Consider the following 53,148-nt stretch of genomic DNA (forward strand, 5'->3'; position numbering starts at 1 on the left):
AAAGGGTGACCCGCTCGGCACCGGCTTCCCGCAGACGGAGCAGCGTTATCTCCAGCAGGGTGAATTCGCCGAACCTCATCAGCGCCTTAGGGGTCTCGGCTGTCAGTGGCCCTAACCGGGTGCCTTTCCCACCAGCGATGACGATTGCGTGCATGGATGGTCCTCCGATCCAGCCATTCACATTCGGGGAAGTGGATTGACTTGGGAAGAATCTGACGTGGTGACACGGTCACGGCTAACTCCAGGTGCCCGCCCGACAGAGCTGGCTGCATTGCCATACCGGACCCATGGGGGCCCGAGAGGTTCGAGCAGTTCGTACAGCCGCTGAGCGAGCGACAGCGGCGTACGGTCCTCCAGGTAGGGGCCGACGACCGCGATGCCGATAGGCAGGCCGCGGCTGTCGCGGCACACAGGGACGACCGTGGTCGGGAGGCCGGCCAGGCCCGTCAGATTGGCCCACACCATCTGATCCCAGTACGGGCGCGGAGCACCGTCGACCGTCAGGGTTCGCTCGGCGAACGGGCGGGTGTCGTGGGGGCCGACCAGGGAGGGGACGACGGGTAGGAGCAGAGCGTCGAAGTGCGTGAAAAACGACTGCCACCGCGCCCGCAACCTCTCGCGCCGGGCGTGCGCCTGCATCCAGTCCCGGTAACTCTGTGCGACATACTGCGCGCCGAGGCCGTCACCCGGCACGCGCTCAGCGGAGTTGATGGCGGCGATGTCCGCGGCACTGTAGTCCTGCAGCGCCACGGAGGCGAGCAACCTGCGGCCCACCTGGTCACTCTCGTCCAGCCGGATGCCGGACGGCCGGGTCTGCTCTACGGGCACCCCGTCGGCTTCCAGTACCCCGGCCACGTCTTCCAGGGCGGCACGGATCTCGGCGTCGACCGGGCAGTACGGATCGTCCGGCCAGATCGCCGCCCGCCGTACGGTCCTGGCGGGCGGCAGCTCCACCCGCCAGGCCGGTCTGTCCGCCTGGCTCGGGCCGACCAGAAGGTCGAGGAGCACGGAAAGGTCTCCGGGCGTGGACGCCAGCGGACCCGCCACCGCGAGATCCGGTTCGATCGGCTGGTAAGGGGGATGGTGACCGCGGATCGGAACGATGCCGTAGCTCGGCCGGTGCCCGTAGACCCCGCAGGCGGCGGCCGGGATCCTGATCGATCCCGCGATGTCGGAACCCAGGTCGGCGGCACAGAACCGGGCGGCGACCGCTCCGGCGGAGCCGCCCGACGAGCCGCCGGTGGTGTACCGCGGATCCCAAGGGTTGGCAGCCGCCCCGAACAGGGGGTTTGCGGATTGAAGGTCACCGCAGTTCTCCGCCAGGTTGGTCTTGGCGAACACGATGCCGCCAGCCGCTCTGAGCGCGGCCACGGCGTCGGCGTCACGGCCGGGGATGTTGGCGGCGAGAGCGCGGGACCCCGCGGTGGTGCGCAGACCCTGCGTGGAGAAGCTGTCCTTCACTGTCAGCGGAACGCCGTGCAGCGGACCGAGCGACTCACCGCGCAGTACGGCGTCGTCGGCCTCGCGCGCCCACCGCCGGGCCCGCTCGTCGATCGTGACGACCAGGCATAACTCCTTGTTGCAGCGGTCGATACGGGTGAGGGCCTCCGCGAGAATCTCCGTCGCGGAGATCCGGCGGGTGGCCACGGCGTCGGCGATCTCCCGGACCGACCAATCGGAACCGGTCATAGAGGTCGCTCTCCGTTCAGAGGTGCTCACGCACGACCGCGGCCAGCGCCTCCGGTGTCGCGTCCTCGAACACGGCGAGCAGGAGTGCCGAACACAGGCGGGCGCTGGCCTCTTCCGTACCGTCGCTGAAGCGCTCGCCCAGGCGCGTGATCAACTCCACGGCGCGCACCGAGTCGCCCCCGGCAAGGAAGAAGTCCCGGTGGAGGTCGAGCGGATCGCCGGACAGGACGCGCCCCATCTCCTGTGCGATCACCGTTGGTACGTCGTCCACCGTTCGCGGCTGCATCACGCGTCCTCTTCTCTCGAATCTTGCTGGCGTTGCAAGCTTCTGTCGGGCGCGTAGCGGCAGGCCAGTCCCCATTGGGTGTCCCAAAGGCCCTGCCGGATCAGGTATGCCGGAGTATGGAGATTCTGCCGGTGCCGGTCGGTCGTTACATTGCTTGCCCATGGGCGAAGACAAGATGAACGGAGTCGGCGAGACCGCACGGTGGACGGCTGCTGCCAGAGCCCGTGAGAGTGCACGCCCCGACAGGCTGTTCGACGATCCCTACGCCTCGTTGCTCGCCGGCCCGGAGGGCGCCGAACTCCTTCGGCATTTCCACACCTCACGAGCCTCCGACGAGGGCAATCCCTTCCTGCCGATCCGCACGCGCTGGTTCGACGACACCATCGGGGAAGGCCTGGCCGCTGGGCTGGTACAGGTGGTTGGGCTCGGCGCGGGTCTCGACACCCGCGCCTACCGCCTCGCGTGGCCGGCCGGGACCACCGTGTACGAGGTGGACCAGCCGACTGTCCTCTCCTACAAGCGAGCCGTCCTCGACAGGGCTGACGCCGTACCGCGGTGCGACCTGCGGACGGTTCCGGTGGACCTCGGCGACGACTGGGACGCGGCACTGGCGGCGGCGGGCCACGACCCCCAGGTGCCGACGCTGTGGTTCACCGAGGGGGTGCTGTTCTACCTGCCGAAAAAACTGGCTGACGACGTGGTACGCCGCGCCGCGAAGCTTTCCGCGCCCGGCAGCCGCCTGTCGGTCGACCTGATCGGGACCGGTATCTACCGCTTCCCGTACATGAAATCCTTCCTGCGCAAGCTCGAAGACGCGAACAGTCCTTGGCGGTTCGGCACGGACGACCCGGGGGGCTTCCTGGCGGACAACGGCTGGACCGTGGACGTCGTGACCGAACCCGGCCGGCCGGGCGCCGAGTACGGCCGCTGGTCCTCCGCCGCCAACCCGGCCAACCTGCCGGATCTGCCCCGTAGTTACCTGGTCGCGGCACACGTGTGAACGGCGTGAAGGCGCTACGGAACGATCATCGACGCCACACCGAGTTGATCCAGTATCGGGTCGTATTCCATGACCAGCACGGGCCCGGAATACCCGCCGTCGCCTCGCAGACTCCGGTCGAGCGTCTCCCACACTCCGGTGCAAACACGGCCGGCTTCCGCCCGGTGGATACGGGATGAGAAGGAAGCGGCCTCGCCTCCCGGTATGCGCTCGCCGATGACGATGAGGGGGTCGCCGTCCAGTTCTGCTGTCCCGATCCGCAGCATCTCTCTCACCAGCGGACCGAGTTCAGCCTGCCCGCCAACCTTTCGCAAAGCAACGCTCGGCTTTTCTACACCAGTGGCGCAGACATCTCGCGACAGGAGGATCGCCGCGGCAGCATCAACTTCGGGTTTGCCGGAGACGTGGTCGCCGACCAGAGGTACGGCGCGCTGCTCGATCGCGACGACGGCCGCCCTTTCGCACTCTTCCTCGTGCAGGTGACAGTGCGCGAGTTTCAGCGCGGTGAAAGGGGCCAGCTTTCCCTGATCCGTGACGGCGTAAACCAACTTCGCCGACGGAAATTCCTCGGACAGGAACGAGCTCGCACCTTTCGGGACGAAGAACTCGGTGTTCGCGTAGGCGAGGACGATCACATCGATGTGTTCGGATCCCGCACCACACCCTTCGAGGGCTGTGGCCGCCATCTCACCATAGGAGCGCGATGTCATAGCGGAGAGAGCGACAGGTCTATCGAGACCGTGCACGTCAGCCAGGTCGTTGAGGTATTCGTCTTTGCGCGATTGAGGAACCGTCTCAGCCGGAGCCACCGCGTCCTCGCGCGGCTCGCCGGCGAACAACGTGCTAAACGTTTCGATGACGGATATCTGAGTGGCCATCACACCTCAAGAGACGAAAGGAGTTGCGCGGTGACGGACCGCGATCCGGACCGTCACTTCATTGGTTCCAGCTATCAGATATCCCCGGTCGACCGCTCCGGGATGAGGCCGGAGTCGATCGCCTGCACTGCAGCCGCAGTCCTGTTGGGTACACCCATTTTAAGAAGTATCGCGGTGACCAGCCGCTTCGCCCCATGCGTGGAAATGCCGAGACCTCGGGCGATCTGTTTGTTGCTCAGCCCTTTCACGAGCAGCGCCAGCGTCTGTTTCTCCCGGGCGGTGAGTTCCACATGAGCGCGGCTCCGGCGGGTCACCACCGGATACGCCTCGTTCAACAGCCTGTAGGCCAATTCGGACGGCAGGGGGACTTCCCCGTTCACCAGTCGGCTGAGCGTGTCGTTGAGACGTTCCGCCGAGATGTACTCGAGAGCGAGGAACCCGTCCACGGGGAGGGAGCTGAAGGACTCGATCTCTCGGGTGTGCAGATCGCTGCCGGTGACGAGAATCTTGGTGCGATGGGCGGTGGGGTCCCAGATCCCCTCGAGGTCGGACCACAGATCGAAGGAGACGACCAGGACATCTATCTCGTCGTCCGCGATGAGGCCGGGCAGTGAGCGAAGATCCACACGGAGCACGGAGCGGACATCCGCGATCTGCTGCAGGACAGCCTCGAGACCATGGGCGATGACGTCGCTTCCGATGTGGAGCGCAACACTGAGGGAGGCATTTCCGTTGATGGGGGACGATGTCGCCGTTTCCGGCACAGGTTTCTCCGCTCTCGATTGTTCACGGATAGCTGAAGAAATTCCCGGAATCTTTTTCGAAAGTTTCGGTACGAGCCGTCACTCGGAAGATTTCATCGGGAACCACACGATCAGGTACACCGAGGGCTGCGACCGGAAGTCGGCAGATGTAGGTACGTCATCACGTGATACGTCAATCGGGATCGGCGATGGTCTGCCGCGATGCGCCACGATCAGGCATTATCCACGTCCATCCGCAAGTTCCCCCGCTCACACTCATGATCCCGAATGTAACAAAGGAGAGCGTGCACGTCCATCCCAGCGAGAACTGCTGGCAAGTGCGCCGCCACTTCACCGTCCATGTTGGATTCGGCAATCCCGGCAAGCGGCCGCCGGCACTGACTACCACGCAGGTGCAGGCGATCCGCGGCCTACCTCTAGACGCAGCCGGTCTGCGGCGGCATTGTCGCACGACGCGTACTCCGATGGGCATGACCTTCCCATTTATCAGCGACTATGGGATAGCGCTCCCACCGTCCTCTCACTAGCCACCTGGCGCAAACTTCCTGGAAGGAAGCATGGGCACAGTGAGTTGGAGGATCCGATAACCAAAAAATGGGCTGGACTCGCGCGGCGGATCCGGCGTAGCATCCTGCCCCAGGGAGATCGTCAAGCGATCGCCGCTGGTGGATGTAGACAGCGGAACGGGGGATTGATCATCTGTGCGCTGCCAGCGCAGCGCCACTTTTTGGTGCTGCCATAGCGCCGCGCACCCTGGTCTTGCATTGGTTCCCGAGGAACGCCGCATAACGAGCCGGCAAGGCTGGCGTCGATTTTCACGAGCCTATTGACTCGATGCCGGTCGGCGCGCGCCGACCTCGGACCGAATCGCGGGCCGCAGTGATCCGGCTTACCTCTTCGCCACAACCCCGGCAAGGCCACGGTTTGCGGATCGGATAAGTGAAGCAGAGCGGTCAGGGGCGGCCATGGATCAGGCCGTGGCGGTGCAGCGCCTGGGCGATGGCTGTCCAGCCGCGATGTCGCGGAATGCCGACGGCGAATTTACGCGGGCGGCCATGGTGCGTGATCGATGTACAGGTCGATCTTTCGACAGCGCGAAACACGGGTCGAGCGTCAAGGTGGAGACGATGCGAAATCATGGAGGACATTCAATGGGTCGACCGACATCAGAATTCACGCATTCCGAGTACACCAGGCTGGTCGACGAGGAGAAGTATCCTGACACCCCTCTGGTGCCGCTCGACGAACCGTTCGTCAATTCTTCGGGAAGGATCTTGAACGTCCTTCTCAAGAGGTTCACCTCGGCGGCCTGGATCGAGAGCAATGCCGGTTCCCTACGGGCCAACCATTACCACAAGACCGACTGGCATTATTCGTTCGTCACCTCCGGCACCGTGGTTTACGGGTGGCGACCGTCCGGCAGCACCGCACTCCCGGAGGTGTCCGAGTTCCACGCCGGGCAGTTGTTCTTCACGCCGCCGATGGTGGAACATGTCATGTATTTCCCGGTACCGACCACCTTCATGACTTTCGCGCGCAACCTGCGGGACCACGTGTCCCACGAGAGTGATGTGGTGCGGGTCGAGCCGCTCTTCTCGGTGGTGTGGTCCGAAACAGCGGGTGCGTTCACCTACGAGGTCAACGGTTCCGGCCGGCGGTCCTCGCCCGCCGGGGGCCCACTTTCATGAGTGCGGTCGTTCATCGCCGGGTCTGCGCCCTGTGCGGAAGCGACACCGCCGACAACATCGTCATGTCCCTGCCGCCGACACCCTGTGCCAACGAATTCCTCGTGCGGCCCGCCCGGCAGGACATCTTCCCACTCGACCTGCAGCTCTGTGCCGCCGCGGACTGCGGGCACCTGCAACTCGGGGCCGTCGTCGACCCGACGCGCCTGTTCGACGACTACGTCTACGTCTCCGGAACCTCACCTGTCTTCGTCGCCCACTTCGCCGAATACGCCCGCCAGGCGGCAGAGATCGCGAGATTGGGCCCGGACTCGCTAGTGGTCGACATCGGCTCCAACGACGGCACGCTTCTGGCCCAATTTCTCGAGAATGGCTCGACCCGGGTTCATGGCGTGGAACCGGCCGGCAGGATCGCCGCCGCCGCGGTCGCTCGCGGCATCCCCACGACCAACGACTACTTCGACCGGCGGGTTGCTCAGGCGTTGCGCGCCGAGCTCGGTCCGGCTCAACTCGTGACGGCGAACAACGTCTTTGCCCATATCGAGGATCTGGAACACACGGCTCTGAGCGTCGGTGACCTGCTCGCACCGGACGGCGTCTTCATTTTTGAGGTGTCCTACCTTCTCGACGTCGTCGAGCAGGGATTGTTCGACACCATCTACCACGAACACCTCTCCTACCATGCTGTTCGTCCGCTCATCGGATTCTTCGCCCGCTTGGGCATGACCCTGTTCGATGTACAGCGGGTCCGCGCTCACGGCGGATCGATCCGGGTGTACGTGTCGGCCGAGCCACGACCCGTGAGTGCCCGGATAGCGGAACTGGTGGAGCGGGAGATCTCGGCAGGACTTTTTGTCCCCGAGACCTACTCGGCCCTCCGGAAACACATCGCCGCGCGCGCTTCCGAGCTCCGTACACACCTGGCCGCCCTGCGTAGCGAAGGCGCTCGCTTTTGCGGGTACGGGGCTCCAGCGAAACTCACCACGATGATGTACGCCCTCGGCCTGGACCGTGACGACGTCGAGTTCGTCGTCGACGACAGTCCCCTCAAGCGCGGGTTGTACACCCCCGGCACCCATATTCCCGTCGTCGGTTCCGACCACCTGATGGCGGTGTCCGGCAAGGGATTCTGGTGCCTCGTGTTCGCGTGGAACTTCTACGACTCGATTGTGGCCCGCCACGGCGACTGGGTGGGCAATTGGATCAACCCCCAGGTCCGTGCACTCACCGGCTGACGAGCACAGGAGCGGCAACTGATGGCATACCTACTTGAGGACGACATCCGGGAACTTGTTTCGGCGCTGGGTGACAACGTGCACCTGTTCGCCGGACGTCGGGTCCTGATCACCGGGGCGAACGGTTTCCTGGGCCGCTACCTCGTCGCGTTCTTCCGTCACGTGAACACCACGACCCTCGCGGAACCCTGCCGGGTGACAGCTATGGACAACTGCCTGACCTCCGGCAAGAGGCCGGACGGGTTGCAGGGTGACCCACACATCACCTTCGTCGAGCGCGATGTGTCCGAACCCTTCGAGTTGTCCGCCAGCGTTGACTACATCGTCCACGCAGCCGGCATCGCGAGTCCCCACTACTACCGCAAGTTCCCGCTGGAGACCATGGACGTCTCCAGCCGAGGGCTCCGTACGATGCTGGAACTGGCGCAGGTTCACGGGGCGAAACTGCTGTTCATGTCGTCCTCGGAAATCTACGGCGACCCGGACGCGCAGCACGTCCCGACCAGCGAGGACTACAACGGCAACGTCTCCTGCCTCGGCCCGCGGAGCTGCTACGACGAGTCCAAGCGTTTCGGGGAAACGCTGCTGCGAGTCTTCCACGAGAACTACGGCGTGGAGGCCGTCATCGTGCGGCCGTTCAACATCTACGGACCGGGATTGCAGCGCACCGACTATCGGGTCATGCCGAACATCGCGGAATGCCTGGTGTCCGGTCGGGTGGTCAACATCTACGGCGACGGCCGCCAGACACGCACCTTCTGTTACGTCACCGACGCCATCAGAGGCGTGCTTCTGGCGCTGCTACACGGGCGCTCGGGTGAGGCGTACAACATCGGCTCGGCAACGCCGGAAATTTCCATGGTCGATCTGGTCGCCGCGGTGCGCGAGCAGATCCCGATGTCCGGGCTACGGCACCAGCTCGTCGACTACCCCGACACATACCCGGCCAGCGAGCCCATGCGGCGCTGCCCCGATCTGACCAAGGCCTACCAGCATCTGGGATATGAGCCGAACGTCGAATTCACCGACGGACTGCGCAGATTCTTCGGCTGGGCGCAGGACACCTACCTGTGAACCCCGCCAAGCAGCTCCGGATCGGCTTGATCGGCACCGGACGGTGGGGTTCGCGTTACCTCGCCACCATCGGCCGGCTGTGGACGGAATCGGAGGTGACGGTCTCTGACACGGCGGGCCGCGGCGGACCGGGGCCACCCGGCCCGGTGCGGTGGCCGACTCCGGCTGCACTGGTGGCATCGGCTCGCGTGCACGGCATCATCGTGGCCTCGCCGGCATCGACCCATGAGCCCATCGTGACCGGAATCCTGAACCGGGGACTCCCGGTCCTGGTGGAGAAGCCGTTGACGTCCGATCTGCCCGGCACGGTACGTCTGCGCTCCCAAGCCCGGCGCAACGGCACACCCACGCTCGTCGGCCATCAGCACCTGCGTGCACCGGCGTATCAGGAGCTCCGCCGACTCATCCGCGGCCGTGCCATCCAAGAGATCCGTTGTGTTGCCGGCGGGAACGGCCCGATCCGGGCCGACTGCAACGCGCTGTGGGACTACGGCCCCCACGACCTCGCCATGGTGCTCGATCTCGTGCGTACCGTCCCGATGACGGTCCAGCACGCACAGTGCCGGGTTCACGGACCAGGCAGTGAGGAATGGACCGCCGACCTTCGTGCGGGCGCCACCTCGGTGCGCCTCGAGCTCGCCAACACGGTGGAGGAGAAGACACATCGGCTGTCGGTCACCACCGCCGACGGAGATTCTCTCGTGTACGACGACTTCGCCGGCCATCGGCTACGAGTCAACGGCGTACCGGTCGAGGTGTCCGGCGAGCTGCCGCTCGACCGGCAGGTCCGGGAGTTCGTCGACCTGCTCCGGGGCGCTCCGGGCGACAGGGACCCGGACGACCTTGATCTCGCCGTGGCGATTGCCGAGGTACTGCGGGACATCAGCGACGCAGCGGTATCGAGTCCGCGGTCGGCGACGGTGACGCCGACCGTGCCGTCATACGAATCAAGAGGAAAGAGCCATGGCAGCAGGTACACACCCGTCCGCCGCGGATGACGCGTGGAACCTTCGTGCCGCCGCGGCGTCCGTGGTGGAGCGTCCGGCTCATCGCCCCGTTCGGGTGGCGGGTCTGGCCGGATACGTCGATCCGCTGGGTGTGAGACCGGGGGAGGTCTTGCGTATCCATCTGAACGCACCGGCGGCATACGAGATCGCCGTGGGCAAGCTCGGCCACAGGGCACTGGTACGGCCGGAGCCGGACGACGACGGCGACCGCACGGACGTGCGGTGGCTGGCATCGCTCGCCTCGGCGGGCGCCGCCCGGCACGACGTCCATCCAGGTTCGTACGCGTGGATGGACGATCCCGGCATCGACCGGCCCGCCACCATCTCCGCGTGGGTACGGCTCGGAGGTCTGCCAGCCACAACGGAGACATCCAGCTGGGCCGCGATCATCGGCCAGATGAACTATCCCGGACGGTGCAGCTGGGCCTTGGGGGTCGATGCCGACGGCAGGCCTCGCTGTTATGCGGGTGACGGGGCTCTTCATGACCGCGTCTTCTGGTGTTTCGCCGAGGTGAGTTTACGGCGACGGCTGGAGCAGTGGGTCCACCTCACCGCGACGATCGACGACGACCGGGTCCGCCTGTGGGTGGACGGTACTGTCGCTGGTGAAGGCCGCGCGGCCCGGCCGGGAGGAGCCACCGGTCAGCCGCTGCGTATCGGCGCCGCGGGCGAGAGCGGCGTAGCGGATCACTTCCTCGATGGTGACGTGAGCGATGTGGCGCTGTTCTCCCGGCCGCTGAACGCTGACGAGGTCTTGGCGCTGACGAAGAATCGCGCGGCGGCTCCCCTCGTCGAAGTGGGGCGGGAGTCGTTGGTCGCCCATTGGCCGCTCCGCGAAAGGAGGGGCACGCGAATCCACGACGTCGGCGGGAACGGTTTCACCGGCGTCCTGGTCAACGCGCCCGTCCTCAATCTTCCCGGTCCGCCTTCCTCCCCGGCCGCGGGCCGGCCCGGTTACGACCCTGACGCCGATCCCCGGCGTGGCGGCTGTATCCGGTTCTCCTCCGACGACCTGGTCGACTGCGAGTGGCCCGCGGCAGCCGAACTCGTCGTCCCGGAGAATGCTGACAGCGGTACCTACTACGTCCGGGTGACCTTGGCCGGCGCCGACGATCCGGTAGAGCTGCCGTTCGTCGTGGTGCGGCCGGCGCCGCGTCGCCCCCGGTCGGTGGCCCTGCTCTTCGCGACGTTCACGTGGACCGCCTACGCCCGCCGAGCCACCGACGGCGTACACGTCCCTGGGCTCATGTCCTCGGCGTACACCCGGAACGTAGGCGGACGATTGTTCTTCAACCTTGGCATGCGAATGCCGCTTCCGCGCGTCCAGCCGTTCCGGCACCGGACGCATCTGCGCGACGCGACGCTGCACCAGCACCTGGTGCGGCCGGAGCGTCAGACCGAGGCCTGGCTCGCCGAGCAAGGGTACGCCTATGAATGCATCACCGATGCCGAGCTCGACGCCGAGCCGGCCCTGCTCGACCGGTTCGCGGCTCTGATGATCGTCGGCCACAACGAATACTGGACCGACCGCATGCGCGACGGTGTCGAGACCTACCTGCGCGGCGGCGGAAAGGTACTCGGTCTCAGCGGCAACACGGCCTTCTGGCGGGTCAGTTACGACCCGCAGACGAAGGTTCTCGAGACCCGCAAGACCTCGCTGGACGATGTCTGGCTGCCACCCGAGCGGTGGGCAGAACGCTGGCACACCGACGGCAACCCCGGCGGCCAATGGTCACACCTGGGCCGGCCGCCGAGCGAACTGCTCGGGCTGGAGACGCTGGGGTGGATCGACAGCGGCGACGAGACGGCCTACGCGCCCTTCACCATCCATATGCCCGCCCACTTCCTCATGCGGGAACCGGAGAAGGTTCCGCTGCAGGATGATGCGTTCATCGGCACCCGGTCGCACGACGGGCCGGCGGTCAGCGGTTACGAAATGGACGGACTGCCACAGGCACTGGGCAAACCGGCCCTCGATCCCGAAGGGCTCACCATTCTCGGGCACGCCGACCATGGCCCACGCTTCGTTGCCCACTGGGGCGTGAAGGCCGGGTACGGAGCCGACCTGATCCTGTGGGAACGCCCGGCCGGCGGAATCGTCTTCAATGCCGGAGCCACCAACTATCCCGGAGCGCTCGGCGCCGATCCCGGTATCCAGGCATTGACCCGCAACGTCCTGCATTACATGGGGGTCGCGCATCGCGGCCCCCGTCAGCCGTCCGAAGAACGTCAACTTCAGGAGGATGCGTGTCCGCAGTAGAGCACGAACGCGGGATGTCGGTCGTCGTCCCGGTCAAGGGCCGGGTACCGCAGATGCGTGCGCAGCTGGCCTCGCTGCGCGCGGCCATGGATCGCAGTCCCGAGCCCGCGGAGGTGCTCGTCGTCGACGACTCCGATCCGGCCGATGCTGCGAGTCACCAGCTCAACTGCGAGGAGTTCGGCGCGAGGTACGTGACCGGTCCTCGCCACGTCGGCGCCAAACGCAACCTGGGCGTCGCGCAGGCCCGATACGATCTCATTCTGTTCACCGATTCCGACTGCAGGGTTCCCCCGGAGATCTTCGAACGCCACATCAAGACGCTGCGCGACGCGGGCCCCTCCGTAGGTGGTGTGGCGGGTCCGACCTTCGTGGAGCACAGTGACGCGCCGACGTACCGGTTCATGCGCTGGTCCAAGCTGCTCAACGACGACCTGGAACGTCCTCGGCGGCGGGCGACGGTGACCTGGGCGACGACGACCAACCTGGCGGTGCGCCGAAAGGTCTTCGAAGAGGTGGGTGGCTTTCCGTCGGAGAGCCTCACGATTGTCGGCGGCGAGGACGTCGACCTCGGCATCAAGATGTTCGATGCCGGGTACACCACCGTGTGCGACCCGGAGACGGTCGTCATACACGACCACGCCAGCACGGACTCCCTGACCACGGCGTGCCGACGACTCTTCACCTACGGGCGCTCCGAACAATGGCTGTGCACGATCCACCCGGGCCACAGGCGCCCTGTGGTGAACGCCTTCACTCTGGCGACAGCGGCCGCAGCGGTCGGCATGGTGCTCGTTCCGCGCTTCGGCGGTCGCGGCCTACTCGCGGTGCCGATGGCCTTGGGTCTCGTGGCCGGCGCGCGTGCGCAGCGGCTGCGCGGGAGCAACCGATCGGCTCGAGCCGCCGCCGAGACGTTCGCGTGCGCTTCAGTGGATCTGATGTTCGACCTCGGTGGCTTCGTCGCCGCGTTCGAACTCCGCCGGCCCGGCATGTTGTTCACCGGTCTGCGGCCGGCCGACGCCGACTGAGGTCTTGACGAGTTCTGGCACCTGCCGCCGCAACTCGTCCCGCTCAGCGGCGGATCGAGGCCAGCGCCAGACCGGCCAGGCTGCAGCAGGCGGTCAACCAGGCGAGTGCCAGCAGCGAGGACATCACCGTTCCGGTGAATCCGGCGGGCGTCGTGCTAAAGAACGTGAAGACGGCGCCGATGAAGACGAGAGCGGCGACAGCCGCGGTCCGCAGGTACGAACGGTGGGTCAAGGCGGGCTCCGGGTGGTCACCGACGGGGAGCCGCAACCCTCTCGTACCGCTCTGCCGGACGGCAACGGCCGCGGTGGCCGATCTCCTGACCGTCTGGCGGGGCAGAGATACCGGGCCGGCGCACCGCCGGCCCGGCTTGTCCTCACTTCGCGAGCGACTCGGGTGAACTCGTCCTCACTTCGCGAGCGACTTGGGAGAAGTCGTGTCGCCCTCGATGGTGGTGGGCTGCTCCGAGGGGGTCAATGCGGGAGCGCGGCCGGTGGCGATCTCGATGCGGCGCGGCTTGGCGGCCTCGGCCACCGGGATGGTCACGGTGAGCACGCCGTCCTGCCAGGTCGCGTCGATGTGGGCCAGGTCGAGGCCGTCGCCGAGGGTGAGGCGCCGCTCGAACGTGCCGGTGACCCGCTCGCGGCGCAGCCACTGCACGTCGGCGTCGGTGCGCGCGGAGCGCTCGGCCCGGATGGTGAGGACGCGGCCGTCCACGTCGACGTTGACCGAGCCCGGGTCGATGCCGGCCAGGTCACAGTGCAGGACGAAGTGGTCACCGGACCGGTACAGGTCCATCGGCATCGCCACGGCGGCGGGGCCGCCGGCGACTGCGGGGACGCCCAGCATCCGGTCGGCCAGGCGGTCGAACTCGCGGAAAGGATCGAAAGTCAGCACCACGATCAGCCTCCTCAATGCGGCCGCCGGACCGTCCGGCGGCACGTGGCGCTCGGCTGACAACTCTCGCCGAGGTCGGTGGCCATTTCTCTCTGACCAGGTCCGACAAGACATTTTTTAGCACTGCCCGACCCGGAGTGCCAACCGTTTCGCCAAGATTTTTTCTGACCGGCCAGGGTCATGCCGCGACCGTGCGGAACCCCGTGTTCCCGGTCGACGAGTCGGGCGTGTTGGACGAGCGGGCGGCGTTGCGGTAGCGGTTGCAGTACGAGTCGTGGCACAGGTACGAGCCACCGCGGATGACCTTGGCCGAGCCGGTCGCGGGCCCGCGCGGATCGTCCACCGGCGACTGTGCGTAGTAGACCGGCGAGAACCAGTCGGCGCACCACTCCCACACGTTGCCGACCGGCTGCCACAGGCCGTACGCGTTGGGCTCGAAGGACCGCACCGGAGCCGTGGTCACCCAGCCGTCGTCGGCGGTGTTGCGCAGCGGGAACTCGCCCTGCCAGATGTTGAGCGCGTGGCCCTCGGCCGGCAACTCGTCACCCCATGGAAACCGCTTCGAGGGCAGTCCACCCCGCGCGGCGGCCTCCCACTGCGCCTCCGACGGCAGCCGGCGGCCCGCCCAGGCGCAGTAAGACTCGGCATCCTGCCAGCTCACGTGCACGACAGGGTGGTCGTCGGCGGCGGTGCCGGACGGTCCGCCGGGGTGCGCCCAGTCGGCGCCCTCGACACCGAGCCACCACGGCGTGCCGTGCATCCGGCCGGCCACCCGGTCCGGGTCGGTGACGGCCAGGTGGAACACCGCCGACCAGCCGAACCGCTCGGCGTCGGTACGGAAGCCGGTGGCGTCCACGAACGCGCGGAAGTCGGCGACCGTCACCGAGGTGGCGTCGATGGTGAACGGCGGGATCCGCACCTCGTGCACCGGCTGTTCGCCGTCACCCCGTACGCCGTCGTCATGCGCATCCCCCATCGCGAAGGTCTGGCCGGGCACCGGAACCTGTTCGATCGCATGCCCTCCCATGCCGGGAACCGGCGTGGGCGCCGCGGCGGAGGGCCGGCCTGAGGACGGAGTGCAACAGCTCATGATCGATAGGATAGGTAGGATTCGTTGCCGAGGCCGCTCAGGGTGGGACCGGTCGTGGAAGTCGACCGGAGCGGGCTCAGTCCACTGCGGTGACAGGGATCGTGGCCGCCTCCCGCACCACCGTCATGTCAGTGTCACGCCTTTCCTCGGCTCTCGTCCGGGACTCAGCTTCGAGATCGATCTCGGAGCTCGTATCGGCGGCTTGTCCCGTATCGGTATCAGGCTTCGTACACACCCACGAGACAGAACGTTCTCCCCCAGCCACCGTGGTGACGACCACGACGGTTCCGCGGCCGAGCAATTCGCCGGCGATCCCGGAGGTGTGGCGCGACAGCCCGTCGGCGACCCAGCGCCTCTATTTCCCCTAAATCGCTAGGAAAACTTCCGGCGCTGAGCGGAGGCGTCTCCGCCCGCGGGTCGGTAAGTTGATCTCATGAGCATTGGTTTCGGGGTATTCGTGCCGCAGGGATGGCGGATGGACCTGGTCGAGATCGCCGACCCGGTCGAGCAGTACGAGGCGATGACGGCCGTGGCGAAGCGCGCCGACGCCGGTCCCTGGGACAGCATCTGGGTCTACGACCACTTCCACACCGTTCCCGAGCCGACCATCAACACGACCTTCGAGGCCTGGACGGTGTCGTCCACGCTGGCCCGCGACACCAGCCGGGTCAACATCGGCCAGATGGTCGGATGCAACGGCTACCGGCATCCGGCGCTGTACGCCAAGATCGCCTCGACCGTCGACGTGGCGAGCCACGGCCGCCTCTACGCCGGCCTCGGCGCCGGGTGGTACGAGCACGAGTGGAAGGCCTACGGCTACGAGTGGGCCGAGGTTCCGCAGCGGATGGCGGCCTTCCGCGAAGCGGTCGAGATCGTGCACAAGATGTGGACCGAGGAGCGGCCGGTCTTCGCCGGCAAGCACTACCGGATCGACGAACCGATCAACGAGCCGAAGGGCGTCCGCAAGCCACACCCGTCGTTCTGGCTCGGCGGCGGAGGAGAGAAGGTGACCCTCAAGCTGGTCGCCAAGTACGCCGACGGCGCCAACTTCGGCGGCGGCGACCCGGAGATCATCCGGCAGAAGGCGGCAGTGCTGCGGGCGCACTGCGACACTCTCGGACGCGACTACGATCGCATCAAGAAGTCGACCACGCTCCATCTCGACCTGACCGAGTCGACCGGACAGACCATCGCCAAGGTGGAGCAGGCCGTTGAGGCCGGCGCCGACTACGTGATCGTCTACATCCCGCGGGTCGCCTACGACCACGAGCCGCTGCTGCGCTTCGCCGAGGAGATCATCCCGCAGTTCACCTGAGCCCCGCACCAGCCCGGGCCGGCCTCACTTCCCCGCCCGGGCATCTCCCGGACCCGGCGGGCCGGGCGTCTCCCGGACCCGCTGGGCCGAACCCTCCTGGACACCCACCGGGCCGGGCGTCTCCCGGACCCGCTGGGCCGAACCCTCCTGGACACCCACCGGGCCGGGCGTCTCCCGGACCCGCTGGGCCGAACCCTCCTGGACACCCACCGGGCCGGGCGTCTCCCGGACCCCTCTGCTCCCGGCTCGAGCCTTCCCCCGGGCCGACACGGGCAGCACTCGGGCCGGCGCTCCTGCTTGCCGGGCAGGCCTCACCAGTCCGGAAACTCTTCGCGGGGGCCTCGATTTTTATGGATATGTACGTTTCGCGACGCGAAACAGAAGTGGGAGCGATTTCAGCCCGACCAGGCATTTGTCGCGCGAGCCGCCCATGGCAGAATTCTCGGTGCCGGAGCCCGAAAGTTGCAGCCGAGAAGGGCCGGCGGTAAGGAGCACTTCCGTGGCAAGTGGCAGGGGTCGAGTGACCATCGCGGCGATCGCAGAAGCCGCGGGGGTGTCGGTTCCCACTGTCTCCCGTGTGCTCAATGGCCGTTCCGACGTCTCTCCGAACACACGCGAGCTGATCGAGCGACTGCTGCGCGAGCACGACTACCGCCCCCGCAACTCTCGGCATACCGGGCGCGCCAGGCTGGTCGACCTGGTCTTCAACGACCTGGACAGTCCGTGGGCCCTCGAGCTGATCCGCGGCGTCGAGGACGTCGCCCACGCGGCCGGGGTCGGCACCGTCGTGTCGCAGGTGCACCGCCGCACCACGGCCACCCGGCAGTGGCTGCAGAATCTACGGGCCCGAGCCTCGGACGGCGTGATCTTCGTGACCTCGGACGTCGCCGAGCCCGTCCACAACGAGCTGCACCGCCTCAAGGTCCCCGTGGTCATCATCGACCCGGCCGGCGGCGCCGCCTCCGACGTCCCGACGATCGGCGCGACCAACTGGTCCGGCGGCCGCACCGCCACCGACCATCTGCTCTCACTGGGACACCGCCGGATCGGCTTCGTCGGCGGCCCCACCGACCTGCTGTGCAGCCGCGCCCGCCTGGACGGTTACCGCGCGGCACTCGAGGCGGCCGGCCTGCGGGTCGACAACGCCCTGGTCCAGGTCGGCGACTTCCGCCACGAGTCCGGTTTCATCGCCGGATGCCGCCTGCTGGAACTGCCCGACCCGCCCACAGCCGTCTTCGCCTCCAGCGACCTGATGGCACTCGGCGTCTGCGAGGCCGCCCGCCGTCGCGGCCTGCGCGTGCCCGAACAGCTGAGCGTCGTCGGCTTCGACGACCTGCCCGAGTCCCGCTGGGCGTCACCACCGTTGACCACCGTCCGCCAGCCGCTGGCGGAGATGGGCGCATTGGCCGCCCGCACCGTCCTGCGCCTGTCCCGAGGCGAGACCATCGAGACCCCCCGCGTGGAGCTGGTGACCAAGCTGATGGTGCGCGAGAGCACCGCGACCCGCTAGAGGCCCTCGCCGAGGTCACCGCGCCGCAGAACCACGCTGCCGGCAGCCGTTGTACGCAGGTCACCACACAACCAGAGGCAGCGACGTGCGTGGTGACCTGCGGCGCTTAGACGAGCGTCATCACGCAGGCGGTGGCGACAAAGTCAGGGTGACGGCCAAACCGGCGTGTGAGGACAGGCGCCGCATGCGCCCGGCCCCACACGCCGGAAGGACGCCCTACTTGCTGAAGCCGGCGGTAAGGCCACTGACCAGCTGGCGCCGGCCGATCGCGTACAGCAGGACGATCGGAACCGTGGTGAGAGTGACCGATGCGGCGACCGCCGGTACGTTCACGCCGAACTCGGACTGGAAGGACGCCAGCGCCAGAGGGATGGTCGCCTGGTCGGGGCTCTGGGTGAGAATCAGCGGGAGCAGGTAACCGTTCCAGATGCCGACCGCGTTGTAGATGATGACGGTGACGAGTGCGGGCCGGGTGAGCGGGAACGCGAGCCGCCACATGGTGCCCCACTCGGTGGCGCCGTCCATCCGCATCGACTCGAAGAGTTCCTTCGGGACGTCGCGGATGAAGTTGCCCAGTACCAGCACCGACAGCGGGATGGCGAACGCGATCGACGGCAGGATGATGGCCTGGAGCGTGTCGTACAGCTCCATCTTGATGATGATCAGGTAGACCGGGATGATCACGGCCTGGAGCGGGATCGCCAGCCCGAGCAGGAAGATCCCGTTGATCGTCTTCAGGAACCGGTTACCGGCCCCCCGTACGATCGCATACGCCGCCATGAACGAGATCAGCGTGGCCGGGATGATCGCCCCGACGGTGACGATCACGCTGTTCATGAAGTAGCGGATGAAGTCGTTCTCGACCACCAGCTGGTAGTTCTCGAACGTCAAGTCGCTCGGCGGCAGCAGCGGGTTGGTGATGAAGTAGTTGGCCGATGTCTTGAAGCTGGTGATGACGAGCCAGTAGAGCGGCACCATCACGATGACCAGCCAGACCCAGCCTAGGCTGCCGCCGATCCAGTTGCGGTCGGTGAACCGCCGGCCGACGGGACGGCTCGGGGCCGTCTTCGCCGGGGCGCGGTGTGTCCCGGTCCCGGTGGACGGGGTGGGTGTCATGGTCGCCACCTCAGGCTCCTTCCAGCTGGCTCTGGTCGGCGCGGCCGCCGATCCGCCGCAGCAACAACGAGAGGCCGAGTCCTACGAGAACCAGGATGACGGCGATCGCGCTGGCCGGGCCCATGAGGCTGGCTTGGAAGCCGAGCTGGTACATCTGCACCGCGAGGGCCCGGGTGGAGTCGCCGGGGCCACCGGCGGTGAGCACCCAGATCAGGTCGAAGAAGGTCAGCGAGCCGACGACCATCAGCGTCGACGACGTGATGATCGTGTACTTGAGCTGGGGCAGCGTGATGCTGAAGAACTGCCGCATCCGGCCGGCGCCGTCGATCTGCGCCGCCTCGTACATGGAGGCGGGGATCTGCCGTACCGCGCCCTGGTAGATGAGGGAGTGGAACGGGATGAACTGCCAGGAGACCACGAAGATCAGCGTCGCGATGGCGAGGCTGGCCTCGCCGAGCCAGTTCTGGTTCAGTGCCTCGACGCCGAGACCGGCGCCGAGGCCGAAGTTCGGGTCCAGCAGCGACTTGTACGTGATCGCGATGGCCGCGGAGCTGAGCAGCAGCGGGATGAAGTAGAGCACCGCGAGGAAGCCGCGGTAGCGGCTCTGCCGGGCCATGAAGGTGCCGATGAGGATCGACAGCGGCGTCTGTACCAGCCAGGACAGGGCCATGATCAGGAACGTGACCCACAGCGCGTTCGGCAGGTTGGGGTTGGTCAGTGCCGCCGTCCAGCTGTCCAGTCCGGTCAGCTTGATCTCCGGCGAGATGCCGTTCCAGGTGGCGAAGCTCAGCGCGACGACGCCGAACAGCGGGATGATCCCGAAGAAGACGAACATCACGAAAGCGGGCAGGGCCATCCACACGAGGACGGAGCCGCTCCGCCCGCCGCTGGATCGGGTGGGCTCCTGACCGCGAACGACAGGCGGAGCGAGCGACGTCATTTGCCGATGACCCCGTTCATGTTGTCGACCCACTGCTGCGGGCTGACCTGCAGCTGGAACAGCTTGGCGATGTTGTCCAGCAGGACCTCGGCCGCGGTCGGGCTCAGGGCCTGGTCCCATGACTGCGCGAAGGTCTTGGCGTTCGCCGAGATCGAGGACATGTCCTTCAGGAACTGCGCCTCGTCACCGGTGAACAGGCTCTCGCTGTTCGTGAGGACCGGCACGCCACCGGACTTGACCCAGCCGGCCTTCTCCTCGTCGTCGACGAGTGTGGTGGAGAAGAACTTCTTGGCGGTCTCCTTGTCGGCGTCGGTCGCCTTGGAGGAGATCGACAGGTACTGGCCGGGGTTGCCGACGGTGTTGCTCGGGTCGCCCTTGCCGCCGTCGATCGGCGGGAAGTTCATCCAGCCCAGGCCGCCGTCCTTGACGAAGCTGCCGCCGTTGGCCTTCTGAATGCCGTACGACCAGGAACCGTGCACCATCATGGCGGCCTTGCCGGTGTAGAGCAGGGCCTGGTCGGCGTTGGTGTCGGCCGCGGTGGAGGCGAAGCCCTTCTGGAAGGCGTTCGCCTTCACCAGGTCCTGGACCTTGGTCAGCATGTCCAGCACCGCCGGGTCGGACCAGGCGCCCGCCTTGCCGGCGAAGACGTTGTCGAACACCTCCGAGCCCGCGTTGCGGTCGAGCATGAACTCGAGCCACATCATGTTCGTCCACCGGGACTGGCCGGCGAGCGAGAACGGCGCGATGCCCTTGGCGTTGAACTTGGGGATCAGGTCGAGGATGTCGCCGTAGCTCTGCGGCGCGCTGACGCCGACCTGCTCGAAGATCTTCTTGTTGTAGTACAGGACGATCGGCTGGACCGTCTCGACCGGCATGGCGTAGATCTTGCCGTTGACCGTGGCCGCACCGAACGAGCCGGGCAGGATCTTGCCCTTGAGCGCGGCGTCCTTGGCGAAGAAGTCGGTGAGGTCCTCGACCTGGCCGGCCTCGACGTAGCTTTTGAGACCGCCGCCGCCCCAGCCCCAGATCAGGGTGGGCGCCTGGTTCGCGCCGAGCGCCGTCTTGATCTTCGGCTTGTACGCGTCGTTCTGGAAGAACGTCGGCGTGATCTTGGAGTTGGGGTTGGCCTTGTTGAAGCGGTCGATGGCGGCCTTTCGGACCGGCTCGCCGGGCTCGCCACTGAGGGACCAGTAGCTTGCCGAGCCACCGCCGCTGGAAGAGCTGCCGCCGGGGCCGTCATTGCCGCAGGCCGCCAGCGCGGCACCCGCGGCGGCTCCAGCGGAGAGGGTCAACAATGTCCTGCGCTTCACGCTGATCTCCGTACTCGAACGAAGCCGCGGTGCGGCTGATGATGAGGCGATCTCTACTACTGTTCTGACGAACCGGTTAAGCTGACGAAAGTTTCGCCGTATGGCTGCAAATTAACGCGAGGTTTCGTAAACGTAGGGTTTCGCTGTGACGAGTGTCAAGGCCCTTGCCGTAACAGTGCTCAGGGCGCGACAGTAGGCAGCGCCGACACCCCCCTCCAGGCCCGGCACACCGGCGTCGCCGAGGTCCGGGGAGGTTCGGAAGTTTCGGAAACTATCGGAGGAACCGTGACGACAGAACAACCGCTGCCTAGGTGGCGCGACCCGAAGCTTCCGGAAGCTGAACGCGTCGAGTCCCTTCTCGCCGAGATGACCCTCGAGGAGAAGGTGGCACAGCTCGGCAGCCGATGGCTCGGTAAGGACAAAGGCGCCACCGGCCCGGCCGGCCCGGAACCGGAGTCGGAGCACTCGGTCGCGCCGATGGAGCACGAATTCGGCAGCGGCCCGGCTCTGGAAGACGCCAGCCGGCACGGCCTCGGCCAGCTCACCCGTGTGTACGGCAGCTACCCGATCACCGTGTCCGAGGGTACCGCCGAGCTGGTCCGTCAGCAGCGAATCGTGATGGCATCGTCGCGTCTCGGCCTGCCGGCCGTCGTCCACGAGGAGTGCCTCACCGGTTTCACGATGCACGGCGCCTCGGTCTACCCGGCCGCGATCGCCTGGGGCGCCACGTTCGACCCGGAGCTGATCGAGCGGATGGCCGCGGCGATCGGCCGGGACATGGCCGCCCTCGGCGTGCACCAGGCGCTCGCGCCGGTGCTCGACGTGGTCCGTGACTACCGGTGGGGCCGGGTGGAGGAGTCGATCGGCGAGGATCCCTACCTGGTCGCGACGGTCGGTTCGGCGTACGTCCGTGGTCTTCAGAGCTCGGGGGTCATCGCCACGCTGAAGCACTTCGCCGGTTATTCGGCCTCGCGGGGCGCCCGCAACCACGGTCCCGTGCCGATGGGCCGCCGCGAGCTGCTCGACATGATCCTGCCGCCGTTCGAGACCGCGGTCCGCGAGGCCGGCGCCGGTTCGGTGATGAACTCCTACTCCGACGTCGACGGGGTGCCGGCCGGCGCCGACCCGTGGCTGCTCACCGAGGTGCTGCGCGAGGACTGGGGCTTCACCGGGACGGTGGTCTCGGACTACTGGGCCGTGCCGTTCCTGGCGAACATGCACGGCATCGCCGCGAACGACGGTGACGCGGGCGCGAAGGCGCTCGTCGCCGGCATCGACGTGGAGCTGCCGGACACCATCGGATTCGGCGAGGAGCTGGTCGGCCGGGTCCGCTCCGGCGCGATCGACGAGTCGTACGTGAACCGCGCGGCCCGCCGGGTGCTGACCCAGAAGGTGGCCCTCGGCCTGCTCGACGACGGCTGGACGCCGGAGTCCTCGGTCGCCGGCGCCGACGACGTGGTGCTCGACTCCCCCGCCAACCGCGAACTGGCCCGCACCGTCGCGGAACGCTCGATCGTGCTGCTCGACCCGGGCACCGTGCTGCCGCTGGCCGGCGCCGGCCGGATCGCGGTGGTCGGCCCGTGCGCCGACGACGCCCGTACCTTCCTGGGCTGCTACGCCTTCCCGAACCACGTACTGCCGCGCTACCCCGGCGTGAAGCCGGAGATCGAGCTGCCCACGGCGGTCGAGTCACTGCGCGCCGAGTTCTCAGGCGCTGAGATCGCGTGCGCCCCGGGCTGCGCCGTCGAGGGCGACGACCGGTCCGGCTTCGCCGAGGCGGTCGCCGCGGCCGAGGGCGCCGACGTGTGCGTGGCGTTCGTCGGCGACCTGGCCGGCCTGTTCGGCAACGGCACCTCAGGCGAGGGCTGCGACGCCGCCGACCTGCGGCTGCCCGGTGTGCAGGCGGAGCTGCTGGAGGCGCTGCTGGCCACCGGCCGGCCGGTGGTCGTCGTGGTGGTCTCCGGGCGGCCGTACGCGCTGGGTGACGTGGCCGGCCGCGCCGCCGCCCTGGTCCAGGCGTTCATGCCCGGCGAGGAGGGCGGCCCGGCGATCGCCGGCGTGCTGTCCGGCCGGGTGCAGCCCAGCGGCCGTCTGCCGGTGCAGATCCCGCGCACGCCCGGCGGCCAGCCCGGCACCTACCTGCAGCCGCGCCTCGGCGCCGTGCACACCGGTACCAGCAACCTCGACCCGGCGCCGCTGTTCGCGTTCGGGTACGGCCGGTCGTACACCACGTTCACGGTCGGCGACCTGCGGCTCTCCGCCGGGCGGGTACCGATCGACGGCGAGTTCACCGCGACCGTGCTGGTGCGCAACACCGGTGACCGCGACGGGACCGAGGTGGTGCAGCTGTACCTGTCCGATCCGGTCGCCCAGGTCACCCGTCCGGTGATTCAGCTCGTCGGATATCAGCGCGTCGATCTGGCCGCCGGCGCCGCCGCGGAGGTGAGCTTCCGGATCCACACCGACCGCACCGCGTTCACCGGCCGCGACCTGCGGCGCATCATCGAGCCCGGTGAGCTGCGGGTTCTCGCCGGGACATCGGCCGCCGACCTGCCCTGCGAGGCGGTCGTGGAGCTGACCGGCCCGGTACGCCTGGCCGGTCCCGGGAGGGTCATGCTGACCCCGGCGCGGGTGCGTCAGGTCGATTCCTGAGCACCCACCGGCCACTAGGCTGAGACCGTGCCCCCACGCATCAATGACGACGAGCGGCTGCGCCGTCTCGAAGCGGTCACCGATGCGACGCTGTCCCGGCTCGACGCGTCTGATCTCCTCGACGAGCTGCTGGACCGGGTGCGCGATCTGCTGGACGTGGACACCGCCGCGATCCTGCTGCTGGACGAGCACGCCCAGCAGCTGGTCGCGACCGCAGCGAAGGGCCTTGAGGAGGAGATCCGGGCCGGCTTCCGGGTCGCGGTGGGCCGTGGTTTCGCCGGCCGGGTCGCCGCGACGCGCCGCCCGGTGCGGATCGCCGACGTCACCCCCGCCGACGTGGTCAATCCGATCCTGGTGGAGAAGGGGATCCGGTCGCTGCTCGGCGTGCCGATCGTGGCCGGGCGTGAGCTGATCGGCGTGCTGCACGTCGGCACGCTGAGCCACCGCGACTTCGGCGACGACGACGTCACGCTGCTGGAGCTGGTCGCCGACCGCGCCGCGGCGGCCGGCCGGATCCGGTCGGCGAAGCTGGACCAGTCGGCGGCTCTCGCCCTGCAGCGCAGCCTGCTCCCGGCCCGGCTGCCCCGGGTGCCGGGCGTGGAGCTGGCCGCCCGTTACGTGCCGGGTCACGCCACCGGAGTGGGCGGCGACTGGTGTGACGTGTTCTCGCTGCCGTCCGGGTGGCTCGGCGTGGTGATCGGCGACGTGTCCGGGCACGGGCTGGCGTCGGCCGTCGTGATGGGCCGGATCCGCAGCGCGCTGCGGGCGTACGCGCTGATCTGCGAGGACCCGGCCGAGGCGCTGACCCTGCTGAACCGCAAGGTGCACACGTTCGAGGCCGGCAGCCTCACCACGGCGCTCTACGCGATGGTCAGCCCGGAGCGCGACCGGGTGCTGGTCTCCTCGGCGGGCCATCTGAACCCGGTCCTGGTCGAGCCCGGCCGGCCCGCCCAGCTCGCGGACGTGCCGGTGGATCCGCCGCTCGGGATCGCAAGGTCGCCCCGGCCCCGGCGTACCACCGAGCTGACACTGGCGCCGGGGGCGGTTCTCCTCTGCTACACCGACGGTCTGGTGGAGCGGCGCGACGAGATCATCGACAACGGCCTGGAAAGGCTTCTGACCACGGTACGAGCCGACGCGGCGGACCTGGTCTGCGCTAACGTCATGGCGGACGCCGCAGCCGAGATGCCGACCGACGACATCGCGGTCCTGGCCGTTCGCCGCACCGGTTAAAAGTGCGGAAAAAATCCTGCGCACTCTTGTTAGCAACGGAATTCGCAGAAAAGATGGGGCCGATCACTCGATACCATATGTAGTGGAGGGCGGATGACCGCGAAGACGGTGCTGCACAACCTCATCGGGGGCGAGGCCGTCGCGCCCGCTGAGGGGCGGTACGAGGACCTCATCGACCCGTCCACCGGCGAGGTGTTCGCGTCGGCCCCGGTCTCCGGCGGCGAGGACGTCGACAAGGCCATGAAAGCCGCCTCCACCGCCTTCGAGCAGTGGCGCGACACCACTCCCGCTGAGCGGCAGCGCGCGCTGCTCAAGTTCGCCGACGCCATCGAGGCCCGCTCCGACGAGCTGGTCGCCGCCGAGTCGAAGAACACCGGCAAGCCGCTCGGACTGACCGCCAGCGAGGAGCTGCCGCCGGCCATCGACCACCTGCGCTTCTTCGCCGGCGCCGCCCGGGTGCTGGAGGGCCGCTCCGCCGGCCAGTACATGAACGGTTTCGAGAGCTACGTGCGCCGTGAGCCGATCGGCGTCTGCGCTCAGGTCACCCCGTGGAACTATCCGCTGCTGATGGCGATGTGGAAGATCGCGCCGGCGCTGGCCGCGGGCAACGCCGTGGTGCTCAAGCCGTCCGACACCACCCCGGTCACCAGCGTGCTGCTGGCCGAGATCGCCGCCGAGTTCCTGCCGGCCGGCCTGTTCAACGTGGTCCTCGGCGACCGGGACACCGGCCGCGCCCTGGTCACCCACCGCACGCCGCAGATGGTGTCGATCACCGGCTCGGTGCGGGCGGGCATGGAGGTGGCCGGCTCGGCCGCCGCCGACCTCAAGCGCACCCACCTGGAGCTGGGCGGCAAGGCCCCGGTCGTGGTCTTCGACGACGCCGACGTCGAGGCGGCCGCCGCGTCGATCGCCGAGGCGGGCTACTTCAACGCCGGCCAGGACTGCACGGCCGCGACCCGCGTGCTGGCGTCCGCCGGTGTCTACGACGACTTCGTGGCGGCGCTGGCCGAGCAGGCCCGCGGCATCCGCACCGGCGCGCCCGACGACGAGGACGTGCTCTACGGCCCGGTCAACAACGCGAACCAGCTGGCCCGGGTCAGCGGGTTCATCGACCGGCTGCCGGACCACGCGGTGCTGCAGGCCGGTGGCGCCCGGGTCGGCGACCGCGGCTTCTTCTACTCCCCCACCGTCGTCTCCGGGCTCCGCCAGGACGACGAGATCATCCAGAACGAGGTCTTCGGCCCGGTCATCACGGTGCAGAAGTTCAGCGATGAGGACGAGGCGGTCCGCCACGCCAACGGCGTGGAGTACGCGCTGGCCTCCAGCGTCTGGACCAAGGACCACGGGCGGGCCATGCGTATGACGCAGCGCCTCGACTTCGGCTGCGTCTGGGTCAACTGCCACATCCCGCTGGTGGCCGAGATGCCGCACGGCGGCTTCAAGCACTCCGGGCACGGCAAGGACCTGAGCGTGTACGGCTTCGAGGACTACACCCGCATCAAGCACGTCATGCACAACGTGGGGGCCTGATGAGCTCGTCCGAGGAGCTGCACAAGCGGCGGCTCGCGGTGGTCGCCAAGGGCGTCGGCTCGGTGGTGAGCGCCTACGTCGACCACGCCGGGGGCGGCACGCTCACCGACGTCGACGGCCGGGAGTGGATCGACTTCGCCTCCGGGATCGCGGTCACCAACGTCGGCAACGCCGCGCCGAAGGTGGTCGAGGCGGTCCGCGCGCAGGTGGAGCGCTTCACGCACACCTGCTTCATGGTCGCGCCGTACGAGTCGTACGTGGCCGTCTGCGAGCAGCTGATCGAGCTGACGCCGGGCACGTTCGAGAAGCGGGCCGCGCTGTTCAACTCGGGCGCCGAGGCGGTGGAGAACGCCGTCAAGATCGCCCGGCACGCGACCGGCCGCCCGGCCGTGGTGGTGTTCGACCACGCCTACCACGGCCGGACCAACCTGACGATGGCGCTGACCGCGAAGAACATGCCGTACAAGCACCGGTTCGGCCCGTTCGCCCCGGAGGTCTACCGGGCGCCGATGTCGTATCCGCTGCGTGACGGCGGCCTCTCCGGCGCGGAGGCGGCCCGCCGGGCCGTCGACGTGATCGAGAAGCAGGTCGGCGGCTCCAACGTGGCGGCCGTGCTGATCGAGCCGATTCAGGGCGAGGGCGGTTTCGTGGTGCCAGCGCCGGGCTTCCTGCCGGCGATCGCGGCGTGGGCGAAGGCGAACGGGGCGGTGTTCATCGCCGACGAGATCCAGACCGGTTTCGGGCGTACCGGCCAGTGGTTCGCGTCCGAGCACGAGGGCCTGGAGCCTGATCTGATCACCACGGCCAAGGGCATGGGCGGTGGCCTGCCGATCGCCGGTGTGGCCGGCCGGGCCGAGCTGATGGACGCCGTGCACGCGGGCGGCCTGGGCGGCACGTACGGCGGGAACCCGGTCGCCTGCGCGGCCGCGCTCGCCGCCATCGAGACGATGCGCGAGCTGGACCTGAACACCGCGGCCCAGCGCATCGGCGCTACCTTGACGGCCGCGCTCGCCGACACCGGCCCCGGTGTCGCCGAGGTACGCGGACGTGGCGCGATGATCGCGATCGAGCTGGTCATCCCGGGGACGATCGAACCCGATCCGACCCGGACGGCCGCCGTGTCGAAGGCCTGCCACGAGGCCGGTCTGCTGACGCTGACCTGTGGGACCTACGGCAACGTGCTGCGTTTCCTGCCCCCGCTGGTGATCTCGGACGAGGACCTCAACCGAGGCATCGACATCCTTCGTCGCGCGCTGCTCACCTGACGGGCGACCCCTTTGCTTACGTCAAGCAGTCCAGGGAAGAATCGCGGCGTGACGGACGTGACGCTGGACGATACGAACAAATTGATCATCGAGCATCTGCAGCGTGACGGCCGCATGTCGTACGCCACGCTCGCGAAGACGATCGGCCTGTCGGAGGCCGCCGTGCGCCAGCGCGTACAGCGGCTTCTGGACAACGGCCTGATGCAGATCGTGGCGGTGACCGATCCACTCACCCTGGGCTTCGCCCGGCAGGCCATGGTCGGCCTGCGGGTCAACGGCGACCTGCGCACCATCGCCGACCGGATCGCGGCCATCCCGGAGGTCGACTACGTGGTGATCTGCGCCGGGCGCTACGACCTGCTGGTGGAGCTGGTCTGCACCGACGACGAGCACCTGCTCGACATCCTCAACGAGAAGCTGCGCACCATCGAGGGCGTCAGTGCCGCGGACACCTTCATGTACCTGCGGCTCGCCAAACAGACCTACGCCTGGGGAACACGGTAGATCCATATGAACAGCCCCTCCTTCTGGCTCGACTCCCTGGGGCCGATCGAGAAGCGCCCGCCGCTCGCCGGTGACCTCGAGGCCGACGTGGCCATCGCCGGCGGCGGGTACACGGGGTTGTGGACCGCGTACTACCTGGCCAAGGCCGACCCGTCCCGGAGGATCGTCGTCCTGGACGCGGAGTACTGCGGGTTCGGCGCGTCCGGCCGCAACGGCGGCTGGGCGTCCGGCCTGTTTCCGGTCTCCGAGGCGAGACTCGCCCGCAGGTTCGGCCCGGACGCGGCCGCCGCCATGCACCGGGCGCTCGGCGGTGCTGTCGACGAGGTCGGACGGGTGACCGCCGCCGAGGGCATCGACTGCGACTACGCCAAGGGCGGCACGATCTCGCTGGTCCGCAGCCCGATCCAGCTGCGCCGCGCGAAGGGCGATCCGGGCTTCGTCGACGCCGGGACGGCGCGGGCCATGTGTCACGCGACCGGGGTGCTCGGCGGGATCTACAGCGAGCACTGCGCCGCGCTGCACCCGGCCAAGCTGGTCCGTGGCCTGGCCTCGGTGGTCGAGGGCCTGGGCGTCACCATCCACGAGGGCACCCGCGTCGAGCAGATCAAGACAGAACGTTCTCCCCGGCGCGGGAACGGCGGGCAGGCCGGGCAAGACGGCCAAACCGGGCAGATCAAGATCTCCGGCGGCGGTACGGTCCACGCGCGCACGATCGTGCGGGCCCTGGAGGGCTACACCGCCGGCCTGGCCGGGCACCGCCGCGACATCGCGCCGGTGTACTCGCTGATGATCGTCACCGAGCCGCTTCCGGAAGAGTTCTGGCAGCGCGTGGGCCTGGCCCGGCGCGAGACGTTCACCGACGAACGGCGGCTGGTCATCTACGGCCAGCGGACCGCCGACGACCGGCTCGCGTTCGGTGGCCGCGGAGCGCCGTACCATTTCGGGTCGCGGATCCGGCCGGAGTACGACCTGGTGCCGGAGGTGTTCGAGGCGCTGCGGGCGACGATCACCGAGCTGTTCGGGATCGATCCGCCGATCGCCCACCGCTGGGGCGGGCCGCTGGGCATCCCCCGGGACTGGATGCCGTCGGTCGGCCTGCGGGACGCCGTCGCGTGGGCGGGCGGTTACGTGGGAGACGGCGTCGCCGCGGCCAACCTCGCCGGCCGTACGCTATCGGATTTGATCTTGGGAATTGACAGTGACCTGACCCGCCTGCCGTGGGTAGGTCATCGCTCGCGCCGATGGGAACCGGAGCCGGCGCGCTGGCTCGGCATCAACGCGGGCCTCCGCGCCACCGCCCTCCTGGACGCCCTGGACCGCCGCCGCGCCGCCTAGGTTCTGTCTCGCGGATCATGCATGCCGACCCGATGGGCCGCCGACGGCACCTACCCATCCGACCCGACCTGATCACCCAGCAGCACCCCACGCACCCCTCCCAGGCCGACCCGATCACACAGCGGTGTCCCGCGCACCCTTCCCTGGCCGGGAAGCAGCCATATCACGGGGCCGCCCTCTAGAACCCCTCCGGACCGGCCATCGGCAGGCGGACGCAGACGATCGTGCCGGTCGGCTCGTTGTCGGCCAGCTTGATCGTCCCGCCGTGCAGCAGCACGATGGCGCGGGCCAGGCTCAGACCCAGCCCGCTGCCGGGGTTGCCCTGATGGCGCACGTTCCTGCCGCGGAAGAACCGGTCGAAAACGCGGGCCCGTTCGTCGGCCGGGGTGCCGATGCCGCAGTCGGCGATGCACAGCTCCGCCATCGTGTCGTCGGCGCACAGCGTGATGTGGATCGGCGCGCCCGGCGGGCTGTAGCGGACCGCGTTGGACAACAGGTCGTCGATGACCTGCCGGAGCCGGATCTCGTCGCCCGGCAGGTGCAGCACGGCCGGCAGTTCGGTGGCCAGGGTCAGGCGGTCGCCGCTGTGCCGCAGGCAGGTCACCGCGTCGGACACCAGCGCGGCCAGGTCGACGTCGCGGACGTTCAGGCCGAGATGCCCGGCGTCGAGGCCGGCCAGGTCGAGCAGGGTGTCGGCGATCCGCTGCAGCGAGGAGGCGTTGCGGGCGATCACCTGGGCCATCTGCCGCATGTCCGGGTCGAGGCCGGCCGCCTCCTCGGCGAGAAGGGTGGCGTTCGCGGTGATCGCGGTGAGCGGGGTACGCAACTCGTGCCCCACCAGGTCCACGAAGTCACCCTGGGCGCGGGCGAGCTGACGCGACAGCTCCTCGCCCCGGCGCTGGGCCACGAAGATGCCGATCCGTCCGGCCACCCCGTCGAGCAGGACGGTGAGCAGGTCGGGCTCGTACTCCTGGGTGCCCGCGTAGCAGGTGAGCACGCCGAGCAGGGCGTCACCGTCGCGGACCGGCACGGACAGCGCTGTGCGTACGCCGTGGCGCAGGCAGACCTGCACCCGCTCACGCTCGTGGGCGGTCCGCAGGTCCTGGCTGAGCCCGATGTCGGGGATCCAGAGCGGCTGTCCGCTCTCCCAGACCCGGCCGGTGATGCCCTGGCCGCGCACCGGGGTGTGCCCGAAGAAGCCCTCCGGGTCGAGGCCGGCCGAGTCCCAGTGCCCGGCCGCCTGCAGCAGGCCGGTGGAGTCGTCGATCAGGTACAGCTCCGCCGACGGCCATCCGAGCGTGACGGTGACCGCCCGCAGCACCTCCGGGGTGGCCTGGACCATGGTGGCCGACTTCTTCAACGCGTGTTCGACGGCGAGGTGGCAGTTACGAAACCGTTCGACCCGGCGCAGGGCGGTGACCTCGTGGGCGACCGCGACCGCGCCGAGCGGACGGCCGTCCGGATGCCGGATGCACTGCGCGCTGGTGTCGAAGATCCGCACCCGGTGGCCGGGGGTACGGAGCAGCACGTCCTCGGAGACCACGTGCTCGCCGTGCAGCGCCCGCAGCAGCGGGCTCTCGGCGCGGGTCATCGGCCGCATGTCCGGCGTGGTCAGGTGCTCGTAGGCGAGGTCCTCGAAGTCCGGCGGGAGCGGGCCGTCCGGCCCGACGCCGGCTATCTCACGCATCGTCCGGTTGGCGAAGACCAACCGGCCGTCACGGTCGCAGGCGACCACGCCCGCGTCCATGCTCTCCAGCAGGGCGCCGAGGAGGGCGCCGTTGTCCAGGGCGGACACCGCCTCGTCCAGCACCACCATGACCCGCCCGATTCTCCCGACCGAGGCCCGTGGTCACGGGCTTTCCGAGGCCTTACCCACTTCCCAATTTTTCATACTGAAACCGACATGTCAGCGGGACAGCGGCTGCCCGCACCATCGTGGTCGTGCGGGCCGATGGCCAGAAGCTCCTCCATGGCGGCGAGCAGGCGGTCGTTGGGGCAGGGCTTGAGCATGATGGCGCAGACCTGCGCCGAACCCGCCCGAGGATCGCCGGGCCGCAGGTGGCCGCTGAGGACGGCCACCGGGATGCGTCGCACGTCATCCTCCGGATGGCCACGGATTGCCTCGATCAACTCCCACCCGTCCATCACCGGCATGCCGAGATCGGTCAGCACGATGTCCGGCCGGTGCTCGACGATCGCCTCGAACGCTGCCCGACCGTCCGATGCCCGCAACACGGTCATTCCGGTTCGCTTGAACACCCTGGCGAGTACCAGGGCGATGTCCTCGTCGTCCTCAGCGATCAGCAATACGGCCATGTCAGCTCCGTCGGAAGGTCCGTTGGTCCAGCATGCGCCAGGGCGGTACGGGCCGGGGCGGATATGTCGGTACCCGCAACAAGCGCGTTGTTCTTCCGGAACCGGTGCACCGCATCGAGGATCGTTTCGGGAGCGCTCCCAAATCCAACGAACTTCTTCTCAACCTGAATTCGGGCCAAAACGGACGATGTGATATCGGTGGCCATGCCCTCGCCACGTTGAAGAGGTTCAATCCCGAGGAGGACGCATTGCGACCACAGGTTCGGCTCGCGGCACTGGGCGTGGTGGCCACGCTCACCGCGACGGTGGCCTCGGCGCCCGCGGCGGCGACGAGGACGATCAGCCCGGCATACCTGGACGCCCGGCAACCCGTCGAGCGCCGGGTCGCCGACCTGCTGTCCCGGATGACCCTGAACGACAAGGTCGGGCAGATGACCCAGGCCGAACGCGCCCAGGTCGCCGCGAACCCGGGCCGGGTCACCGCGTGGCGGCTCGGCTCAGTGCTGTCCGGCGGCGGTTCGGTGCCGTCACCGAACACCCCGCAGGCGTGGGTCGACATGGTCAACAGCCTCCAACGGGCCGCACTCGAGACCCCGCTGAAGATCCCGCTGATCTACGGCATCGACGCCGTGCACGGGCACGGCAACGCGCACGGCGCCACGGTCTTCCCGCACAACGCCGGGCTCGGCGCCACCCGCGACTCGGAGCTGGTCCGCAAGGTCTACCGGGCCACCGCCGCGGAGATGCGGGCCACCGGCATCCCGTGGAACTTCGCGCCGTGCGTCTGCGTGTCCCGCGACGAGCGGTGGGGCCGGGCCTACGAGAGCTTCGGCGAGAACCCCGGACTGGTCACCCGGCTCGGCGGCAGTGCCGTCGACGGGCTCCGGGAGGGCGGAGTCCTCGCCACCGTCAAGCACTTCGCCGGCGACGGCGACACCGAGCACGGCACCGGTGACAGTGACTACGCGATCGACCAGGGCGTCACCGTCACGAACAGGAACGACTTCCACCGGATCGACCTCGCACCGTACGCGGCCGCCGTCAGCGAACACGGCGTCCAGACCGTCATGCCGTCGTTCTCCAGCGTCGACTGGACCGAGGACGGCGCCGGCAATCCCGTCAAGATGCACGCCGACGAGGAGCTCATCACCGGCACGCTCAAGGGCCGGATGGGCTTCGACGGCTTCGTGATCAGCGATTGGGAGGCCATCCACCAGCTCCCCACGGCCGAGCCCGCCGGAACCCGGGAGCCGGCCGCCGACCAGGTCCGCGCCGGTGTCCTCGCCGGCGTCGACATGTTCATGGAGCCCAGCACGGCGCCGCAGTTCCAGGAGCTCCTGCTGGCCGAGGTCGAGGCCGGGCGGGTGCCGATGAGCCGGATCGACGACGCGGTCCGGCGGATCCTGCGGGTCAAGTTCCGGCTCGGGCTCTTCGAGAACCCGTACGCCACCCTCGGCGAGCTGGGCACCCCGGCCCACCGCGCGCTGGCCCGGGAGGCGGTCGCCCAGTCGCAGGTGCTGCTCAAGAACACCGACCGGCTGCTGCCGCTGCGATCCGACGCGAAGATCTACGTGGCCGGGCGCAACGCCGACGACATCGGCAACCAGGCCGGTGGCTGGACCGTCGACTGGCAGGGCCGCAACGGCGACATCATCCCCGGCACCACGGTCCTCGACGGCATCCGCGAGGTCGCCCCGTCCGCGTCGGTCACCTTCAGCGCCGACGCGTCCGCGCCGATCGGCGCCTCCGACATCGGCGTGGTCGTGGTGGGCGAGACGCCGTACGCCGAAGGCTTCGGTGATGTCGGCAGCAAGCCCTGGCAGCAGGGCACCGGGGAGCAGAGGGAGCCCAAACTGCTCACCCTGCAGCCCGGCGATCGGGCGGTCGTCGGCAAGGTCTGCGCGGCGGCCGCGAAATGCGTGGTGCTGATCGTCTCCGGGCGTCCGCAGGTGATCACCGACCAGCTCGGCGGGATCGACGCGCTGGTCGCGTCCTGGCTGCCCGGCAGCGAGGGGGCCGGGGTCGCCGACGTGCTGTTCGGCCGGCGGCCCTTCACCGGCCGGTTGCCCTTCTCCTGGCCGGCATCGGTCTCGCAGGTCCCGGTCAACATCGGGGACAAGACCTATCAACCCCTCTTCCCGTACGGGTGGGGGCTGCGCACCGGAAGCGGGAAGGACGGCCGGGACGCCGCCCAGGAGCGGGCCGCGGCCGGACGAGCGCCGGCCGGCTGGCAGCAGACGATCGCCGACGCCCAGCTGTCCGAGGAGGGTGGCGACAACGTCGGGTCGGAAGCGCTGTTCCGCTCGGTCGCCGGTTAGGGTGCGATCATGCCGCTGCTGTTCTCCTACGGGACCCTGCGTGACCCGGCCGTGCAGACGAGCACCTTCGGCCGCCGCCTGGAAGGGCGTGAGGACCGGATCGTCGGGTTCCGGCTGGAACAGGTGGAGATCACCGATCCGGGCGTGCTCGCGGTCAGCGGCGAGCGGTTCCACCCGATCCTGGTGCCGTCCGGCGACCCCGGCGACGTGGTGGCCGGGTCGGCACTCGAGGTGACCGAGGCCGAGCTGCTGCGCGCCGACGACTACGAGGTCGACGACTACCACCGCGTCGAGGCATCGCTGGCCTCCGGCGGCACCGCCTGGGTGTACGTGGCCCACGCGTAACAGATCCGGCTGTGCCGTACCGCTGTCCCAGTTGAGCTGGGACAGCGGTACGGCACAGCCGACACCAACGGGTCAGAGGCGGTTCTGGGCCTCGGTGAGGACCGCGCGCAGGATCTGCTCGATCTCGGCGAACTGGGTCTCGGTCGCGGTCAGCGGCGGCGCCAGCTGAATGACCGGGTCGCCACGGTCGTCGGCGCGGCAGTAGAGACCCGCCTCGAACAGCGCCTGCGAGAGGAACCCGCGCAGCAGCCGCTCGGACTCCTCGGCGTTGAAGGTCTCCTTCGTCGACTTGTCCTTGACCATCTCGATGCCGAAGAAGTACCCGTCGCCGCGGACGTCGCCGACGATCGGCAGGTCGAGCAGCTTCTCCAGGTACGACCGGAACAGCGGGCTGTTCTCCCGTACATGCTGGTTGAGCCCCTCGCGCTCCATGATGTCGAGGTTCGCCAGCGCCACCGCCGCGCCCACCGGGTGGCCGCCGTAGGTGATGCCGTGCGCGAACCAGTTGGTGCCGGTGAGGAACGGCTCGGCCAGGCGCTCCGAGGCGATCATCGCGCCGAGCGGGACGTACCCGGAGGTCAGGCCCTTGGCGACGGTGATGATGTCGGGCTGGTAGCCGTACCTGTCGGCGCCGAAGTACTCGCCGAGGCGGCCGAACGCGCAGATCACCTCGTCGGACACGAGCAGCACGTCGTAGCGGTCACAGATCTCCCGGACCCGCTGGAAGTACCCGGGCGGTGGAGGGAAGCAGCCACCGGCGTTCTGCACGGGCTCGAGGTAGACCGCCGCGACGGTGTCCGGGCCCTCGAACTCGATCATCTCGGCGATGCGGTCGGCGGCCCAGATCCCGAACTGCTCGGGCGTCATGTTCTCGTCGGGACGACGGTAGTAGTTGGTGTTCGGCACGCGCATCGTCGAGGGGACCAGCGGCTCGAAGTCCTGCTTGAACGGCGGGATGCCGGTGATCGACAGGGCGCCCATCGAGCTGCCGTGGTACGCGACGGCCCGCGAGATGACCTTGGTCTTGAGCGGCTTGCCGGTGCGCTTGAAGTAGGAGCGGGCCAGTTTCCACGCCGACTCGACGGCCTCGGACCCGCCGGTGGTGAAGAAGACCCGGTTCAGGTCGCCGGGGGCCAGCTCGGCGAGACGGCCGGCGAGCTCGATGGCCTTGGGGTGGGCATAGGACCAGATCGGGAAGTACGCCAGCTCGGCGGCCTGCTTGGCGGCGGCGTCGGCGAGCTCCTGCCGGCCGTGGCCGGTCTGCACGACGAAGAGGGCGGAGAGGCCGTCGAGGTAACGGCGCCCGGCGGAGTCCCACACATAGCAGCCGTCTCCACGGGTGATCACCGGAACCGGGCTGTCCTGGTAGGCCGAGAGCCGGGTGAAGTGCATCCAGAGGTGGTCACGGGCGGTGTTGGAGAGGGCTTCCACGTCAGCGGGCGTTCGGTCTGTCACGGGTATCTCTCCCACTAGTTCCAGAGGTTGATCCGATACTGCCCACGGAATCCGTCGTGCACAAGAGTATTCGCTGCTCTTTCCGCAGGTTTTACCGAGATCCGTAGAATGCGAAACGGCCCGGCGAATCAACCGCCGGGCCGTATGACGCGATTTGTTACGCCGCTACCCTCTTCTTCGGCCGGGAACGGACGTTGGAGATCACCGCGATCAGCACGCCGGCCACGAAGATCATCGTTCCCATGACGTTGACCTGCGGCGGCAGGCCGACCCGGGTGGCGCCCCAGATCCACATCGGGAACGTCTCCGTCGTACCGCCGGTGAAGTTGGTGATCACGAAGTCGTCGATCGAGAGGGCGAACGCGAGCATCACGCCGGAGAAGATCGCCGGCAGGAGGATCGGGAAGATCACCTTCCAGAACGTGGTCCAGCCGCTCGCCCCGAGGTCGGCCGCGGCCTCCTCGAGGGAACGGTCCAGGGTCACCACCCGGGCCCGGACCACGATCGCGACGAACGACACCGAGAACATCACGTGCGCGATCGTGATGGTCACCGGGCCGGGGCTGATCCCGAGCGAGACGAACATGCTCAGCAGCGACGAACCCATCACCAGCTCGGGCGAGGAGATGGCCGCGAACATCAGCAGGTTGAGCCCGGCAGCGCCGCGGAACTGCCAGCGCCCCAGGGCGTAGCCGATACCGGTGCCCAGAGCTCCGGCGATCAGCGCGGTCAGGACCGCGATGATCAGCGACATCACCAGGGCGTCGGTGAGCGCCTCGAGGGCGAAGACGTCCCGGTACCACTTGAGCGTGAAGCCCTGCCAGGTCTGGTTGTACCGGCCGCTCGGATCGTTGAACCCGAACAGGATCATCACCGAGATCGGCAGGACCAGCCAGGCGATCAGCACCCAGGTGTAGATGTGCATCAGGCGCGCGCCGCCGATGCGGAACCGACCGGTCATCGCGCGGCCACCTTCATGACGTCCTCGGTGCCCAGCGCCCGGGCGTACACGAAGATGCCCACCAGCAGCACCGCCATCAGCGTGAACGACAGCGCCGACGCCGACGGGTAGTCGGAGTTGGACAAAAACTTCGACTGGATGACCTGCCCGATCATCGTCGTCTCCGAGCTGCCGAGCAGCTCCGAGTTGACGTAGTCGGAGCTGGCCGGCACGAAGGTCATCAGCACGCCGGCGAAGACACCGGGCAGCGCCAGCGGGAAGATGACCTTGGTGAACGAGGAGACCGGGGAGGCGTACAGGTCCCGCGCCGCCTCGACGACGCGGGGATCGATGCGTTCCAGTGCCACGTAGATCGGCAGCACCATGAACGGCAGGAAGCTGTACACCAGCCCGGCGATCACCGCGGTGGCGCTGCCGAGCACCTGGAAGTCGCCCGGGAGGATCCCGGCCTCCTTCAGCGGGTGCAGCAGCACGCCGTCGTCCGTGAGGAGCATCCGCCACGAGATGGTGCGCAGGACGAACGACACGAAGAACGGCAGCAGGATCAGGAACAGGTAGGTCGCCTTCCGCCTGCCCCCGTAGAAGGCGATCCAGTAAGCGACCGGGAACGCCAGCACGATCAGCACGAACGATGTGACGGCGCCGTACACCAGCGAACGGATCAACTGGGTCTGGTAATCCGCGAGCGACTCCACGTAGTTCTGCCAGTGGCCCGTGAAGACGAACCCGTTGACCACGTCACCCTCTTGCAGCGACAGCGACACCATGGTCGCCATCGGCACCGCGAAGAAGACCACGAGCCACAACCCGCCGGGCAGGACGAGAAGATAGGGCGCGAGTGTACGTTTCACCCGGTCCATGGGTTACCCCAGCACGATCGGCTGGAACACCCGCTCGAAGTCGTTCTTCTCCTCGGCGGTGTTGAAGTTGACGTAGTAGTGCAGCCGCTTGTACTCGGCGTCGCCGGGGAAGACGAGCGGACTGTCGGCGACCGAGAGCAGGAAGTCCTTGTCCTCGCCGGAGGCCGCGGCCGCGTGCTTCTTCATCTGCGCCTGGGCGCCGGGGACCGGGCAGACGTAGTTGATGTACTCGGCCAGGGTGGTGGCGTTCTCCAGGTCGTACAGGAAGTCCATCAGCGTGATGGCGTCGAGCGGGTTCTCGGCGGTGATCGGGATCGCCATGTTGTCGGTCCAGATGGTGCCGCCCTCCTGCGGGATCACGAACTTGAAGTTCGTGCCGTCGGAGACGTTCTTCTGGAAAATGTCACCCGACCAGGCCTGGGTGATCCAGACCTCGCCCTTGCCGAGCGCGTCGACGTAGCCCTGGTCGTAGTAGTTGCGGACGATGCCGGCGTCCTTCTGCTCCTTGAGCTTGGCCGCCGCCGTCTTCCAGGCGTTCTCGTCCGACTTGGCCGGGTCGAGGCCGGCCGCGAGCAGACCGAAGTTGCCGAGCTCCTGCAGGTCGCGGAACATGCCGACCTTGCCCTTGTACTTCGGGTTCCACAGGTCGGCGAGGCTGGTGACCGGGTCCTTGATCTTGGACGGGTCGTAGGCGATGCCGGTGATGCCGGACGCGTACGGGATGCTGAAGACATTGCCCGGGTCGTACGCCGAGGCGGCGTACGACTTGGCCGCGTTGGCGGCGTAGTTGGGCAGCTTCGAGTGGTCCAGCGGAGCCAGGAAGCCCGAGTCACGGAACTGGCCGAACTGGACCGAGTTGGTGATGACCATGAGGTCGTAACCGATCGACTGCCCGGCGGACAGCTGCGGCTGCACCTTGGCGAACCACGGGCCCATCTCCTGGATGACCTCGTCGTACTTCACCTTGATGCCGGTCTTCGCCGTGAACTTCTTCAGCTCGGGAAGCTTCGGGTCCATGTAGAGAGGCCAGTTGGCGAAGTTGAGCTGACCCTTCTGGGTCTTACCGGCCCAGAACTTCGCGACGGCGTCGGGGGCAACGCTGGCCTGCGGCTTGCCCTTGCCCTCCACGCCACACGCGGCGAGGAAGGCGCCCATCGCCGACAATCCGCCGAGGCGCAGCGCGTCACGGCGACCGAGCCGCGACTGCGTCATGCCTCGCAGGAGGGAGGGGCTCGGCTTATCGGTGGGGAACATCAGACTCCGATCGGGTACGAGTGCTGCGGGGCCCATGTGAGGAAGACGCGCTCACCGCGAGACGCGACGTCCTCTGCATCGTGAGCATTCTGATCGAACACCACGAAGTCGGTTCCAGCGGAGGTCACCACTGTGTAGTTCGTCGATGTCCCGTGGTATACGACCTCGGACACCACGCCGGAGAGGAGACTGCCGGTGACCTCGGCGGGAATGGTCCGGTGCAGGTCGATCTTCTCGGGGCGGATGGAGACCTCGATGTTCCGGCCCACCGCGACACCGCCCGGAACCGGCACCACGACACGCTCGCCGGGACCCTTGTCGAGCACCGCGTACCCCTGGTCGGACCAGCTGACGTTTCCGTCGATGATGTTGGAGGTGCCGATGAAACCGGCCACGAAGCGGGTCGCCGGCCGCTCGTAGATGTCCCGCGGCGAGCCGAGCTGCTCGATCAGGCCGCCGTTCATGACCGCGATGCGGTCGCTCATCGTGAGCGCCTCACCCTGATCGTGGGTCACGTAGACGAAGGTGATGCCGACCTCGCGCTGGATCCGCTTGAGCTCGATCTGCATCTGCTGGCGCAGCTTGAGGTCCAGCGCGCCGAGCGGCTCGTCGAGCAGCAGCGCCCGCGGGTGGTTGACCAGCGCCCGGGCCAGCGCGACCCGTTGCTGCTGGCCGCCGGACATCTCCTTGGGCTGGCGCCGCTCCATGCCGGTCAGCGAGACGATCTCGAGCATCTCGCCGACCCGCCGCTTGATCTCGTCCTTGGCGATCTTGCGGCGTTCCAGGCCGAAGGCCACGTTCTGCTGCACGGTCAGATGCGGGAAGAGGGCGTACGACTGGAAGACCATGTTCACGTCGCGCTTGTTCGGCGCGACCCCGGTCACGTCCTTGCCGTCGAGGAACACCTTGCCCGCGGTCGGCTCCTCGAAGCCGGCGATCATCCGCATCGTGGTCGTCTTGCCGCAGCCGGACGGCCCGAGCAGTGAGAAGAACTCCCCCTGTCCGATCGCCAGGTCCAGGCTCTTGACGGCCGGCACCGCCTCACCGTGCGAGATGTAGTCCTTGCGCACGCCGGCGAACTCGATCGCCGGATGTGCGGCCGGCGTGGAGGGAGGAGTGGTCATCTATCACCTCTGAGCGGGGGTGTCATTGAAGCTCATCACGTGCTTGATACGGGTGTATTCCTCGAACCCGTACATCGAGAGATCCTTGCCGTAACCGGAGTGACCGTATCCGCCGTGCGGCATCTCGGAGACGAAGGGTAGGTGCGTGTTGATCCAGACGGCACCGAAGTCCAGACGCCGGGACACCCGCATGGCCCGGCCGTGGTTCTGCGTCCAGATGCTGGCGCTCAGCCCGAACCGGACATCGTTGGCGAATCGTACGGCCTGATCCTCGTCGGTGAAGGTCTGCACGGTGACGACCGGGCCGAAGATCTCGTCCTGGATCATCTCGTCCCGCTGGCGCAGACCGGCCACCACGGTCGGCGCGAAGAAGTAGCCGCGGTCGCCGACGCGGTGACCGCCCGCCACCACCTCGGCGTGGTCCGGCGTCCGGTTCAGGAAACCGGTGACCCGGTCGAGCTGGTCGACGTTGTTGACCGGGCCGAAGAAGGCGTCCGGGTCGCTGGGCGCGCCGACCTTCGTGGCCCTGGCCGCCTCGGCCAGCGCCGCGGTGAAGTCGGCGGCGATCCGCTCGTGGACCAGCACGCGGGTGGCGGCGGTGCAGTCCTGACCGGCGTTGAAGTAACCGGCGCCGGCCACCGCGGCCGCGGTGGCGGCGATGTCGACGTCGTCGAAGACCACGACCGGGGCCTTGCCACCGAGTTCCAGGTGGACCCGCTTGAGGTCGGGCGCGGCGGCCGCGGCGACCTCCATGCCTGCCCGGGTCGAGCCGGTGATCGAGACGAACTGCGGGGTCGGGTGGGTGACCAGGGCACGGCCGGTGTCCCGGTCGCCGCAGACCACGTTGAGCACGCCGGGCGGCAGGACCTCGTTCGCGATCTCGGCGAGCAGCAGGGTGCTGACCGGTGTGGTGTCCGACGGCTTCAGCACGACCGAGTTACCGGCCGCGATCGCGGGGGCGAACTTCCAGACACCCATCACCATCGGATAGTTCCACGGGGTGATCTGCGCGCAGACGCCGATCGGCTCTCGGCGTACGAAAGAGGTGTGGTCGCGCAGGTACTCCCCCGCCGACTTGCCCTCCAGAATGCGCGCCGCCCCGGCGAAGAAACGCAGTTCGTCCAGGAGCGGGCCCATCTCCTCGGCGCGGGTCGGCTCGACCGGCTTCCCGGTGTTGCGCACCTCGGCCGCGATGATCTCCTCGGACCGCGCCTCGACCGCGTCGGCGATCCGCAGCAGCGCCCGCTGCCGCTCGGCCGGCGTGCTGTCGCGCCAGATCTCGAAGCCCTCGGCGGCCGCCGCCACCGCCCTCTCGACGTCCCGCGCCGAGGAGACCGGCGCCTGCGCGTACGCCTCCCCGGTGCTGGGGTCGATCACCGGGGACGTGAGGCCGTCCTCGGTGTCGATGTAGGACCCGGCGACGAAGTTGCGCAGCACGGGAACAGGGGTGCTCACAGGAGTTTGGCCTTCCGGTCAAGGGCGATCTCACCCGGACTGGAGGGACCTTGTCATACAGGCGAGTGAGCTAGCAAGGGAATCCGAAGTAATTTCCAAAGCTGAAACGGAATCAGAAGATCCGACCCCGTTCCAGCTACGTAATCCGGGTTTTCAGGCGGTGCAATAACCGTCGGCAACGGTCAGCGCCTCGTCGATGATCGCGAGGCCGGCACGCAGGTCCTCAGGCGTGATCGTGCACGGCGGCACCACGTGCAGCCGGTTGAAGTGAACGAACGGCCACAGGCCCCGTTCCTTGCAGGCTGCGGCGACCGCGTTCATCGGCGCGGCGGCCGCCCCGGCGGCGTTGAACGGTACCAAAGGCGCCTTGGAGTCCCGATCCGTGACCAGCTCGATCGCCCAGAACACGCCGAGGCCGCGAACCTCACCGACGCTCGGGTGTCTGTCCGACATTTCTTTCAGAAGAGGCCCGATGACGTCGTCGCCCAGCGCACGAGCGTGCTCGACGATTCCCTCCTCCTTGAAGATCTGCATGCTCGCGACTGCGGACGCGCAGGCCAGCGGGTGCCCGGAGTAGGTGAGCCCACCCGGGAACGGGCGCTCCCGGAAGGTCTCGGCGATCGCGTCGGAGATGACCACGCCACCCAGCGGCAGGTATCCGGAGTTGACGCCCTTGGCGAACGTGATCAGGTCGGGCGCGACGCCCCACCGGTCGATCGCGAACCACTCTCCGCACCGGCCGAAGCCCGCCATCACCTCGTCGGCGATGAACACGATGCCGAACTCGTCACAGATCTCGCGCACGCCGGCCAGGTAGCCGGGCGGCGGCACCAGGATGCCGTTGGTGCCGACGACGGTCTCGATCAGGATCGCGGCGACCGTGCCGGGTCCCTCGAAGACGATCGTGTCGCGCAGGTGCTGCAGGGCCCGCTGAGTCTCCTGCTCCTCGCTGCCGGAGTGGAACGGCGAGCGATACGGGTACGGCCCCCAGAAGTGCACCACGCCGATCGCCACCGGCTCGTTCGGCCAGCGGCGCGGGTCGCCGGTCGCGGTGATCGCGGTGGCGGTCGAGCCGTGATAGCTGCGGTACGCGGAGAGGACCTTGTGCCGGCCGGTGTGCAGCCGGGCCATCCGGATCGCGTTCTCGTTCGCCTCGGCGCCGCCGTTGGTGAAGAACACCTTGTTCAGCTCGGGCGGGGCGATCTCGGCGATCATCCGGGCCGCCTCGCCGCGCTTGTCGTTGGCGAAGGCGGGCTGGATGGTGCAGAGCTTGGCGGCCTGCTCCTGGATCGCCTCGACCAGGCGCGGGTGCTGGTGGCCGATGTTCATGTTGACCAGCTGCGACGAGAAGTCGAGGTACTTCTTTCCGGTGTAGTCCCAGAAATGGCTGCCGAGCGCCTTCTCGATGGGCAGCGGGTCGATCAGGCCCTGCGCCGACCAGGAATGGAACACGTGGGCACGGTCGTCCGCGCGCACCTGCGATTCATTGCTCACAAAAGCATCCTTATCGAGTCTGTGGGAAGCCGAGGTCGATCGCCGAGGTTCCCGGGTCGGGCCAGCGGGACGTGACGACCTTGCTGCGGGTGAAGAAGTGGATGCCGTCCGGGCCGTACATGTGGGTGTCACCGAACAGCGACGCCTTCCAGCCGCCGAACGAGTAGTAGGCGACCGGGACGGGGATCGGCACGTTCACGCCGACCATGCCGGCGTTCACGTCGAACTGGAACTGCCGGGCGGCGCCGCCGTCCCGGGTGAAGATCGCGGTGCCGTTGCCGTACTCGTTGTCGTTGACCAGCTGGACGGCCTCGGCGTACGAGTCCACGCGGACCACGCTGAGCACCGGGCCGAAGATCTCGTCGGTGTAGACGGTCATCTGCGGTGTGACGTCGTCGAGCAGCGTCGCACCCAGGAAGAAGCCGTCCTCGGGCAGGTCGCCGGAGCGACCGTCGGCCACCACGGTCGCGCCCTCGGCCGCGCCCGCCTCGATGTAGCCCGCGACCTTGTCCCGGTGCTGGGCACTGATCAGCGGACCCATCTCCGACGCGGGGTCCGTACCATCGCCGATCCTGATCTTGGGAAGCCTCGCCGCGATCGCCTCGACCAGCGGATCCGCGATGTCGCCGACCGCGACCACCACGGAGATGGCCATGCAGCGCTCACCGGCCGCGCCGTAACCCGCGCTGATCGCCGCGTCGGCGGCCGCGTCGAGCTCGGCGTCCGGCAGCACGATCATGTGGTTCTTGGCGCCGCCGAGGGCCTGCACGCGCTTGCCGTGCGCGGTGCCGGTCTCGTAGATGTACTTGGCGATCGGAGTCGAGCCGACGAAGCTCACCGCCGCGATGTCCGGGTGCGTCAGGAGGGCGTCGACCGCCTCCTTGTCACCGTTGAGCACGGTGAACACGCCGTCCGGCAGCCCGGCCTCCTTCCACAGCCTCGCCAGCCAGAGCGCGGCCGACGGGTCCTTCTCGCTCGGCTTGAGCACGAACGCGTTGCCGGAGGCGATGGCGGTGGCGCACATCCACAGCGGCACCATGGCCGGGAAGTTGAACGGCGTGATGCCGGCGACCACGCCGAGCGGCTGACGGATCGAGTAGACGTCCACCCCGGTCGCGGCCTGCTCGGAGAAGCTGCCCTTCATCAGGTGCGGGATGCCGGTGGCGAATTCGACGTTCTCCAGGCCGCGGGCGACCTCGCCGGCGGCGTCGGCCAGCACCTTGCCGTGCTCGCGGGTGACGATCGCGGCCAGCTCGCCGGTGCGCGAGGCGAGCAGCTCCCGGAACTTGAACAGGACCGCGGACCGCTTGGAGAGCGAGGCCTCCCGCCAGGCGCGGCCGGCCTCCTTCGCCTTCTTCACCGCTTCGCCGACCTCGGCCGTGCTCGCGAGGTCGACCTCGGCGATCTGCTCGCCGGTGGCCGGGTTGAAGACCGGTGCCGTCCGGCCGGAGGCGCCCGCGGTCTCGGCGCCGTCGATCCAGTGCGCGATGTGATTCATGCACCGAGATTATGTGACGCCTCTAGACCGAACAATGATCCGATTGTACTGTCACATAATGTTTTACCAGGCCGTCATGGAACGACTGTCCGACGCCAGCGCCCGCGGGCTCGCCGAGGCGGTCAGCCGCGCGGTCGGCGACGGCGTCCTGGCCGGCGGCGCCAAACTCCCGCCGGTGCGCTCGGTCGCGGGCGAACTGCACCTCTCCCCCAGCACCGTCAACTCGGCGTGGCAGCTCCTGCGGCGTGCGGGGACCATCCGCACCGACGGCCGCCGGGGCACCGTCGTGGCCACCCCGGGCGCCGGCGGTCCCGGTCGTTATCGGGCGGCGCTGCGGCGAACTTCGGGTTTCGGGCTGGATCTCTCGACCGGTGTGCCCGATCCGGCACTGCTGCCGCCGCTGCCGGCCCTGCACGGGCTCTCGCCCGCTCCGAGCAGCTATCTGGACGAGCCCGTGCTGCCGGAACTCGGCGCGCTGCTGCGCGAACGGTGGCCGTACCCTCCGGAGCGTCTGGCGATCTTCGACGGGGCGATGGACGCCGTCGACCATGTGGCGACGGCGCTGCTGCGGCTCGGCGACCTCGCGCTCGTCGAGAACCCGTGCTTCCCGCCGCTGATCGACCTGCTCGAGACCCTCGGCGTCCGTGTCGTCGGCGTCGCCACCGACGCTCAGGGCATGCTTCCCGACCGGCTCGCAACGGCCCTGACACGGCGGCCCGCCGCGGTCTTCCTCCAGCCCAGGGCGCTCAACCCCACGGGGGCGTCGTGGTCACCGTCGCGGGCCGCGTCCCTGGCCGCGGTCCTCTCCCAACATCCTTCGGTGTACGTGGTGGAGGACGACTCGGCCGGCGACCTGTCCTCCGGGCCGCTGCTGTCCCTCGGCACGCAACTGCCCCGGCAGACCGTCCACGTGCGCAGTTTCTCCAAATCGCACGGCCCCGACCTCCGGCTCGCCGCCGTGAGCGGGCCGGCCACGGTGCTCGACCCGATCCTGGAGCGACGGCTGCTCGGCCAGGGCTGGACCAGCCGCCTGCTGCAGCACCTGCTGCTCACGCTGCTGACCGAGCCGTCGTCGGTCGCGGCCGTGTCCGCCGCCCGCGACGAGTACGCCCGCCGCCGACGGCTGATCACCTCCGGTCTGTCGGCGGCCGGGATCGACCTGCCACCCGGCGAGGGCCTGAACCTCTGGCTGCCGGTGGCCGACGAGCAGGCGGCCCTGCTCAGCCTCGCCAGCGCCGGCATCGGGGCGGCCGCCGGCACCGCCTTCGTCGTCGGGACGGGCGCCGCACCACACCTGCGGGTGACCGTGGGCCTGATCGCCACCGACCACGCCGAGGTGGCGGAACGCCTGGTGGAGGCCTCCCGGGCGGCCGGCCAGACCATCCCCCGATGACGCAGCCCCGTTGACGCACCCCTGTTGACGCATCACATCCTGCTCAGGGACATCGTGTCATGCGACCATGGCGGCATGAACACCTGCGACACTCTGCCAGTGAGCATGGGGACACTGGACGACCACGACTGACCCTGGGCCGAGGCCGGCTATCTCGCGCTCGGCGAGACACACCACCTCACCGAGTTGCTCGACGGGAGCCTCCTGGTGGCCCCCTCAGATGCTCGCCTACGCCGAGGCGAGAATTCCCTGGCACCTGCTGCTCGTCGAACCAGGCTTCACCGGCTGCGAATCGGTAGTCCTGCGCCTGTTCCGCCTCCGAGACGGTGCCTGTGTCGAGCACGCGGCCGCGAAGCAGGGCGAGACCCTCGTGTCCGGCGAGCCATTCCCGCTGAAGATCAGTACCGAACTGCTCCTCGACTACTGAATCCATGACGAGGACTCACCTCGGACCGAGAATGAATTCCTCGCACTCGCGCGGTCCGCCCCCGGCTCACTTCGCCGGCTGGAAACTCTCGAAGATCAGTTTCAGGTCGGCCTGGGAGGCGGCCCACTCGGACTCCGGCGTCTCCCAGTAGAAGCCGTACGCCTTGTCGTCGGAAATCACCGTGCCACGGTTGTTGACGTGCTTGCGTACGCCGTCGCGGGTGTGCAGGAACTCCCAGTCGGCAGCCTTGCGGAAGTAGTCGACAGCTTTGATGCCCACCTCCTGGTAGTTCACGAAGTCGCCACCCCGCACCCGGTTCCGTGCCTGGGTCTGCCAGTCCTTGACCGGATTCGATCTCGGCTCGTCGGTCTGATCGATGCCGAGGATCTTCCCGCCCTTGCGGAAGTAGACGATCGATCCGCTCTGCGACCGGCTCCAGCCCTCCGGCACGTACACCGAGAAGCCGGTCGGATCCCGGTAGTCCCGCCAGCCGGCCGGGAGCGGCGGGCGTGCGCCGCTGTCCGTGCCCGCATCGGCGGTCGGACTGGCCGCGGGCGCACTCGACGGGCTCGCGGGCGGTTGCTGAGCCGCGTCCACCGACGGAGCCGCGGACGTCGCCGCCGGCCCGGCCGACGCGGCGGTCACCGAGGGCTGCGGCTTGGCCACCGGCTCGTCCGGCCCGGACGACATCGCCCAACCCGCCCCGGCCGCGACCACGACGGCCAGCGCGGCGGCTCCGATCAGCACACCCCGGCGGCTGGGCCGATCAGATGCGGTCACCGCGGTCGATTCATCATCCGGTACGCCGGAACGCCGCTGCCGCGGGACGAAACCCACGGCGGCAGCGGCCGGCGCGGTCGGCGGCTCCCCCACCCCGTCGTCGGGCGGGACGTCCGCCGAGTCGCCCGGCGACCCGGCGGTCTCCGGTCCGGCCCGCTCATCGCCGCGCGGCTCGGCAGCGCCGTGTGCCCCTGCCGCCGGATCGCCGGCGTCGCCCTCCACGGCGTCCGGCCCCGGCGGCGTCTCGCCGGAGGCCCCGTCGGACACGCCCGCTCCGGATTCACTGCCGGCCAGATCGGCCGCGGCGGCCCCGGAGGTCGCGGAGGTCGCGGAGGTCGCGGAGGTCCCGCCACCGTCTTCCGCCGCCGCTCCGCCGGAGGACTCGACCGACTCGGCCGTGGTCCGGGGCCGGGGGATCCGGAAAGCCGCCGGAATGCTCGCGGCCAGGCCCGCCAGCCCGCCCGCCCTGCGCGTCGCCGGCGGCTCGGTTTCGCCGCTCAGCTCGGTGAGGATCTGGCGGGCGAGGCTCTCGGCGTCCTCGGCGTGCATCCGGGCGGCCGGGTCCTTGACCAGCAGCCCGTCGAGCAGCGGGCGCAGTGGTCCGGCGTGAACCGGCGGATCCGGCTCCTCGGTGGCGAGTGCGGCGAGCGTCGCCATCGTCGATCCGCGCTGGTAGGGGGCGTGTCCCTCGATCGCCGCGTACAGCGTGGCACCGAGCGACCAGAAATCCGCCGCCGGCCCGCTCGCCTTGCCCTGCGCGCGTTCCGGAGCCATGAACTGCGGCGAGCCGACCAGGACGTCGGAGCGGCTGATCACCCCGTCGTCGTCGACGGCCGCGATGCCGAAGTCGGTGAGCAGCACCCGGCCGTCGTCGGCGAGCAGCACGTTCGCCGGTTTCACATCGCGGTGCTCGACGCCGAGACGGTGGGCGGTCCGCAGGGCTCCGAGCAGGTCGAGTCCGATGCGGGCGACCCGGTACGGATCCAGCGGCCCCTGCTCGGCGATCTCCTCCCGGAGCGACCGGCTCGGCACGTACTCCATGACGATCCAGGTGCGGTCGTCGAGCTGCAGTACGTCGTACACCTGAACGACGTTGGGATGGCCGATCCTCGCGGCAGCCCGCGCCTCCCTGAGCGTGCGCCGCGCCGCCGCCGCTCCGTCAGTGCCCACCGGCTGGTCGATCTCCTTGATCGCGACGTCTCGCTGCAGCGTCTCGTCGCGGGCCAGGCGAACCTCCCCCATCCCTCCGCGGCCCAGGCTCTCGCCCAGCCGGTACCGTCCGGCGAGCAGCACGGGCGCATCAGGCATGGGCACCGTTATACCCGCCCGATGCTCATGTGAAGCGGGCCCCCACTTGCGCCAAGCCGCATAACGGGCATTCCCTGAAGCTTCTTCCGCACTTGCGGGAATCGGGGTCCCGACCGCGGGCGATTAGTCAGGATTGGTGTGGGTACGTCTGCAGCGATAACCGTGCAGGACGGAGGGACGATGACCCACACAGACGCACGAACGGATCAATCGACCGCGGAGCTGGTGAGCCGGCTCAGCGAGCAGGTGACCACGCTGGTTCGCGACGAGCTGGCGCTCGCTCGGATAGAGATGACCGAGAAGGGCAAGAAGGCCGGCAAGGGGGCGGGCCTGCTCGGCGGGGCCGGTGTGATCGCCCTGTACGGCGTCGGCGCGCTGCTGGTCACCGTGGGCGCGGCCCTGTCGCTGGTCATGCCGGTGTGGGCTGCCGCGCTCATCGTGACGGTGGCGCTGTTCTGCGGCGCCGGAATCGCCGCCCTCGCCGGAAAGCGCGAGGTACAGCAGGCGGTCCCGCCCACTCCGGAGGCAGCGATCGCCAGCGGACGCCGCGACGTGAACGAGATCATGACCGCGGCCCGGCGCAGGACACAGCCATGAGCGCGCCCAACCGCAGCCGGGCCGAGTCACGCCGCCCCGCCCCCAACCGCAACCGGCCCAAGCCAGGGCCACCCGCGTCGAGCCGGGCCCCGGCCGAGGGCCCGCCGAGCGGAAAGTCACCGTCCGACGGCCCGTCGTCCACAGGGCCGGGCGTCGGCACGCGACAGGGAGAAGGTCAGGCCGTGAAAGGCGCTCACAGCACGGTCACCCCGGGTCCGGGTTCCCGGAGCACGGTGACGACCAGTTCGTCGTCACCGGCCTCGTCCGGAACCGCCGGGCCCGCCTCATCAGAGAAATCCGAGACCATCGGGCGTACGTCCACAGGCGGCACCACGACGCCCGCCGGCGGGACCGGATCGGCGGCCAGAAGCCCCGCGGCCCCGAAGGTGACTCCGGCCACCGTCGCGGCCGCAGGCAGTCCCGGGGCGGCGAAGCCCGCATCGTCCCCGGCGAAGACGCCGGCCGGCACAGCGGAGACGCCGCACCACGCCGGCACACCGAAGCCGACACCGCCACCATCGGCCACGCCACCATCGGCCACGCCGTCGGCCACGCCACCATCGGCCACGCCGTCGGCCACGCCACCATCGGCCACGCCGTCGGCCACGCCACCGCCGGCCACGCCGTCGGGCACGCCGTCGGGCACGCCACCGTCGGCCACGCCGTCGGCCGGAGCCAAGCCCGGAGGCGGAACACCCACACCGGGTGGCGGTGGAACACCCGCACCGAGCGGCGGACCGGCGGCCCCGCGATCCGGTACGGGGTCCGGTACGGGGTCCGGTACGGGGTCCGGTACGACACCGGGCCGCGCGACCGGCCGGGCAGCGGTGCCCAAGCCCGGCACCCAGCACCCACCGTCCAGCGACCCGGCTGCGGCAACCGGCACCGCGGCCAAGGCCGGCACCGCACCGGCACCGGGCCGCGCGGGTAAACCGGGCACGGCCCCCGCAGCGGGCGGTCCCAGCACCTCGGGCACCGGCGCCCCATCCGGCGGCGCGGCCACACCCGGCGCTGACGAGAACCTGTACGGAGGGTCGGGCACTCCGGATACCCCCGCCCCGGACATCAGCCGGGACAGCGGAACGCCCGCAACGCAGCGAGCAGCGACGACCTCGGGCGCCACCGAGACGACGAACCGCACCGGGGCCACAACCTCCGCGAGCCGAACCGGGACCACCGGCTCCGCGAACACCACCGGCCGAAGCGGGATCGCGGGCGCGAGCGGCGTCCGGGACGAAGCCGGCACGAAGGCTGCGGCGGCAGAGCCCGGCGGCCCGAGACAGCAGGTCGCCGCGCCGGCGCGGCAGACCGGCACGGAACCGGGCCCGGACACCACCCATGCCGCCGCCGAACGGGCACGTGAGGGCAAGCCGGACGACGCCTCCGAGCGGGTCGAGGCGCTGCGGACCGAGATCGAGCAGACCCGCGCCGAAATGGGCGAGACCGCCGCCGCCCTGGTCGCGAAGCTGGACGTGCCCGCCCGGGTCAAGGACGCGGCCACGGAGAAGGGTCAGCAACTCAAGGACGCCGCGGCCGAGAAGACCCAGCAGGTCAAGGATGCCGCGGTGGAGAGGACCCAGCAGGTCAAGGACGCCGCGACAGCCAAGAGCAACCAGGTCAGGGAGGCGGTCGCCGACAAGGCACAGCAGGTCAGGGAGGCCACCGCGACGCGGACGGACCAGCCGTCCGGCACCGCCGCGTCCAAGGCCCACCAGCTCGCCGACGCCGCCGCGGAGAAGGGCCACCGGATCGCGGAAGGTGCCCGTAACCTGGCTGCCAAGGCGGACCCGGCCCGGCTCAAGGAGGCGGCCACCGGTGCGATGCAGGCCGCACGTCCGGGCGACACCCATGCGGGCGGGACCGAACACGCCCGCAAGCAGTCGACCGCCGAGACCCGGGCCCACCTGGCCGAGTCAGCCGCCGAGGCCGCGGAGCGTGCGACCACCGCGATCGGCACACTGCCGGGCCGGGCGACGGAGGCGATAGGCACCCTGCGAGGGCGTGCCGCCGAGACGATCAGCGCGTTCCCGGATCGGGTGGATCAGCGGCAGCGGTACGCCCTGGCCGGAGTCGTGCTGGCCGCCGCCGCGGCAGCGGTGGTGCTGATCAGGAGGCTTCGCTGACAGCCGTCCACCGGCCGTCGATCGCAAGGCCCTGCCGCACGCGCGGCAGGGCCTTCTGCTTCCCGGCTGCCGGACGACATGTCACCGGGGGTGTTTCCCTTGGTGACATGTCACCGGGGGTGTTTTCCGGACAGGCTGACGTACGGCAGCCTCGGGCTCACCTCGGTGTGGCTCTCGGCGGAGCGCATGACGCTCTGGACCAGGGACACGAGCTGCGTCACGTCGTCGGTCCTCAAACGCCTGCCCTCCGCCCGCAGATCGCCCCGCTTCGCTACCCACCCGCCGCCCGCGGATCTCGCACAACCCCCGGGCCGCCCGACGATCACGACGGACAGTCCCGCGTACCGCCGCCCGCCCACCCGCCCGGCACACCGCGAAACACACACAAGCGCCTCGCGTGTGCTCCGACATCGCCCGCAACGACGGCCCGGTCCCACACAACGAAGCTGTGGACGCCCACCGTCACCCCCGCGACGTCAAAGACGCACGCAACAGCAACGTGTGACCTCACCGCCGCAGCCCCGGCCTCCGCACAGCACCGGCCCCACCACACCGGGCCTCCACAACACCGCTCTCAGATCCCTCACCAGGCGGCGGTCTTCAACTCAGCCAGGGGCCCCGCTGCCATTCTTTGGCAGCTGGAATCCACGGCGGACCTATGGCCGGCGGGCTCGCACCCTGACCGTGAAAGACCTCCCATCAGGTGTCTAAAGAGCTTTCGCCGTCGGGGTCCCGGCCCGTCAGCCGCATCCGTCTGAGCCGTGGTGGCGCTCGTTCGGCTGATGGCCTGTCGTTGCCGTCGTGCGGTCCGAGGATGCCTCGGATCGCTGCCGGGGTCGCGGGGGTCGGTTACCGCCGCGGTCCGGTGCTGGACGATCAACTACGGCCGTTTTCGGAGCCGGGCTCCGGGATATCGCTGCCTCCGGCCCGGTAAAGGGTTCACCGCCCACGGCTGGACGATCACGCGGTCCGGGGAAGGGTTCACCTGCCACGGCTGGGCGATCAACAACCCGGGGAAGGGTTCACCGCCCACGGCTGGACGATCACGCGGCCCGGGGAAGGGTTCACCGCCCACGGCTGGACGATCACGCGGTCCGGGGAAGGGTTCACCGCCCACGGCTGGACGATCAACAGCCCGAGGAAGGGCTCGCCGGGCACGGCTGGGCGATCAAGCGGCCCGGGACAGGACTGTCCCACCAGCCCCCACCAGACCCTGACCGTAAAAGGTGTCTAGCGCCGCAACACCCACCGGACCGGCAGGAGAAGCAGCCACAGCACCGCTCACCAACCCTGCAGGAGAGACAGCCGCCGCACCCACCGGCCTGGCGGAAGGAGACAGCGCCGCCACGCCCGCAAGGTCGGCGGAAGGAGCCGCCGCAACGCCGACGAGATCTGCGGAAGCGGGCAGCGCGCCGGAATCGGCCGGATCGGTGGAGGGAGCGGTCATGCGTTCACCCTATGGACCGGTCGAGCGGTTTTGAAACGTCTCAGATTGAGCGTTGGGGCAAATGGCCTCCTCTCAGAGGAAATCAAGGGCACCCTGAGAATCGACTCTTGACCCTGCCCTAACGGGCTCGTAACGTGACTCACACCTCAGCTAGAACGTTTCAAGAACCCGATATCAGGAGGCGTCATGCGCCCTCGGTTGACCGCTGTCGTCGCGCTGGCCACGACGGCTGCCATAGCTCTGACCGGTTGCACGAAGAAGAACGAGTCGCCTGACACCGGTGCGTCCGGTGCGGCGGGCGGTAAGACGTACAAGGTGGCGTTCGTTCCGAAGTTGCAGGGGGTGCCCTACTTCGAGGCGATGAACGCCGGTGGTAAGCAGGCCGCGCAGGCTCT

At 68.9% G+C, this 53,148-nt stretch carries 45 protein-coding genes and 1 pseudogene (1 of these 46 only partly in view); 22 read left to right on the forward strand and 24 right to left on the reverse strand.

Going from position 1 to position 53,148, the window contains the following annotated elements:
- The 3 genes in view from CLV67_RS26870 to CLV67_RS26880 are tightly spaced (at most 23 nt apart) and all read right to left on the reverse strand, a layout consistent with a single transcriptional unit that may run on beyond the window.
- Positions 1 to 154, reverse strand: partial view of a sugar phosphate nucleotidyltransferase gene (locus CLV67_RS26870; RefSeq protein WP_106323103.1) — the 5' portion only. Its footprint begins 638 nt before the window's first position; 154 of the gene's 792 nt are visible here — the first part of the coding sequence; its start codon is at positions 152 to 154; its stop codon lies beyond the left edge, outside the window.
- Between the two features lie 23 nt (positions 155 to 177).
- Positions 178 to 1,689 carry an amidase family protein gene (locus CLV67_RS26875; RefSeq protein ID WP_106323105.1) on the reverse strand — a complete coding sequence of 504 codons (1,512 nt, stop codon included), beginning with the start codon at positions 1,687 to 1,689 and terminating at the stop codon, positions 178 to 180.
- 16 nt (positions 1,690 to 1,705) lie between these two features.
- Positions 1,706 to 1,975 carry a phosphopantetheine-binding protein gene (locus CLV67_RS26880; RefSeq protein WP_106323238.1) on the reverse strand — a complete coding sequence of 90 codons (270 nt, stop codon included), beginning with the start codon at positions 1,973 to 1,975 and terminating at the stop codon, positions 1,706 to 1,708.
- Between the two features lie 160 nt (positions 1,976 to 2,135).
- On the opposite strand from CLV67_RS26880, the gene CLV67_RS26885 reads away from it, so the two are divergent.
- On the forward strand, positions 2,136 to 2,975 hold the full coding sequence (locus CLV67_RS26885) for a class I SAM-dependent methyltransferase (protein ID WP_170154006.1): 840 nt from the start codon (positions 2,136 to 2,138) through the stop codon (positions 2,973 to 2,975).
- Positions 2,976 to 2,989: 14 nt separating this feature from the next.
- On the opposite strand, the gene CLV67_RS26890 is transcribed toward CLV67_RS26885, so the two are convergent.
- A complete protein-coding gene (locus tag CLV67_RS26890) occupies positions 2,990 to 3,853 on the reverse strand; it encodes a beta-ketoacyl-[acyl-carrier-protein] synthase family protein (RefSeq protein WP_106323109.1) in 864 nt (287 codons plus the stop codon).
- 74 nt (positions 3,854 to 3,927) lie between these two features.
- Positions 3,928 to 4,617, reverse strand: coding sequence for a helix-turn-helix transcriptional regulator (locus tag CLV67_RS26895; protein ID WP_170154007.1), 690 nt, complete (start codon positions 4,615 to 4,617; stop codon positions 3,928 to 3,930).
- Positions 4,618 to 5,582: 965 nt separating this feature from the next.
- On the opposite strand from CLV67_RS26895, the gene CLV67_RS26900 reads away from it, so the two are divergent.
- The 6 genes from CLV67_RS26900 to CLV67_RS26925 all read left to right on the forward strand — a co-directional run bounded on the left by CLV67_RS26900 (position 5,583) and on the right by CLV67_RS26925 (position 12,903).
- Positions 5,583 to 6,305: a cupin domain-containing protein gene (locus tag CLV67_RS26900; protein WP_146169300.1), complete on the forward strand. Its 723-nt coding sequence runs from the start codon at positions 5,583 to 5,585 to the stop codon at positions 6,303 to 6,305.
- On the forward strand, positions 6,302 to 7,537 hold the full coding sequence (locus tag CLV67_RS26905) for a class I SAM-dependent methyltransferase (RefSeq protein ID WP_106323115.1): 1,236 nt from the start codon (positions 6,302 to 6,304) through the stop codon (positions 7,535 to 7,537). The genes CLV67_RS26900 and CLV67_RS26905 overlap by 4 nt, the downstream gene beginning before the upstream one ends.
- A gap of 21 nt (positions 7,538 to 7,558) precedes the next feature.
- Positions 7,559 to 8,611: an NAD-dependent epimerase/dehydratase family protein gene (locus CLV67_RS26910; protein ID WP_203737271.1), complete on the forward strand. Its 1,053-nt coding sequence runs from the start codon at positions 7,559 to 7,561 to the stop codon at positions 8,609 to 8,611.
- Positions 8,608 to 9,609, forward strand: coding sequence for a Gfo/Idh/MocA family oxidoreductase (locus tag CLV67_RS26915; protein WP_170154009.1), 1,002 nt, complete (start codon positions 8,608 to 8,610; stop codon positions 9,607 to 9,609). The genes CLV67_RS26910 and CLV67_RS26915 overlap by 4 nt, the downstream gene beginning before the upstream one ends.
- A 298-nt stretch (positions 9,610 to 9,907) precedes the next feature.
- Positions 9,908 to 11,878, forward strand: a complete 1,971-nt coding sequence (locus tag CLV67_RS26920) for a LamG domain-containing protein (protein ID WP_170154010.1) — start codon at positions 9,908 to 9,910, stop codon at positions 11,876 to 11,878.
- On the forward strand, positions 11,866 to 12,903 hold the full coding sequence (locus tag CLV67_RS26925; RefSeq protein ID WP_146169301.1) for a glycosyltransferase family 2 protein: 1,038 nt from the start codon (positions 11,866 to 11,868) through the stop codon (positions 12,901 to 12,903). Before CLV67_RS26920 ends, CLV67_RS26925 begins: the two co-directional genes overlap by 13 nt.
- Before the next feature lie 43 nt (positions 12,904 to 12,946).
- On the opposite strand, the gene CLV67_RS26930 is transcribed toward CLV67_RS26925, so the two are convergent.
- The 3 genes from CLV67_RS26930 to CLV67_RS26940 form a co-directional block, all read right to left on the reverse strand.
- Positions 12,947 to 13,135, reverse strand: a complete 189-nt coding sequence (locus CLV67_RS26930) for a hypothetical protein (RefSeq protein ID WP_106323125.1) — start codon at positions 13,133 to 13,135, stop codon at positions 12,947 to 12,949.
- Positions 13,136 to 13,309: 174 nt separating this feature from the next.
- Positions 13,310 to 13,801, reverse strand: coding sequence for an Hsp20/alpha crystallin family protein (locus CLV67_RS26935; protein WP_106323127.1), 492 nt, complete (start codon positions 13,799 to 13,801; stop codon positions 13,310 to 13,312).
- 175 nt (positions 13,802 to 13,976) lie between these two features.
- Positions 13,977 to 14,888: a formylglycine-generating enzyme family protein gene (locus tag CLV67_RS26940; RefSeq protein ID WP_203737267.1), complete on the reverse strand. Its 912-nt coding sequence runs from the start codon at positions 14,886 to 14,888 to the stop codon at positions 13,977 to 13,979.
- Between the two features lie 433 nt (positions 14,889 to 15,321).
- Between CLV67_RS26940 and CLV67_RS26945 the strand changes: the two genes are divergently transcribed.
- The gene (locus tag CLV67_RS26945; RefSeq protein WP_106323131.1) at positions 15,322 to 16,203 is read left to right on the forward strand and encodes an LLM class F420-dependent oxidoreductase; all 882 of its coding nucleotides are present in this window, start codon (positions 15,322 to 15,324) and stop codon (positions 16,201 to 16,203) included.
- Between the two features lie 24 nt (positions 16,204 to 16,227).
- Here CLV67_RS26945 and CLV67_RS26950 read toward each other — a convergent pair whose 3' ends face one another.
- Positions 16,228 to 16,413: a hypothetical protein gene (locus CLV67_RS26950; RefSeq protein WP_170154011.1), complete on the reverse strand. Its 186-nt coding sequence runs from the start codon at positions 16,411 to 16,413 to the stop codon at positions 16,228 to 16,230.
- A gap of 289 nt (positions 16,414 to 16,702) precedes the next feature.
- Between CLV67_RS26950 and CLV67_RS26955 the strand changes: the two genes are divergently transcribed.
- Positions 16,703 to 17,713 (forward strand): LacI family DNA-binding transcriptional regulator, encoded by a 1,011-nt coding sequence (locus CLV67_RS26955; RefSeq protein WP_106323133.1) that lies wholly within the window; start codon positions 16,703 to 16,705, stop codon positions 17,711 to 17,713.
- A gap of 216 nt (positions 17,714 to 17,929) precedes the next feature.
- On the opposite strand, the gene CLV67_RS26960 is transcribed toward CLV67_RS26955, so the two are convergent.
- Genes CLV67_RS26960 through CLV67_RS26970 form a run of 3 tightly spaced genes read right to left on the reverse strand, consistent with a single transcriptional unit; the run spans position 17,930 to position 21,079 of the window.
- Positions 17,930 to 18,829, reverse strand: coding sequence for a carbohydrate ABC transporter permease (locus tag CLV67_RS26960; protein ID WP_106323240.1), 900 nt, complete (start codon positions 18,827 to 18,829; stop codon positions 17,930 to 17,932).
- Between the two features lie 10 nt (positions 18,830 to 18,839).
- The gene (locus CLV67_RS26965) at positions 18,840 to 19,769 is read right to left on the reverse strand and encodes a carbohydrate ABC transporter permease (RefSeq protein ID WP_106323135.1); all 930 of its coding nucleotides are present in this window, start codon (positions 19,767 to 19,769) and stop codon (positions 18,840 to 18,842) included.
- The gene (locus tag CLV67_RS26970; protein WP_203737265.1) at positions 19,766 to 21,079 is read right to left on the reverse strand and encodes an extracellular solute-binding protein; all 1,314 of its coding nucleotides are present in this window, start codon (positions 21,077 to 21,079) and stop codon (positions 19,766 to 19,768) included. Before CLV67_RS26970 ends, CLV67_RS26965 begins: the two co-directional genes overlap by 4 nt.
- Positions 21,080 to 21,364: 285 nt before the next feature.
- On the opposite strand from CLV67_RS26970, the gene CLV67_RS26975 reads away from it, so the two are divergent.
- From CLV67_RS26975 to CLV67_RS27000, 6 genes are all read left to right on the forward strand, one after another.
- Positions 21,365 to 23,731, forward strand: coding sequence for a glycoside hydrolase family 3 N-terminal domain-containing protein (locus CLV67_RS26975; protein ID WP_239166518.1), 2,367 nt, complete (start codon positions 21,365 to 21,367; stop codon positions 23,729 to 23,731).
- A 27-nt stretch (positions 23,732 to 23,758) separates the two neighbouring features.
- Positions 23,759 to 24,964, forward strand: coding sequence for a PP2C family protein-serine/threonine phosphatase (locus CLV67_RS26980; RefSeq protein WP_106323141.1), 1,206 nt, complete (start codon positions 23,759 to 23,761; stop codon positions 24,962 to 24,964).
- 93 nt (positions 24,965 to 25,057) lie between these two features.
- A complete protein-coding gene (locus CLV67_RS26985; protein WP_106323143.1) occupies positions 25,058 to 26,494 on the forward strand; it encodes a gamma-aminobutyraldehyde dehydrogenase in 1,437 nt (478 codons plus the stop codon).
- Positions 26,494 to 27,759, forward strand: coding sequence for a 4-aminobutyrate--2-oxoglutarate transaminase (gene gabT, locus CLV67_RS26990; RefSeq protein ID WP_106323145.1), 1,266 nt, complete (start codon positions 26,494 to 26,496; stop codon positions 27,757 to 27,759). Before CLV67_RS26985 ends, gabT begins: the two co-directional genes overlap by 1 nt.
- A gap of 48 nt (positions 27,760 to 27,807) precedes the next feature.
- Complete coding sequence (locus tag CLV67_RS26995) at positions 27,808 to 28,263, forward strand: Lrp/AsnC family transcriptional regulator (protein WP_203737263.1); 456 nt, start codon at positions 27,808 to 27,810, stop codon at positions 28,261 to 28,263.
- Positions 28,264 to 28,269: 6 nt separating this feature from the next.
- A complete protein-coding gene (locus tag CLV67_RS27000) occupies positions 28,270 to 29,598 on the forward strand; it encodes an NAD(P)/FAD-dependent oxidoreductase (protein ID WP_106323148.1) in 1,329 nt (442 codons plus the stop codon).
- A 178-nt stretch (positions 29,599 to 29,776) separates the two neighbouring features.
- On the opposite strand, the gene CLV67_RS27005 is transcribed toward CLV67_RS27000, so the two are convergent.
- Positions 29,777 to 31,414: a sensor histidine kinase gene (locus CLV67_RS27005; protein WP_106323150.1), complete on the reverse strand. Its 1,638-nt coding sequence runs from the start codon at positions 31,412 to 31,414 to the stop codon at positions 29,777 to 29,779.
- Between the two features lie 71 nt (positions 31,415 to 31,485).
- Positions 31,486 to 31,914, reverse strand: a complete 429-nt coding sequence (locus CLV67_RS27010) for a response regulator (protein ID WP_106323152.1) — start codon at positions 31,912 to 31,914, stop codon at positions 31,486 to 31,488.
- A 248-nt stretch (positions 31,915 to 32,162) separates the two neighbouring features.
- On the opposite strand from CLV67_RS27010, the gene CLV67_RS27015 reads away from it, so the two are divergent.
- Together CLV67_RS27015 and CLV67_RS27020 are read left to right on the forward strand one after the other, a co-directional pair.
- Positions 32,163 to 34,232, forward strand: coding sequence for a glycoside hydrolase family 3 protein (locus CLV67_RS27015; RefSeq protein WP_239166517.1), 2,070 nt, complete (start codon positions 32,163 to 32,165; stop codon positions 34,230 to 34,232).
- A 9-nt stretch (positions 34,233 to 34,241) separates the two neighbouring features.
- Complete coding sequence (locus tag CLV67_RS27020; protein ID WP_106323156.1) at positions 34,242 to 34,577, forward strand: gamma-glutamylcyclotransferase family protein; 336 nt, start codon at positions 34,242 to 34,244, stop codon at positions 34,575 to 34,577.
- A 72-nt stretch (positions 34,578 to 34,649) separates the two neighbouring features.
- Here CLV67_RS27020 and CLV67_RS27025 read toward each other — a convergent pair whose 3' ends face one another.
- The 8 genes from CLV67_RS27025 to CLV67_RS27060 all read right to left on the reverse strand — a co-directional run bounded on the left by CLV67_RS27025 (position 34,650) and on the right by CLV67_RS27060 (position 44,678).
- Complete coding sequence (locus tag CLV67_RS27025; protein ID WP_106323158.1) at positions 34,650 to 36,032, reverse strand: aspartate aminotransferase family protein; 1,383 nt, start codon at positions 36,030 to 36,032, stop codon at positions 34,650 to 34,652.
- A 157-nt stretch (positions 36,033 to 36,189) separates the two neighbouring features.
- Entirely contained in the window at positions 36,190 to 36,993 is an 804-nt protein-coding gene (locus CLV67_RS27030) for an ABC transporter permease (protein ID WP_106323160.1), read from the reverse strand.
- Positions 36,990 to 37,853, reverse strand: a complete 864-nt coding sequence (locus CLV67_RS27035) for an ABC transporter permease (protein WP_106323162.1) — start codon at positions 37,851 to 37,853, stop codon at positions 36,990 to 36,992. Before CLV67_RS27035 ends, CLV67_RS27030 begins: the two co-directional genes overlap by 4 nt.
- A 3-nt stretch (positions 37,854 to 37,856) precedes the next feature.
- Complete coding sequence (locus tag CLV67_RS27040; RefSeq protein WP_239166516.1) at positions 37,857 to 39,065, reverse strand: polyamine ABC transporter substrate-binding protein; 1,209 nt, start codon at positions 39,063 to 39,065, stop codon at positions 37,857 to 37,859.
- A 41-nt stretch (positions 39,066 to 39,106) separates the two neighbouring features.
- On the reverse strand, positions 39,107 to 40,231 hold the full coding sequence (locus tag CLV67_RS27045; protein WP_106323166.1) for an ABC transporter ATP-binding protein: 1,125 nt from the start codon (positions 40,229 to 40,231) through the stop codon (positions 39,107 to 39,109).
- A gap of 3 nt (positions 40,232 to 40,234) precedes the next feature.
- Positions 40,235 to 41,686 carry a gamma-aminobutyraldehyde dehydrogenase gene (locus CLV67_RS27050; RefSeq protein WP_203737261.1) on the reverse strand — a complete coding sequence of 484 codons (1,452 nt, stop codon included), beginning with the start codon at positions 41,684 to 41,686 and terminating at the stop codon, positions 40,235 to 40,237.
- A 153-nt stretch (positions 41,687 to 41,839) separates the two neighbouring features.
- Positions 41,840 to 43,180 (reverse strand): aspartate aminotransferase family protein, encoded by a 1,341-nt coding sequence (locus CLV67_RS27055; protein ID WP_106323170.1) that lies wholly within the window; start codon positions 43,178 to 43,180, stop codon positions 41,840 to 41,842.
- A gap of 10 nt (positions 43,181 to 43,190) precedes the next feature.
- A complete protein-coding gene (locus CLV67_RS27060) occupies positions 43,191 to 44,678 on the reverse strand; it encodes a CoA-acylating methylmalonate-semialdehyde dehydrogenase (protein ID WP_106323172.1) in 1,488 nt (495 codons plus the stop codon).
- 58 nt (positions 44,679 to 44,736) lie between these two features.
- Here CLV67_RS27060 and CLV67_RS27065 point away from each other — a divergent pair, with 58 nt between their 5' ends.
- Complete coding sequence (locus tag CLV67_RS27065; protein ID WP_239166515.1) at positions 44,737 to 46,071, forward strand: aminotransferase class I/II-fold pyridoxal phosphate-dependent enzyme; 1,335 nt, start codon at positions 44,737 to 44,739, stop codon at positions 46,069 to 46,071.
- A 220-nt stretch (positions 46,072 to 46,291) separates the two neighbouring features.
- Positions 46,292 to 46,498, forward strand: a complete 207-nt coding sequence (locus tag CLV67_RS53575; RefSeq protein WP_239166514.1) for a hypothetical protein — start codon at positions 46,292 to 46,294, stop codon at positions 46,496 to 46,498.
- 66 nt (positions 46,499 to 46,564) lie between these two features.
- On the opposite strand, the gene CLV67_RS53580 is transcribed toward CLV67_RS53575, so the two are convergent.
- A complete protein-coding gene (locus tag CLV67_RS53580) occupies positions 46,565 to 48,586 on the reverse strand; it encodes a serine/threonine-protein kinase (protein WP_239166513.1) in 2,022 nt (673 codons plus the stop codon).
- Between the two features lie 180 nt (positions 48,587 to 48,766).
- Between CLV67_RS53580 and CLV67_RS27080 the strand changes: the two genes are divergently transcribed.
- Complete coding sequence (locus CLV67_RS27080) at positions 48,767 to 49,183, forward strand: phage holin family protein (RefSeq protein ID WP_106323176.1); 417 nt, start codon at positions 48,767 to 48,769, stop codon at positions 49,181 to 49,183.
- 193 nt (positions 49,184 to 49,376) lie between these two features.
- Here CLV67_RS27080 and CLV67_RS27085 read toward each other — a convergent pair whose 3' ends face one another.
- Entirely contained in the window at positions 49,377 to 49,862 is a 486-nt protein-coding gene (locus CLV67_RS27085; RefSeq protein WP_106323178.1) for a hypothetical protein, read from the reverse strand.
- A 148-nt stretch (positions 49,863 to 50,010) separates the two neighbouring features.
- Between CLV67_RS27085 and CLV67_RS27090 the strand changes: the two genes are divergently transcribed.
- Together CLV67_RS27090 and CLV67_RS27095 are read left to right on the forward strand one after the other, a co-directional pair.
- Positions 50,011 to 51,306 (forward strand): DUF3618 domain-containing protein, encoded by a 1,296-nt coding sequence (locus CLV67_RS27090; protein ID WP_106323180.1) that lies wholly within the window; start codon positions 50,011 to 50,013, stop codon positions 51,304 to 51,306.
- A gap of 1,633 nt (positions 51,307 to 52,939) precedes the next feature.
- A pseudogene (locus CLV67_RS27095) lies at positions 52,940 to 53,148 on the forward strand (autoinducer 2 ABC transporter substrate-binding protein); the annotation flags it as partial.

This window comes from Actinoplanes italicus, from assembly GCF_003001815.1.
GTDB lineage: Bacteria > Actinomycetota > Actinomycetes > Mycobacteriales > Micromonosporaceae > Actinoplanes > Actinoplanes italicus.

Coding starts and splice junctions, on each gene's coding strand:
- CLV67_RS26905 (WP_106323115.1), top strand. CDS start 6,302: ATGAGTGCGGTCGTTCATCGCCGGGTCTGCGCCCTGTGCGGAAGCGAC.
- CLV67_RS26875 (WP_106323105.1), bottom strand. CDS start 1,689: ATGACCGGTTCCGATTGGTCGGTCCGGGAGATCGCCGACGCCGTGGCC.
- CLV67_RS53580 (WP_239166513.1), bottom strand. CDS start 48,586: ATGCCTGATGCGCCCGTGCTGCTCGCCGGACGGTACCGGCTGGGCGAG.
- CLV67_RS27080 (WP_106323176.1), top strand. CDS start 48,767: ATGACCCACACAGACGCACGAACGGATCAATCGACCGCGGAGCTGGTG.
- CLV67_RS27045 (WP_106323166.1), bottom strand. CDS start 40,231: ATGACCACTCCTCCCTCCACGCCGGCCGCACATCCGGCGATCGAGTTC.
- CLV67_RS27060 (WP_106323172.1), bottom strand. CDS start 44,678: ATGAATCACATCGCGCACTGGATCGACGGCGCCGAGACCGCGGGCGCC.
- CLV67_RS26940 (WP_203737267.1), bottom strand. CDS start 14,888: ATGAGCTGTTGCACTCCGTCCTCAGGCCGGCCCTCCGCCGCGGCGCCC.
- CLV67_RS27040 (WP_239166516.1), bottom strand. CDS start 39,065: ATGACGCAGTCGCGGCTCGGTCGCCGTGACGCGCTGCGCCTCGGCGGA.
- CLV67_RS27020 (WP_106323156.1), top strand. CDS start 34,242: ATGCCGCTGCTGTTCTCCTACGGGACCCTGCGTGACCCGGCCGTGCAG.
- CLV67_RS53575 (WP_239166514.1), top strand. CDS start 46,292: ATGCTCGCCTACGCCGAGGCGAGAATTCCCTGGCACCTGCTGCTCGTC.
- CLV67_RS27030 (WP_106323160.1), bottom strand. CDS start 36,993: ATGACCGGTCGGTTCCGCATCGGCGGCGCGCGCCTGATGCACATCTAC.
- CLV67_RS27005 (WP_106323150.1), bottom strand. CDS start 31,414: ATGGTGGTGCTGGACGAGGCGGTGTCCGCCCTGGACAACGGCGCCCTC.
- CLV67_RS27010 (WP_106323152.1), bottom strand. CDS start 31,914: ATGGCCGTATTGCTGATCGCTGAGGACGACGAGGACATCGCCCTGGTA.
- CLV67_RS26985 (WP_106323143.1), top strand. CDS start 25,058: ATGACCGCGAAGACGGTGCTGCACAACCTCATCGGGGGCGAGGCCGTC.
- CLV67_RS26885 (WP_170154006.1), top strand. CDS start 2,136: ATGGGCGAAGACAAGATGAACGGAGTCGGCGAGACCGCACGGTGGACG.
- CLV67_RS26965 (WP_106323135.1), bottom strand. CDS start 19,769: ATGACGTCGCTCGCTCCGCCTGTCGTTCGCGGTCAGGAGCCCACCCGA.
- CLV67_RS26960 (WP_106323240.1), bottom strand. CDS start 18,829: ATGACACCCACCCCGTCCACCGGGACCGGGACACACCGCGCCCCGGCG.
- gabT (WP_106323145.1), top strand. CDS start 26,494: ATGAGCTCGTCCGAGGAGCTGCACAAGCGGCGGCTCGCGGTGGTCGCC.
- CLV67_RS27000 (WP_106323148.1), top strand. CDS start 28,270: ATGAACAGCCCCTCCTTCTGGCTCGACTCCCTGGGGCCGATCGAGAAG.
- CLV67_RS27035 (WP_106323162.1), bottom strand. CDS start 37,853: ATGGACCGGGTGAAACGTACACTCGCGCCCTATCTTCTCGTCCTGCCC.
- CLV67_RS26890 (WP_106323109.1), bottom strand. CDS start 3,853: ATGGCCACTCAGATATCCGTCATCGAAACGTTTAGCACGTTGTTCGCC.
- CLV67_RS26880 (WP_106323238.1), bottom strand. CDS start 1,975: ATGCAGCCGCGAACGGTGGACGACGTACCAACGGTGATCGCACAGGAG.
- CLV67_RS26910 (WP_203737271.1), top strand. CDS start 7,559: ATGGCATACCTACTTGAGGACGACATCCGGGAACTTGTTTCGGCGCTG.
- CLV67_RS26945 (WP_106323131.1), top strand. CDS start 15,322: ATGAGCATTGGTTTCGGGGTATTCGTGCCGCAGGGATGGCGGATGGAC.
- CLV67_RS27065 (WP_239166515.1), top strand. CDS start 44,737: ATGTTTTACCAGGCCGTCATGGAACGACTGTCCGACGCCAGCGCCCGC.
- CLV67_RS26920 (WP_170154010.1), top strand. CDS start 9,908: ATGGACGATCCCGGCATCGACCGGCCCGCCACCATCTCCGCGTGGGTA.
- CLV67_RS26900 (WP_146169300.1), top strand. CDS start 5,583: ATGGATCAGGCCGTGGCGGTGCAGCGCCTGGGCGATGGCTGTCCAGCC.